At 66.5% G+C, this 56,154-nt stretch carries 58 protein-coding genes and 1 tRNA gene (1 of these 59 cut by a window edge); 53 read left to right on the forward strand and 6 right to left on the reverse strand.

Annotation, left to right across the window (positions count from 1 at the left end; all coding sequences use genetic code 11):
* Positions 1–32: 32 nt before the first annotated feature.
* The 14 genes from ACE026_RS17965 (at position 33) to ACE026_RS18030 (ending at position 16,009) form a co-directional block, all read left to right on the forward strand.
* The gene (locus tag ACE026_RS17965; RefSeq protein ID WP_486040177.1) at positions 33–233 is read left to right on the forward strand and encodes a hypothetical protein; all 201 of its coding nucleotides are present in this window, start codon (positions 33–35) and stop codon (positions 231–233) included.
* A complete protein-coding gene (locus tag ACE026_RS17970; RefSeq protein ID WP_486040178.1) occupies positions 214–513 on the forward strand; it encodes a head-tail connector protein in 300 nt (99 codons plus the stop codon). The genes ACE026_RS17965 and ACE026_RS17970 overlap by 20 nt, the downstream gene beginning before the upstream one ends.
* Complete coding sequence (locus ACE026_RS17975) at positions 513–839, forward strand: phage head closure protein (RefSeq protein ID WP_486040180.1); 327 nt, start codon at positions 513–515, stop codon at positions 837–839. The genes ACE026_RS17970 and ACE026_RS17975 overlap by 1 nt, the downstream gene beginning before the upstream one ends.
* Positions 832–1,338 (forward strand): HK97-gp10 family putative phage morphogenesis protein, encoded by a 507-nt coding sequence (locus tag ACE026_RS17980; protein ID WP_486040181.1) that lies wholly within the window; start codon positions 832–834, stop codon positions 1,336–1,338. The genes ACE026_RS17975 and ACE026_RS17980 overlap by 8 nt, the downstream gene beginning before the upstream one ends.
* On the forward strand, positions 1,338–1,697 hold the full coding sequence (gene gp17 / locus ACE026_RS17985; RefSeq protein WP_486040183.1) for a tail completion protein gp17: 360 nt from the start codon (positions 1,338–1,340) through the stop codon (positions 1,695–1,697). Before ACE026_RS17980 ends, gp17 begins: the two co-directional genes overlap by 1 nt.
* 85 nt (positions 1,698–1,782) lie before the next feature.
* Complete coding sequence (locus ACE026_RS17990) at positions 1,783–2,253, forward strand: phage tail tube protein (protein WP_486040184.1); 471 nt, start codon at positions 1,783–1,785, stop codon at positions 2,251–2,253.
* A 127-nt stretch (positions 2,254–2,380) separates the two neighbouring features.
* A complete protein-coding gene (locus ACE026_RS17995) occupies positions 2,381–2,758 on the forward strand; it encodes a hypothetical protein (RefSeq protein WP_486040422.1) in 378 nt (125 codons plus the stop codon).
* 29 nt (positions 2,759–2,787) lie between these two features.
* Entirely contained in the window at positions 2,788–3,051 is a 264-nt protein-coding gene (locus tag ACE026_RS18000) for a hypothetical protein (protein WP_486040186.1), read from the forward strand.
* 3 nt (positions 3,052–3,054) lie between these two features.
* Entirely contained in the window at positions 3,055–5,022 is a 1,968-nt protein-coding gene (locus tag ACE026_RS18005) for an SPRY domain-containing protein (protein WP_486040188.1), read from the forward strand.
* Between the two features lie 22 nt (positions 5,023–5,044).
* Positions 5,045–5,788 carry a hypothetical protein gene (locus tag ACE026_RS18010; protein ID WP_486040190.1) on the forward strand — a complete coding sequence of 248 codons (744 nt, stop codon included), beginning with the start codon at positions 5,045–5,047 and terminating at the stop codon, positions 5,786–5,788.
* Positions 5,769–6,209, forward strand: a complete 441-nt coding sequence (locus tag ACE026_RS18015; RefSeq protein ID WP_486040192.1) for a hypothetical protein — start codon at positions 5,769–5,771, stop codon at positions 6,207–6,209. Before ACE026_RS18010 ends, ACE026_RS18015 begins: the two co-directional genes overlap by 20 nt.
* A gap of 96 nt (positions 6,210–6,305) precedes the next feature.
* Positions 6,306–10,742 (forward strand): phage tail protein, encoded by a 4,437-nt coding sequence (locus ACE026_RS18020; protein ID WP_486040194.1) that lies wholly within the window; start codon positions 6,306–6,308, stop codon positions 10,740–10,742.
* A 9-nt stretch (positions 10,743–10,751) separates the two neighbouring features.
* Positions 10,752–15,734: a carbohydrate binding domain-containing protein gene (locus tag ACE026_RS18025; protein WP_486040195.1), complete on the forward strand. Its 4,983-nt coding sequence runs from the start codon at positions 10,752–10,754 to the stop codon at positions 15,732–15,734.
* A 77-nt stretch (positions 15,735–15,811) separates the two neighbouring features.
* Entirely contained in the window at positions 15,812–16,009 is a 198-nt protein-coding gene (locus ACE026_RS18030; protein ID WP_319624102.1) for a hypothetical protein, read from the forward strand.
* Positions 16,010–16,013: 4 nt separating this feature from the next.
* Here ACE026_RS18030 and ACE026_RS18035 read toward each other — a convergent pair whose 3' ends face one another.
* Entirely contained in the window at positions 16,014–16,679 is a 666-nt protein-coding gene (locus ACE026_RS18035; RefSeq protein WP_486040196.1) for an SOS response-associated peptidase, read from the reverse strand.
* Positions 16,680–16,775: 96 nt separating this feature from the next.
* On the opposite strand from ACE026_RS18035, the gene ACE026_RS18040 reads away from it, so the two are divergent.
* The 6 genes from ACE026_RS18040 to ACE026_RS18065 all read left to right on the forward strand — a co-directional run bounded on the left by ACE026_RS18040 (position 16,776) and on the right by ACE026_RS18065 (position 19,605).
* The gene (locus ACE026_RS18040; protein ID WP_486040197.1) at positions 16,776–17,129 is read left to right on the forward strand and encodes a hypothetical protein; all 354 of its coding nucleotides are present in this window, start codon (positions 16,776–16,778) and stop codon (positions 17,127–17,129) included.
* A 72-nt stretch (positions 17,130–17,201) separates the two neighbouring features.
* Positions 17,202–17,816: a hypothetical protein gene (locus ACE026_RS18045; RefSeq protein ID WP_486040198.1), complete on the forward strand. Its 615-nt coding sequence runs from the start codon at positions 17,202–17,204 to the stop codon at positions 17,814–17,816.
* 106 nt (positions 17,817–17,922) lie between these two features.
* Entirely contained in the window at positions 17,923–18,261 is a 339-nt protein-coding gene (locus ACE026_RS18050; protein ID WP_486040199.1) for a hypothetical protein, read from the forward strand.
* Positions 18,262–18,327: 66 nt separating this feature from the next.
* On the forward strand, positions 18,328–18,540 hold the full coding sequence (locus ACE026_RS18055; protein WP_486040200.1) for a hypothetical protein: 213 nt from the start codon (positions 18,328–18,330) through the stop codon (positions 18,538–18,540).
* Positions 18,541–18,717: 177 nt separating this feature from the next.
* A complete protein-coding gene (locus ACE026_RS18060) occupies positions 18,718–19,308 on the forward strand; it encodes a hypothetical protein (protein WP_486040201.1) in 591 nt (196 codons plus the stop codon).
* Between the two features lie 219 nt (positions 19,309–19,527).
* Positions 19,528–19,605: transfer RNA gene (locus ACE026_RS18065), tRNA-Arg, on the forward strand.
* 209 nt (positions 19,606–19,814) lie between these two features.
* Here the strand turns inward: ACE026_RS18065 and ACE026_RS18070 are convergent.
* Positions 19,815–19,979, reverse strand: a complete 165-nt coding sequence (locus tag ACE026_RS18070) for a hypothetical protein (protein ID WP_486040203.1) — start codon at positions 19,977–19,979, stop codon at positions 19,815–19,817.
* A 17-nt stretch (positions 19,980–19,996) separates the two neighbouring features.
* Positions 19,997–20,368, reverse strand: a complete 372-nt coding sequence (locus tag ACE026_RS18075) for a hypothetical protein (protein WP_486040205.1) — start codon at positions 20,366–20,368, stop codon at positions 19,997–19,999.
* A 156-nt stretch (positions 20,369–20,524) separates the two neighbouring features.
* Between ACE026_RS18075 and ACE026_RS18080 the strand changes: the two genes are divergently transcribed.
* The 10 genes from ACE026_RS18080 (at position 20,525) to ACE026_RS18125 (ending at position 27,071) form a co-directional block, all read left to right on the forward strand.
* Complete coding sequence (locus ACE026_RS18080; protein WP_486040206.1) at positions 20,525–21,013, forward strand: DUF421 domain-containing protein; 489 nt, start codon at positions 20,525–20,527, stop codon at positions 21,011–21,013.
* A 92-nt stretch (positions 21,014–21,105) separates the two neighbouring features.
* Entirely contained in the window at positions 21,106–21,345 is a 240-nt protein-coding gene (locus ACE026_RS18085; protein ID WP_486040207.1) for a hypothetical protein, read from the forward strand.
* Between the two features lie 192 nt (positions 21,346–21,537).
* Positions 21,538–22,701, forward strand: a complete 1,164-nt coding sequence (locus ACE026_RS18090; RefSeq protein ID WP_486040208.1) for a zinc-dependent alcohol dehydrogenase — start codon at positions 21,538–21,540, stop codon at positions 22,699–22,701.
* A gap of 1 nt (position 22,702) precedes the next feature.
* Positions 22,703–23,695, forward strand: a complete 993-nt coding sequence (locus ACE026_RS18095; RefSeq protein ID WP_486040209.1) for an acyl-CoA dehydrogenase — start codon at positions 22,703–22,705, stop codon at positions 23,693–23,695.
* A complete protein-coding gene (locus ACE026_RS18100; protein ID WP_486040210.1) occupies positions 23,683–24,441 on the forward strand; it encodes a PIG-L deacetylase family protein in 759 nt (252 codons plus the stop codon). The genes ACE026_RS18095 and ACE026_RS18100 overlap by 13 nt, the downstream gene beginning before the upstream one ends.
* Complete coding sequence (locus ACE026_RS18105) at positions 24,438–25,025, forward strand: class I SAM-dependent DNA methyltransferase (RefSeq protein WP_486040211.1); 588 nt, start codon at positions 24,438–24,440, stop codon at positions 25,023–25,025. Before ACE026_RS18100 ends, ACE026_RS18105 begins: the two co-directional genes overlap by 4 nt.
* On the forward strand, positions 25,022–25,735 hold the full coding sequence (locus ACE026_RS18110) for a glycosyltransferase family 2 protein (protein ID WP_486040213.1): 714 nt from the start codon (positions 25,022–25,024) through the stop codon (positions 25,733–25,735). The genes ACE026_RS18105 and ACE026_RS18110 overlap by 4 nt, the downstream gene beginning before the upstream one ends.
* Positions 25,735–26,004, forward strand: a complete 270-nt coding sequence (locus tag ACE026_RS18115) for a hypothetical protein (RefSeq protein WP_486040214.1) — start codon at positions 25,735–25,737, stop codon at positions 26,002–26,004. The genes ACE026_RS18110 and ACE026_RS18115 overlap by 1 nt, the downstream gene beginning before the upstream one ends.
* A 169-nt stretch (positions 26,005–26,173) precedes the next feature.
* Positions 26,174–26,623: a PA2169 family four-helix-bundle protein gene (locus ACE026_RS18120; protein ID WP_019183020.1), complete on the forward strand. Its 450-nt coding sequence runs from the start codon at positions 26,174–26,176 to the stop codon at positions 26,621–26,623.
* 160 nt (positions 26,624–26,783) lie between these two features.
* Complete coding sequence (locus tag ACE026_RS18125) at positions 26,784–27,071, forward strand: hypothetical protein (protein ID WP_046272599.1); 288 nt, start codon at positions 26,784–26,786, stop codon at positions 27,069–27,071.
* Positions 27,072–27,125: 54 nt separating this feature from the next.
* Here ACE026_RS18125 and ACE026_RS18130 read toward each other — a convergent pair whose 3' ends face one another.
* Positions 27,126–27,614, reverse strand: coding sequence for a GNAT family N-acetyltransferase (locus ACE026_RS18130; RefSeq protein WP_486040216.1), 489 nt, complete (start codon positions 27,612–27,614; stop codon positions 27,126–27,128).
* A 103-nt stretch (positions 27,615–27,717) separates the two neighbouring features.
* On the opposite strand from ACE026_RS18130, the gene ACE026_RS18135 reads away from it, so the two are divergent.
* From ACE026_RS18135 to thrC, 6 genes are all read left to right on the forward strand, one after another.
* On the forward strand, positions 27,718–28,407 hold the full coding sequence (locus ACE026_RS18135; protein ID WP_486040217.1) for a helix-turn-helix domain-containing protein: 690 nt from the start codon (positions 27,718–27,720) through the stop codon (positions 28,405–28,407).
* 67 nt (positions 28,408–28,474) lie between these two features.
* On the forward strand, positions 28,475–29,422 hold the full coding sequence (locus ACE026_RS18140) for a DMT family transporter (RefSeq protein WP_486040219.1): 948 nt from the start codon (positions 28,475–28,477) through the stop codon (positions 29,420–29,422).
* Positions 29,423–29,551: 129 nt separating this feature from the next.
* Positions 29,552–29,680 carry a hypothetical protein gene (locus tag ACE026_RS18145; protein ID WP_313211819.1) on the forward strand — a complete coding sequence of 43 codons (129 nt, stop codon included), beginning with the start codon at positions 29,552–29,554 and terminating at the stop codon, positions 29,678–29,680.
* Positions 29,681–29,769: 89 nt separating this feature from the next.
* Positions 29,770–32,292: a bifunctional aspartate kinase/homoserine dehydrogenase I gene (gene thrA / locus ACE026_RS18150; RefSeq protein ID WP_486040220.1), complete on the forward strand. Its 2,523-nt coding sequence runs from the start codon at positions 29,770–29,772 to the stop codon at positions 32,290–32,292.
* 11 nt (positions 32,293–32,303) lie between these two features.
* Positions 32,304–33,221: a homoserine kinase gene (locus ACE026_RS18155; RefSeq protein ID WP_486040222.1), complete on the forward strand. Its 918-nt coding sequence runs from the start codon at positions 32,304–32,306 to the stop codon at positions 33,219–33,221.
* 31 nt (positions 33,222–33,252) lie between these two features.
* A complete protein-coding gene (gene thrC, locus ACE026_RS18160) occupies positions 33,253–34,545 on the forward strand; it encodes a threonine synthase (protein WP_486040223.1) in 1,293 nt (430 codons plus the stop codon).
* 6 nt (positions 34,546–34,551) lie between these two features.
* On the opposite strand, the gene ACE026_RS18165 is transcribed toward thrC, so the two are convergent.
* On the reverse strand, positions 34,552–35,313 hold the full coding sequence (locus ACE026_RS18165; protein ID WP_486040224.1) for a Crp/Fnr family transcriptional regulator: 762 nt from the start codon (positions 35,311–35,313) through the stop codon (positions 34,552–34,554).
* Between the two features lie 141 nt (positions 35,314–35,454).
* On the opposite strand from ACE026_RS18165, the gene hisS reads away from it, so the two are divergent.
* From hisS to ACE026_RS18240, 15 genes are all read left to right on the forward strand, one after another.
* A complete protein-coding gene (hisS, locus tag ACE026_RS18170) occupies positions 35,455–36,852 on the forward strand; it encodes a histidine--tRNA ligase (RefSeq protein WP_486040225.1) in 1,398 nt (465 codons plus the stop codon).
* Between the two features lie 23 nt (positions 36,853–36,875).
* A complete protein-coding gene (locus ACE026_RS18175; protein ID WP_486040227.1) occupies positions 36,876–37,142 on the forward strand; it encodes a hypothetical protein in 267 nt (88 codons plus the stop codon).
* Positions 37,143–37,306: 164 nt separating this feature from the next.
* Complete coding sequence (locus ACE026_RS18180; protein ID WP_486040229.1) at positions 37,307–37,627, forward strand: YerC/YecD family TrpR-related protein; 321 nt, start codon at positions 37,307–37,309, stop codon at positions 37,625–37,627.
* Between the two features lie 11 nt (positions 37,628–37,638).
* Positions 37,639–38,550: an ATP phosphoribosyltransferase gene (hisG, locus tag ACE026_RS18185; RefSeq protein WP_486040230.1), complete on the forward strand. Its 912-nt coding sequence runs from the start codon at positions 37,639–37,641 to the stop codon at positions 38,548–38,550.
* Entirely contained in the window at positions 38,547–39,842 is a 1,296-nt protein-coding gene (hisD, locus tag ACE026_RS18190; protein ID WP_486040231.1) for a histidinol dehydrogenase, read from the forward strand. The genes hisG and hisD overlap by 4 nt, the downstream gene beginning before the upstream one ends.
* Positions 39,839–40,927 (forward strand): histidinol-phosphate transaminase, encoded by a 1,089-nt coding sequence (hisC, locus tag ACE026_RS18195; RefSeq protein ID WP_486040232.1) that lies wholly within the window; start codon positions 39,839–39,841, stop codon positions 40,925–40,927. The genes hisD and hisC overlap by 4 nt, the downstream gene beginning before the upstream one ends.
* Positions 40,924–41,997, forward strand: a complete 1,074-nt coding sequence (gene hisB / locus ACE026_RS18200; RefSeq protein WP_293982900.1) for a bifunctional histidinol-phosphatase/imidazoleglycerol-phosphate dehydratase HisB — start codon at positions 40,924–40,926, stop codon at positions 41,995–41,997. Before hisC ends, hisB begins: the two co-directional genes overlap by 4 nt.
* A complete protein-coding gene (hisH, locus tag ACE026_RS18205; RefSeq protein WP_486040233.1) occupies positions 41,994–42,596 on the forward strand; it encodes an imidazole glycerol phosphate synthase subunit HisH in 603 nt (200 codons plus the stop codon). The genes hisB and hisH overlap by 4 nt, the downstream gene beginning before the upstream one ends.
* Positions 42,593–43,327: a 1-(5-phosphoribosyl)-5-[(5-phosphoribosylamino)methylideneamino]imidazole-4-carboxamide isomerase gene (gene hisA, locus ACE026_RS18210; RefSeq protein ID WP_486040234.1), complete on the forward strand. Its 735-nt coding sequence runs from the start codon at positions 42,593–42,595 to the stop codon at positions 43,325–43,327. Before hisH ends, hisA begins: the two co-directional genes overlap by 4 nt.
* On the forward strand, positions 43,321–44,097 hold the full coding sequence (gene hisF, locus ACE026_RS18215; protein ID WP_152150670.1) for an imidazole glycerol phosphate synthase subunit HisF: 777 nt from the start codon (positions 43,321–43,323) through the stop codon (positions 44,095–44,097). Before hisA ends, hisF begins: the two co-directional genes overlap by 7 nt.
* On the forward strand, positions 44,087–44,725 hold the full coding sequence (gene hisIE, locus ACE026_RS18220; protein ID WP_486040237.1) for a bifunctional phosphoribosyl-AMP cyclohydrolase/phosphoribosyl-ATP diphosphatase HisIE: 639 nt from the start codon (positions 44,087–44,089) through the stop codon (positions 44,723–44,725). The genes hisF and hisIE overlap by 11 nt, the downstream gene beginning before the upstream one ends.
* 93 nt (positions 44,726–44,818) lie before the next feature.
* Positions 44,819–46,417: a calcineurin-like phosphoesterase C-terminal domain-containing protein gene (locus ACE026_RS18225; RefSeq protein ID WP_486040238.1), complete on the forward strand. Its 1,599-nt coding sequence runs from the start codon at positions 44,819–44,821 to the stop codon at positions 46,415–46,417.
* Between the two features lie 145 nt (positions 46,418–46,562).
* Positions 46,563–47,564 (forward strand): glucokinase, encoded by a 1,002-nt coding sequence (locus tag ACE026_RS18230; RefSeq protein WP_486040413.1) that lies wholly within the window; start codon positions 46,563–46,565, stop codon positions 47,562–47,564.
* 33 nt (positions 47,565–47,597) lie between these two features.
* Entirely contained in the window at positions 47,598–48,596 is a 999-nt protein-coding gene (locus ACE026_RS18235) for a glycosylasparaginase (RefSeq protein ID WP_486040239.1), read from the forward strand.
* Positions 48,593–49,342 carry a copper homeostasis protein CutC gene (locus tag ACE026_RS18240; protein WP_486040240.1) on the forward strand — a complete coding sequence of 250 codons (750 nt, stop codon included), beginning with the start codon at positions 48,593–48,595 and terminating at the stop codon, positions 49,340–49,342. Before ACE026_RS18235 ends, ACE026_RS18240 begins: the two co-directional genes overlap by 4 nt.
* Before the next feature lie 137 nt (positions 49,343–49,479).
* Here the strand turns inward: ACE026_RS18240 and ACE026_RS18245 are convergent, their stop codons facing one another.
* Entirely contained in the window at positions 49,480–52,536 is a 3,057-nt protein-coding gene (locus tag ACE026_RS18245; RefSeq protein ID WP_486040415.1) for a TonB-dependent receptor, read from the reverse strand.
* A gap of 574 nt (positions 52,537–53,110) precedes the next feature.
* On the opposite strand from ACE026_RS18245, the gene ACE026_RS18250 reads away from it, so the two are divergent.
* Both ACE026_RS18250 and ACE026_RS18255 read left to right on the forward strand, forming a co-directional pair.
* Positions 53,111–55,597: a GH92 family glycosyl hydrolase gene (locus ACE026_RS18250; RefSeq protein WP_486040241.1), complete on the forward strand. Its 2,487-nt coding sequence runs from the start codon at positions 53,111–53,113 to the stop codon at positions 55,595–55,597.
* A gap of 118 nt (positions 55,598–55,715) precedes the next feature.
* On the forward strand, positions 55,716–56,154 hold the 5' end (the start) of the coding sequence (locus tag ACE026_RS18255; RefSeq protein ID WP_019182992.1) for a LacI family DNA-binding transcriptional regulator. Its footprint extends 605 nt past the window's final position; only the first 439 of its 1,044 coding nucleotides appear in the window; it begins with the start codon at positions 55,716–55,718; the stop codon falls past the right edge of the window.

A 56,154-nucleotide genomic window follows, 5' to 3' on the forward strand; every position in this document is an offset into this window, starting at 1 on the left:
CCCCCCCCCCCCCCCCCCCTCTGGAGGTTCGAATGAAAGCAACGCTCAAGCGCCGCCTGAGCTGGTCGCCAGACGGCATCCAGGTGGAGACGTTCGACCAGGGCGACCACGATCTCCCTGATCGGGCGTTCGAGGTCGCCAGCCGCATGGGCCTTCTGCAGCTGCCTGAGAACAAGGCGCGTGCAGCAGCTCCCGAGAACAAGGGGAAAACCCGTGGGCGTGGTAACTCGTGAAGACGCGAAGGCCGCAATCCCGGTCATACATGATGGCGACGACGACCTGATCGATCGGCTGATTGTGGAGGCCGAGGCGGAGGCGATGGACTACCTCAAACGGCCAATTCCTTGGCTGGACGCCGATGGCGCGGCAGTTGCGGTCCCTGGGGCTGTGGCAGCTGCTGTGATGCTGAAGGTGGTCACCCGGTACAAGGATCCCGAAGCGGCGAACTCGGCAAATTCGGACAAGGCTTTTGAAAGACTACTTTGGCCGCATCGACGGTTGAGGCTCTACTGATGGCCGGAAAATATCGCCATCGCATCGGCCTTCAAGAGTTCAAGGCTGTCCGTGACGATCTAGGGGGAGACACAAAGAGCTGGATTGATTGGCGCGCTAATGTCCCAGCGGAGGTCGTGCCGCTATCGGGACGCGAGTTTACCGCAGCAAGTGCCGAGCATGGCCAGGTAACTGCCCGCATGGAGATCCCGTATCTACCCGGTGTCCTGAACACCATGCGGGTGATCTTCGACGGGCAGGTGTACGCGATCCGGGCGGTGTTGCCGGACCCTACCGCGCGCCGCCACATCAACCTCATGGTGGATGCCGGGGTGTCGGATGGCTGAGGAACTACAGCTTCATGGCCTCAAGGGGCTGTTGGCGACCCTGCGCGGCCTGCCAGACGAGGTCCGTGGGAAACCACTGCGCACCGGCATGCGCAAGGGCGGCAACATCATCCGTGATGAGGCTCGGAACCGGGTGGTGAAGCATTCCGGCTTCCTTGCCAGTGAGATCGTGGTCCGCAGGGCCAACGCGAGGAACCGGCGCCGAGCAGGCGTGGGCAAGGACGGGGAGTACTTCACCGTCGGTGTCCGGGTCGGGCGAAAGGCCAAGTACTCGAACACGAAGCGTAACCAGCGCCTGCGCCGCGTTGGCAAGGTCTACGAAACCACGGGCTGGGCGCACTACTGGCGGCACGTCGAGTTCGGGACCAAGAAGATGGCGGCCAAGCCATTCCTGACGCCTTCGGCGGAGGCCCGTGGTCCGCAAGCCGCCCAGGCGATCATCAATGAAACGTGGATCGCGATCACTCGCGCGCTGAAACGACAAGGCTGGGTGCTGTGATGGTTCCTTTGATCCAATCGATATTGCAGGCCAGCGGCCCTGTGCGCGCGCTGTTGGGCGACCCGATTCGCGTGTGGCCAGGGGTGGCGCCCGAGGGTGCCGCACTGCCCTACGCGACGTGGGGCGTCGTGGGCGGGTCACCCCTGGCGCAGCTTTCCGATCCTCCGCCGGCGGATGGCTGGCGCGTCCGCCTCACCGTGTGGGGCGACGGCGCGAGCCAGGCGAACGCCGCTGCCGTGTCGATCCGCGACGAGGTGGAGCGGCACGGCAGTATCGAGTCCTACAACCCCACGCCCGATGACGACGACACCGGCGCCTTCGGCATTTCCTTCGACGTCCGGCTGCTGGCCATCCGTTAGCCGGCCAACTTCGCAATCCCAACCGCCGGCGCAAGCCGGTTTTTTTTGTGCCCGGCGACCGGGCTTCTACAAGAGGTAAACCGCAATGGGCGTTTTGAAGTCCAAGCACACCCAGCTGTTCATCGCCACCGCCCTCGCCGAGGTCACCAAGGTGACCCGTCTGCGTTCGGTTGGCTTCCCCGATGGCCAGGCATCGGAAATCGACGTTTCCGATTTCGACGATAACTGGGATCAGTTCGTTGCCGGCCGCAAGGCCACCGGCAGCACCACCATCGAGATCAACTACGACGCCGTGGACCACGAGAAGATCGAGGCCCTGCACACGAGCGGCGCTGTCGTGGACTTCTTGGTCACCGCGCCGAAGTCTGAAACCGAGGGCGTGGAAAAGCCCGTAGCTGTCAATGGCGTGATCACGCCGCCGGAAGACGTGGTCTCCAAGCAGTTCAAGGGCTTCGTGCAGAACTTCGCGGTCCAGGTTGCCGACAACGACATCTGGAAGGCGACCATCACCATCCGCGGCTCCGGTGCTGTGATCACCCACCGCCCGGCGCCCTGACCGGCGCAACGGCGCTCTCTCTTTCGGCCCGCTTCGGCGGGCCTTCTCTTTGGTCGGGCGCGCGGGAACCCCCGCGTGTTAGCCGTGCGCGGCCTGCGCGCCCTGCCACCATTTCAGGAAACGGCCCATGAGCAAGACCAACGACACCCCGGCGTCCGATACGCGCGCCACCGAACAATCCGTGCTGCAGGCCTTCACCAGCCTGGGCATGTTCGCCTCCAAGGACGTGCATGCGGACACCATCACCCTGCCCAGCGGCGACAAGGCGCAGTTCCACGTGCGCGAGTTGCCGGATGCGGAGTTCCGCAAGCTTTTCCAGGACGGCGATCGCGCCAAGCTGATCGCGGCGACCATCTGCGACGACAACGGCAAACCGGTGATGACGGATGCCCAGGCGGCACAGCTGAAGCCGCTGGTGGCCGCCGAGCTGCAGCAGGTGGCCATGAAGCATTCGGGCTTCGGCGACAAGGCCGCTGACGCCCAGGCCGAGGCGGGAAACGCCTAAGGCAGCGGGGCGAGGACTGGTTCTGGCATGTGCTGGCCGGCCACCTGCATCGCACGGTGGCCGAGCTGCGCGGGACCATGTCGCGCAAGGAGTTCCTGCGGTGGTGGGAGTTCCACAAGCGAAACCCCATCGATCCGGTGGGGCTGCACATCAAGCCGGCCGCATTCGCTGCCTTCACCTTCGCCGCGCACAGCCAGGGAGGCACGAAGCGCGGCATGCAGGACTTCATGGACGTGCTGGTGCCCCGGTCGGACGACGACGAGGCGCAGGACTGGTTCGATTCACTGGGATGACCAATGGCTGACAACTTCGGGCGCTTCGCGGCGGTTCCTATAGGCCCACTGCTGGCGGCGCGAGACGGCGGCCTGACGCTGGCTACCACTGCCGCGGCCAGCATCAACCGCACGGCCAGGTCGGACGTGGCGCAGAGCACAGGTACGGTGGGGGTCGAGTTCGCCGTTTGGGGCGACGACCCGATGGAAGCCGTGATCGGTGTCGTTACCGCCGCAGCGCCGCTTAACGCGTACCCGGGGGCCACGCCTGCCGGGATTGGCTGGGAGCTGGGGACCGGGCGGGTCATGTTGAACGGCGGGGCTGTCGCTAGCGGTCTGCCCATCGCCAAGCACGGTGATATCGCTGGGCTGCGGTTGGTGTTCGGCACGCCGACCCGTCTGCAGCTCTACCTGGGCGCCACGCAGGTGCATCAGCGGGATATCAATCTGGCCGGCCCGTTACACTTTGCCGCCGCGCTCGCGGCGAGCAAGGCCGGCGGATTGTGCATGGTGGTGAACGCCGGGCAGTGGAACGCGCGGGGGCCGGCTGCGCTCGCCGGCTGGAAGGTGGGCACGGCCTCCGGGCCCGTCACCCGCCTGTCCGACGCGGACTGGCTGACTGCACCGGGCGACCTGCCTGCCAACGCACGTTACGAGGGGATCATCGCCGAAGGGGTGAACCTGATCAGCGAGATCAACTTCTGGCCTTGGGGCGGCGACCCGGTCACCCAGACTAGTGCTGCTGAGTGCGTGGTGCTCGACGCCGACGGGCTGCTCGACAGCCTGGCGCTGTCCGGCGCCTCGGGGATGCCGGTCCAGATCCGGGCAGGCAGCTCCGCCGGCATGTTGGCGGACACCTCTGCCGTGTTCCGCTTCACCGTGGACCGCATCGAGATCAACGACGACGGCAGCAAAACGGTTCACTTCCGCGATGCTCACGACGACCTGGACGAGACGATCAACCGCGGCGTGTTCATGCCGAACATCGCCGCTTTGGCTTGGAAACCGCAGCCGGTTGTGATCGGGGCGGTGGCCAGCGTGCCGGCGATGGGTGCCAATTCGGATGCGACGGCGATGTTCGTGGCCGACGGCCTGGTCTACGCCGATGCGGTGATGGACCGTGGTGACCTCATGGAGCCGGGCACGTTCTCTCTGTCGCCCGACGGACAGCAGCTGATCATGAAGTCACCGCCGGTCACGCCGGTGGTGGCGGACCTGTCCAGCGTTGGACCGGGCCAGCGCCCGGCCACCCTGCAGCAGGCGATAGCCGACATCATGGGCCGCCTGGGCAAGACCTCATGGTCAGGCGGCGACTGCGCCGCGGTTGATGCCGCGACGGGCTATGCGGGCGTGGGCTACTACGCCGGCAATGCCATCACCGGCAGGGATGCCATGAACGCCATCCTCCCCAGCTATGGGGCGGCCTGCTATCAGGACGCCACCGGGGTGCTGCGCTTCACCCGGGTGGTGGCCCCCGAAACGTTCGCCGGGGCTCCGGCGTTTGAGCTCACGGCCAACGACCTGGCCGAGGACCTGCTGGCAGTGCCAGACGACGCGCCGAACCTGACGCGCCGCATGGCCTACCGCCCGAACGCTCAGGCGTTGGCTGCCTCGGACCTGGTCACGGATGTGGTGGACGTGCCGCAGGCGCGCCGCGACGAGCTGACCGGCCTGTTCCGCGCGCAGGTATACGGCGGCGGGGCGTTACACCAGCACTATCGCCGCGCGGACGCGGCAGATCCGGTGATCTCGCTCTTCTGGGGCGCAGCCGACGCGCAGTCGGAGATCGACCGGGTGGTGGGCATGTACCGGCAGCAGCGGTTCTTCTACCAGGTGACGGTGCGCGGCGATCAGAGCTTGGCGCCGCAACCCGGCCAGATCGGCCGCCTGACGTACCCGCGGTACGGTCTGGAAGAGGGCAAGGCGGTGCTGGTACGGCGCGTTGAGCGCAACCCGGCCACGGGCGACGTGGTCCTGACGATGTGGGGTTGATCGCATGCTGATCGGATATGGAATGCCAGCCCCTCAATCGGTGGCGCTGGTGGGTGGGACCTGGCTGACGGCAGACGGCGGCGCGGCGCTGTTTGACGGCAAGCCCGCGCGCCGGGCGCGCATCGCCCGCACCGGTGCGCTGTCCGTCAACATCACCCTGGCCGAAGCTGTCGTGCCAGGCATCGTGGCCGTGCTGGGCCTCAACGTGCCCGCCGGTGTCACCGTGCGGGCGGCGGGCGCCACCGGCCAGACCGTACGCCTGCCGACCGGGACCGTATGTGCTTGGCTGTTTCCGGCCGGCGCAGCGCCGGTGAGCAGCGTGGCGGTCGAGATCGACACGACTGTGGCCAACGTTGAGGTCGGGGAGATCGCGGTCTTCCGGACGGTGGACGTTGGAATCACGGATGGATGGGCGGTGGCGCCGATTGACGCCAGCACCCACACGCGGACCAAGGGCGGGCAGGTGAACACGGTGGCCGGTGCGGTATACCGCCGGCTGACCGCCACGCTGTCGGGCCGCACGACTGAGGTGGTGCGCAAAGGCGGCCTGGCCGGTACGGACTGGGAGACGGTCGCAATGGCGATGGCTGGGCGCCAGCGTGCATGCGTGGTGCCGCAGTACCGCGACATTCAGACCAAGGCGTTCGATCCGGTTCTGGCCGCGCGCGCTGCCATGTATGGGCACGCCACTCAGCTGCCCTCTGCCGAGAACATCAGCCGGCAGTACTTCAGTGGATACCTGGAGTTTGAAGAAATTCCCGCCTAATTTGGCCGCGTTCGACGGTGATGCCAAACTCTCATTTCAACAAAGGAGGTTGCAAATGAGGAAGTTGGTAGTGCTGGCTCTGCTTTCAGCGCTGGTCAGTTGCGGGGGATCGGGGCCAAAGGTGTGGCGTGTAGTGGCGAAGCAGGGGGACTTCCACTTTGTGGAGATCGATGAGCGCTTCGCAGGAAATGCTGATGTCATCGGTCGTGCGGTAGCGGATGTGTGTAAGGAGAAGCGCTTCTGCTTTGTGGGTGTTTGGTCGTCCAAAGATCGGACCCCATCTGCACTGCCAATGAGTGACGATGCGGTGGCTACGCAGCTGGCGTCGTACCGACAGAACACTTCGACCGGACTGCAGAAGCTGATGCTGAAGTGCGGCAGATTTGCCGGTCAGGACGAGAGCACGTGCTTCTCCGACTGACGCGACTTCCGAGAATCTGATTGCTGCCCAGGCCTGTGCCGGGGGGATTAATCAAACAAGGCCCGCCATGTGCGGGCCTTTTTTTATGGACGGACCATGGCTCTCTACACCCTTACCGTTGACCTGCTCGCCGAAACCGGCAGTTTCGAGCGTGACCTGGGAAAAGCTGCGCGCGCGTCGGATCGATCTGCTCGAGCCATGCGGCAGATGCAGCGCGAGATGTCAGATAGCTTCGCCCAGGCTGCACGCGACGCCAAGTTGTCTGTCACCAGCATCGAAGTAAGCATGGCCACGCTGGCAAAGGGGTTCGGCGCGATCGGCGGCGGCGCGCTTCTCGGTAAGTTCATCACCGAAACCGTGAACGCTCAGAACGAGCTGGCCCAGTTGAATGCGGCCCTGAAATCCACCGGGCAGGCTGCCGGCTTCAACAGCAAGCAGCTGATCGACATGGCTGACAAGATGGCGAAGGCGACGGTCCATTCGTCGGGCGAGATTGTAAATGCACAGACGCGCTTGCTGTCTTACACCGGCATCGTGGGGGAGAACTTCCCGCGCGCGCTGCAGTTGGCGATTGATCAGTCCGTGCGATTGGGTGAGAACATCACTCAGTCTGCAGAGACCATTGGCAAGGCACTGGAGTACCCGGCAGAGGGTGTCTCAGCGCTGACGAAGCAAGGCTTCAAGTTCACTGCCCAGCAGAAGGACATGCTGGCGTCACTGGAGGCAGCTGGCCGACTCGGCGAGGCTCAGGCCATCGTAATGGGGGTGATGGAAGAGTCCTACGCGGGCGCCGGCAAGGCTGCGCGTGAGACGCTGGGCGGTGCCCTCAATGGCTTGAAAGAGTCATTTAACGATCTGCTCGGCAGCCAGGCGCAGAGCGGAGGCATCGCCGCGGCCACGGCGGCGGTCAACTCGTTTGCCCAGAACCTAAACGTCGTGGCAGCGGCCGCCGTTCCGCTCGGCGTCGGCTTGGGCGTGTTCTACGCCGGCGGAAAGCTGACGAAGGGAATTGCAGCTCTAAACACGCTCTGGGCCACCAATGCAGTCGTGGCCAATCGGGCTTCGGTCGGCATGATGGGAATGGTCCCGGCGACCGTGCGCCTTACTGCAACACAAACCGCCGCACGCGTCGCCGCACAAGGCTTGGCATCTGCCTACGCGGCTCTGGGAGGTCCAGTTGGGATCGCCGCCGCCCTTGCCACGGCAGCAGCGGGATGGTGGGTGATTCGCGACAGTACCAAGGATGCGGACAGCGCGCTGATTGACTTCAACGGCACGCTCGACGAAACGATTGCAAAGTATCGGGAGCTGAACAAGCAGGAGCAGGCCGGTGAGCTGTTGAAGCTCGATGCCCGCATCAGCGAGTCGTATAAGGACGTTGCGGCGTCAATTGGTCAGATGACCTCGGCTGCAGCTGCCTTTGCTGACGTCTCTAAGGCGGACGCATTCATCAAAGAGACGGACCGGCTGAAGGTCTCGCTGCGTGCCGGAAAGATCACTGCGGACGAGTTCTCCGAAGGACTTGAGGCCGCCTGGAAGGTAATGGCTGATGGGTCGCCAGCGGCCGCCGCAATCTCCAAGGCGCTTACTCAGCAGACTGCAGCTGCTGCAACCAGCAGCCGGGAGCTTGAGAGGCAGCGCGGGTTGATGGAAGCTCTCACAGGTGTTAGCGGTGAGGCCGAGAAGCAAACAGACGCAACCACCGCGGCGTTGAATCGCCAGGCAGTGGCGTCCAAGGCCGCTTCTGATGGGATCGACCAGCACCTGAAGTCCCTGCAGTCCAGCATCGATGGCCAGCTCGTCAACCTGGTGCGCCTAAAGCAAGGCGCCGAGGCGGCCTTCATGGTCGACGTTGGCCAGAAGATCAACGCCGCTGGCGGCGCGGACAAGCTGAGCGCGGAACAGCGCGCTGAGTACAACAAGCAGATCGCGCTGGGCTTGAACTTGATCCGCCAGACGGAGGTGGCGCAGAAGGCTGCTCAGGCCGCGAAGGCCGGCGACAAGGCGGCGATCAAAGAGCACAAAACGGCGACCGACGCGCTTGAACGCTACCGCCAGCAGGCGGAGCTGGCCGCCGCTGCGATGAACGGCCCGCTCGACGAGGCGATGGCCAAGCACGTTCAGAACATGGCCGAGTACAACGCCGCGCTGGCGAAGGGCAATATCGCCCAGGCCGATGCAAACGTGCTTATGGCCCAGAGCGCGATGGAATACGCCAAGTTGGCTGCCGAGGTAGATCGGGCCATTGCGAGTCCGGAGGCCTTGCTTGCGACCATGGACGGTGAACTGGCGATGCTGGGCAAGATCGGCCGTGCGCGCGAGCTCTACCGCCGGCAGCTGCTCAATGAGCGCGACATGCGCCAGGAGCTGCAGAAGGCGGTCGAGGCCGCCGGCGGCAAAGAAGCGCTGGCGTTGGCCAAGGGCGCGGCGAGCTATGAAGAATACGAGCGGTCGATGCTGGCCGCGGCTGATGCTTCCGCGGCGCTGTCGCTGCAGGTGGAAGAGGCCGCGGCCAATGTCGAGGCGTGGGCCAACGTGGTGATCTACGGCGTCGGCGATGCCGCGGATGCCATGGCGGACTTCGTTGCCGGCGGGCTGCGCGACTTCAACGGCCTGTGGGATGAACTGAAGGACGTGGCAAAGCAGGGACTGCGCGACCTCGCGCGCCAGCTGCTGCAGCAGAAGCTGGTGATCCCGATCCAGAGCCGGATCATGGAAGGATTCAGCAACTGGGGCAGCCAGGGCGGCGGCTTCAGCATGCAGAGCATCATGGGCATGTTCGGCGGGAACGGATCCGCCGCCGGTGGCCAGAACGTTGGGACGATCGCCGGGCTGTTGTCCAAGGGGCAGGGCCTTTTCAGTGCCGGATCTGCCGCGTCGAGTGGCGCCAGCGCGGGCAGCCTCATGGGGTTCGGCAACAACGTAGCAGCACTCACCGGCGGCGGTGCCGCGGGTGGGTCCGCAGCAGCTGGCGCTGGTGCTGCCGGCTCTTCCGCCGCGGCGGCGGTGCCGATCATCGGCTGGATCATCGCCGGCATGATGAAAAACGCGGAGCTGTTCGATCAGGGATGGGACATCGCCAACGGCGAAAGCTGGGCGGGCAAGATCGCCACGGCCGGCGCTGTGGGCCTTGCGGATAAGAGCTTCCGGGGGCTGGGTCTCAACGACAAGACGGCATCGATCCTCTCCGGATCCAGCATCCACGCAAAGCTGTTCGGCCGAAGCGCGCCCAAGATCACGGGGCAGGGCATCACGGGCAGCTATGGTTTCGATGGCTTTGCCGGCCAGAGCTATGCCGACGTGAAGGCCAAGGGCGGCCTGTTCCGCAGCGACAAGAAGTGGACCCAGTACACCGGCCTCGATCCGAACATTGATCGCACCTTCGACATGGCCGCGCGGCAGGTGCGCGGGGCGACGACGGACCTCGCCAAGCAGCTGGGTGTCGATTTGACGCAGCAGCTCGCCGGCGTCCGGGTGAGCCTGGGCAAGCTGACGCTATCGGCCGACTCGGCCGAGGCCAAGGCCCAGCTGGAGGCCTATCTGGGCGACATGACCGATCGCCTGTTCACCGAGGCGGTGCAGGCGGCCGGCTTCGGCAACCAGCTCGACGGCTACTACGAGTCGGCCGACGTGTTCTCCGCGCTGAGCGCATCGATCGCGCTGGCCGTCGGCAATGCCGACGAGCTGGGCCGGGCGCTCAACAGCATGGAGATCGAGAAGGTCAACAAGGCGGTGGACTACTTCCAGGACCTGGCCGGCGTTGCCGGCACGGATTTGGCCACCCAGATAGAGAAGGTCACCGGGCTGCTGGGGAACTACGCCACGCTGATGGCCGACGTGTCCACGCAGCTGCTCACCGGCAACCTGACGCAGTACCAGTCCCAGGCGCTCACGATCGAGCGCACGTACCGCCAGCAGGTGAAGGCGGCCAACGACTACGCCAAGGCGCTGGGCTTGTCCGGCGCCCGGGCGGAAGACCTGGCCAAGATCGAGGCGCTGCGGGCGACCAACATGGGCAAGCTGCAGGCCCAGATCGACGCCGACAAGAAAGCCATGAAGTACGGGTTGTCGATCAGCGACCTGTCGCCGCTGACCGATCAGGAGAAGCTGCAGGAGACGATGCGGGAGCTGGAGCGCGCGGTGTCCGGCGGCGACAGCAACGCGGCGCAGGCGGCCGCACAGGCGGCCCTGGGCTTCGGGCGCAACCTGTTCGCCAGCGGCAAGGACTACAACAACCTGTACGGCCAGGTCACCGGGCTGATCGACAGCATGAAGGTGGGCGACCTCGACCTCGAGGACGGCACCAGCATGGGCAAGCTGGCTGACGTGATTGAGGCGCTGCCGGACAACTTCAGCCGGGCGGTGTTCGACCTGGTGGTCGATGGGAAGGGCCAGGCCGAGACGACGGCGGCCGTACAGCAAAGCAATACCCTGCTGGCCGAACAGAACCAGGTGCTCCGCGACCTTCTGCGCGTCACCACGTCCGGCGTACGCACGAGCAATAGCGCATCACTGCGCGAAGCGCTGAACTAAGGATCCCCAATGCAAGAACGGAAAATTACCCTGATCGATATCGGGGCGGGCGCGCTGCCGTCTGTCACCCCGGTGACGGCGCAGAACTCGTCATGGTTCCCGACGGTGTACGTGTCCCCAGAGACGCCGCCGGTGGACGGCGTGACGCCCGAGCCGGTAGCCGACGGCGTGCTGATCGAGTGGGACGCCGTCGATCAGGCAGGGGTGGTCTACATCATCGAGCGGGGCCCCAGCCAGAACGGGCCGTGGACGGAGATCCACCGCACCACCGAAACCCGCTACCTCTACAGCGATGGCAGCGGGCAGAAGTGGTTCTTCCGAATCACCGCGTCCGTGCGGGGGAAGCCGGGGCAGGGCACGGTGGTGGAGGCCACGCCGGCGCCGACCACCGCCGAGCTGATCGCCGCCCAGCAGAAGCTGGACAAGGAAATCGTGGACCGGGCGCTGGCCGATGCCAATGAGGCTGCGAGCCGCGTTCGCGATATCGCGCTGGTGAATGCCGGCCTGGTGCAGGAGGCGCAGACCCGCGTCACCCAGATCGGCCAGGCCATGGACGCGGTCGCCGCCGAGAGCCAAGCCCGCGCCACGCAGCTGCTCAACGAGAAGACGGAGCGCGAGGCTGCCATCACCGCGGTCAGCGAGACGCAGCAGAACGGATTCGACTCGCTCTCCCGCGCGCTGTCCGAGGTCGCTGCTGGCAGCGGCACGCAGTTCGACAGCAAGCGGATCTGGGACTTCAACCTGACCGTTGAGAACTGGACGGGCAACGGAGCGCCCGTGCTGGTGGACGGTTGGCTGCGCCCGGCGAATGCCGCGGCAAATCCCTACGTGCAATCACCTGCTGGGCTGGCGATCGACGGCAGCGCCTACCGCTACGTAAAGATGCGAATCAAGAAGGTGGGCAAGCCCACTTGGGCAGGCGCGCTTCAGTGGATCACCACGGCGGACGCAACGTGGAACGCCGCCAAGCGCGTGGCCATGGCCGAGCCGGCATGGGACAGCAACGGCGTCGCCACGATGGACGCGGCTGACGTGCCGTGGTGGCCGGCCACTGTGGCGGCGATCCGCCTGCAGCTCGGTGCCGCGCAGGCGCTGTCCGATTACTACCTGATCGACTGGGTGGCGATCGGTCGGCCGTCGCCCGGCGCCAGTGTGGCGCTGGTGCAGGAAGAGACGCAGGCCCGTGTCACCGCGCTGGCGGCGGAGGCCACGCAGCGGAATACGCTGGCCGTGCAGATGCGCGGCAACTACACCGGAACCGACCTCAGCCAAGCGCAGGGGTTCATGGGCGATGAGCGCACCGCCCGCGCGGCGGCCGACAGTGCGCAGGTGCAGCGCATCACGACCATGGAAGCCCGCATGCCTGCCGGCAGCGGCGGCCTCGCCACGAGCGCATCGGTGACGACCCTGCAGGATGCGATGGTAGCGGCGGACCAGGCCAATGCCCAGGCGACGACGAAGGTGTCTTCGGATCTGCGCGCGGCGATGGGCCGGGGCGTGAACCTGGTGATCAACGGCGACATCGGAAACGACCTCGCCGGCTGGCAGATCACCGGTGGCCAGCCCGGCACATGGTCGGTCAGTGCGACCGAGGGGCGCGGTGGCGGTAAATGCCTGAAAGGCACCAGCGTCCCGTTTGGGGTGGTCACTTCGGCACAGGCCAACCTCAATGAGGGGATCGAGGTCAAAGTTGGACGGCGCTACCGGCTGCGAGCTTGGGTAAAGGTCAGTGCGGACTATGTCGGCGACACCGACAATTCAAAGATTCGCGTAGGTGCCGTCCGGACGGACGGCACGGAGGTCTTGCTGTGGTCGCGGGTCTACAACTCGGGTTGGACCAACTGGACGGTGGTGGAGAACGTCTTCACGATCGCAGAGGGCACGACCAGGTTCCGGCTTTCTGCCGGCCTCCGCAACACGGCCGGCTACGTCCTAGTGGACGACTTCGAATTCGTCGATATAACCGACGAAGAGCTGATCGCCTCCAATGCCTCGGGCCTAACTGCCATCACCACCCGGGTTGGCGTCGTAGAAGGAACGCTTGTTAGTCAGGGAACCGCGCTCACTCAGGTGCAGGCTGACGTGGCCGGCAAGGCCAGCAATGCAGCGCTGACTTCGCTGGACAGCAAGGTCACCCAGCTCGCGAACACCGTTACCAGTCAAGGCACCGCGTTGACCAGTGTCACCGCGAGCCTACAGAACATCGGTGGCGACAATCTGGTGGGTAACAGCAGCTTTGAGCGGGAGGCCACAAGTGCCGGGGGGGTTCCCGGTTGGGGGAACAACAGCGCTGGCTTGGGATCGGCCGTCACCCGTCGCCTGTTGGCTACCTCGATGCTACCTGGGTCAAGCCGTGCGTGGCGTTGGGAGCTCCAGAACGTCCCGGTCACAGGCTATCTGGAAGCCATCAGCAACACCGTCGTTAAGAGCACTCGCATCGTTCCCGGTGAGAAAGTGACGGTATCCGCCTATCTGCGCGGCACCCCAGGGACGCGCTGGTTCCTGCAGATAGCGTGGCATGACGCCAACGGCGCGGTCATCTCCTATATCGGTAGCCCGGGCACCACGACCCTTACTGATGAGAACTGGTCGCGGAAGGTGTTTACCCCGGCCAACCCGGCACCGGCCAACGCTGCCGCTGCGCGCGTATACCTACGCGCATATGGGTTGAACGTGGTTGATCAATGGGTGGAATGGGACAATGTACAACTGCAGGTCGGGGCTGTGGCGACGGGCTATACGCCGTCACTCGATGAGATCGCCAGCGCCACCGAGGCGAACTCGATCGCTACGAGTACCCTCTCGGGTAAGGTGACCGCGCTGGAGGGCACCACCACCGCTCAGGGCCAGGCGATCACGACGGCGAGTGCAAAGCTGACGGCTCTGATGAGCGGTGGCGTTTCGGTGTTTCCGCAGGGCACGTTTGAGACGTTCGACACGGATGCGCAGTTGTCCAATAGCAACGGCGTGTCATTTACCGTTCGATCAGGGAACTCGAGCGGAATTCGGCGCACTGGCGGCAAAGCGATGGAGGCGAAGGTCGTCACCACGTCCAGTAGCGGGAACGCCGACGTGAACATCAGCGGAGACGTCCCGGTCTCGCCCGCTCGGAGCTACTACGTTGAAGGCTTTGCCCGTCTGGCCGACGCGAGCACTACGCCGACTTCCGGTTCCGCGCATCTCGGCGTGCGTGCAGCTGACGAGGCAGATGGGAACTTGCATTGGCCGGTGGTTGGTCAGAACCTGAGTGGATTGACCAACGCGGCATGGACCAAGATATCTGGTTACATCACCACCAGTGGCTCGGCAGCCCGGATTCGACTGTTTGCGTCCTTGCGGGGGGCTCGCCAAGCCGGGGTAATTGTGATGTTCGACGACCTTACCATCTCGGACGTCACCGATGCGCTAGGCGCAAAGGCAACCGCTGAAGCGGCGGCGAACGGCCTCAGCGCTTTGACCACGACCGTCACCCAGCAGGGCGGCCAGATCACTGCCCTCGGGCAGCAGGTCAACCAGGTTGGCGCCAGCGTGGCAGGTAAGGCAGACGCCAGCGTGGTGCAGACGCTCACGGCTACGGTGAATAGCAATCTCACCGGATCTGGAAATCAGATTCCCAACTCCACGTTCGCAACGGACACTCTGGGCTGGACCCTTGAGTACGCGCTTGGGTGGTCGGGAACAGGTGGATTTGGCTGGGGTCGTGACCAGTCCGGGCGCTACCTCGATCAGCACGGCATCCACGTGGTCGGCATCCGATCTGATGCTGTGAGCGGTGCCACGATCAACGACAACGCCTGCTACATCTACACCGACAAATACTTGCCGGTGGTGCCCGGTTCCACGGTGATCCTCAGCGGCTACATCAGCACGTTCGGTTACGGGCGTGGTGGCGTGGTGATGAAGTTCTCCAATGGCGCTGGAGATTTCATTGCCGAGCCGATCTCCAATCTCGTGTCTACCCCAGATAGCAACTGGGGCCATATCAGCCAGTGGACTCGGGTGTTCCTGAAGTACACGGTGCCCGCCGGCGCAACCAAGGCCAAGGTCGGCATGTTTGCTCGCTGCGACGTGTCAGCAGGTCGCTTTGCAGGCGTGTGGATGGCGATGCCCATGTTGGAGGTGGCGAAGGCCGAATCCACAGGGCCGTCCCCTTACTCGGCGGGTGGCAACGAGTCATTTGCCGGATACAGCATGTACGTGACGGCCGACGGGCTGACTGGCGGCCTGGTCACGAAGAACGACGGCAAGGTCGTCGACATGAAAATCCTTGCCAACGTCCTCCAGATCCTCAGCCCCAACAAGCCCGAGGGCATCGAGATGCGCGATGGCTACATCCGCGTATGGAAGGGGAACTCGCAGCGGATCATCGGCACCGGCTTTGGCAGCGGCGACCTGATGGACTACTTCGGGCCGAACGTCGGCGCAGGGGCCGCCAACAAGCAGAACGCGACGGTCTGGATGGACGTCAACGGAAATGCCTACTTTGGCGGCACGCTCTCGGCGGGCATCTGGAAGAACGCCAACCGCACCGATAGCACGGCGCCATACCCGTATGTCGAAGTCGGGCCGTTCCCTGCACATGGCAAGCAGCGTCTCGTGGTGGCCTCATTCAACACGTCGTCGCCGACGTACACCACCTGGTACGACGGTCGGTCGTGGAACAACGAACCGCCGCCGCCCAGCATCTCTACGACAACGGTCCTGCGGCTGCGGCGCAATGTTGGCAGCGGACTTCAACTGGTTTCGCAGCAGGCGTTCCAGGCGTACTCGGTGCTTGAGGCCAACATCTATCACGATCGCGACGCTGGGATTCCCCAGCTGCCGAACGGTGGGTGGCAGCAGATGTACTTCTTCGCTTGCGACGGCTCCTTCACCGCAACCGAGCCGGGTTCGACCTTCCAGAACTTCGTGTACGAGGCAGCAATTACCGCCCAAGGCATCGGTCAGATCGGCCGGCAGTCAATGTCGGTGGTCAGCACCGAAGAACCATAGGCGGCCCTGCCGCCCCATGCACCAATCGCTGACGCGGCGGCCAGCGTTCCCAGCCGCCGCAATACCAGGAGAGAACTATGAAATTTCGTGCAAAGCTGCAGATGGAAATGAAGACGGCAGACCAGCGCGGCGTCGTCACGCTGAGCTTCGTTCCGCTCGATGCGGGTGTGCCGCAGATGACGTTGTCGGTGTCGCCGGCGGCTGCGGCCGGCATGGAGGTCGGTCGGATCTACAGCTTCACCGCGGAGGTCGAGCCCGAGGACGAGGCCGCCTGAAGCCTCAGGCGACCTGGTCCAACAGGGCCGGTTGGTTGTTGCGCGGCGTGTTCACAGCGCGGCTGACGCGATAGGCCTCCATCGCCGGCGGTTCGCTGGCCAGCAGCATCGCCATCGCGTCGTCGGGCTCGGCCGCCAGCCACTCATCGGTCTGGCCGGCCGTCAGCCACACCGGCATGCGGTCGTGGATATCGGCCGACACGCCACTGCTGTCACCGGTGATCACGGTGAAGGTGCCCAGGTTTTCCGGGTCGAGCAGGGGACTGGTGTCTTCCCAGAGGCCGGCCGCCAGCAGCGGCCCGGTCCCGTGGATGAACCATGGATCCTTCTTGCCGTCCTCGGCGTTCACCGACCACTCGTAGTACCCGGCCATGGGGATCAGGCATCGGCGCTTCTTGAACGCCGACCGGAAGGCCGGCTTGGTGGCCACTGTCTCGATGCGGGCATTGATCGTCGAGCCCTGCAGCTTCTTGGCCTTGGCCCAGAAGGGGAGCAGGCCCCAGGACAGCCGGGTGACCTGCAGGCCGGTGCCGCGATCGAGGATCACCGAGGCGCGCTGTGTCGGCGCCAGGTTGTAGCTTTCGGGGATCGACATGAGGTCGCCGACCAGCTGGGGGAAGCCCAGGGTGTCAGCGTTCCGGATGGGGGTCTGGACGAATCGGCCGCACATTGTGTGATCCCGTGCCCCAGTCAGGGACGCTTCTTTCGCATCACTTTGACCGGTCCCGCGTGATTATCCGATGCCCGGCCAGTGAAGGAGATCGCCATGACCCCCGGCGCCGAGAGAATTCTCGACCATTGGGCGGCCGCCCCGGATTTTCGCCAGATTACTGTCCGAGAGGCCGCCCGGCAGCTGCAGGAGTTGGTGCCCAGCTATCCCCATCCCTCCGATCACCCCGTGGCGATCTGCGTCAATGGCTACCGGTGGTTCGGCTCCGAAATGGAAGCGGTTGCCGACGCCATCTATCGCACGACGCGAAGGCCTCATCGGCTGGATGAGACGCTGGCCGGCCCGCAGTGGGACGTGGAACGCGATGATGAAGGCCGCTGGTCGGTGCCGGGCATGTGCTTGGCCCGTGCCCATGTCGAACGAGCCTCCGACCGCCTCCACACGGCCTGATCTCGCCAGCCCAGTTGGACAGTTCTGCCGGCCGCAGGCGATAGTTGCGAGACCTAGTCCTTACGGCCACCCATGAGCATCCTCAATGTCCTGATGACGCCGGAGCGAGCGTTCGTGGCCGTCGATACCCTTGCTCAAGACGCGGTAAGCGGGGAGGTCTCAGAGGGTGCCAAGCTGCTGCTGATCCCCCAGCACAACATCGTCGTTGCTGGGCGGGGATCCGGGCAGTTCTTCCTCCGCATCTATCAACTGTGTCTTGAGGCCAGCTTCCGGAAAGCTTTCAGCATTGAACAGATCATGCGGGAGGTCGGGCCTGTCATGGATCAGCTGTGGCCCAACTACGTCCAGGCAGCCCGGGAAGCCAAGTTGGATCTCGATCAGCTGCAGGCTGAAATCGTGATAGTTGGTTGGTCCAAGGCCCAAGGCCGGATCGTCGGCAGCGCCTACGCGAAGTCAGTTGTTGAGCAGCCAACCCGTGTAGCCGAGCTGGTTGGCGGAATTGCTGCGCCAGGTCAGCCACTGCGCGATCTTCCCGATAGCTTCCATCCCGATGCGATCCTCGCCGCTGGGCGCCGGCAGGCCGAGTATGTGAATGCTGAAGAGGGAAGGCACGTCGCCGGCGGGCGGATCATCGCAGCCTTTCTGCAGCGGGGTGAGGCGATCGTGCGGGATCTTGGCGCCGTGTGACTGGCTTGGCCAGCGCCTTTGCATGGCCCTGACGTGCCGTCGCGGAATCTGAGACCCCGGTCCGTATCCTGCGCCCATGCTCCCGCCCTGCAACTCCACCGGCTTTATGACCGCCGCTCGCCCCACGGGCTGGGTGCAGCATGGCGAGCACTGGGGGCTGTGGTGGGGGAACCGTCAAATCGCCTGCGTGCAGCCGAGTGCCAAGGGCGTCCGGGTCGTCTTGGCCTGCAGGAAGCTGTGGCAGGACAAGGAGGTGGGGGCGGCCACCATCGCCCAGGGCAAACGTTACGCGGAGCGGTGGTGCGCGGCACGAGTACTGGAAGGTGTGCCGCTGAAAGATGCCGTGGCGCAGCTACTGGCGAAGGACGAGCCGACCCGCAAGCTCTCCCGCACCGAGATGCAACAACAGAGACGGCTGAACGCGATCCCCAACCCGAAGCTGTAGCGATGGCAGTCAGCCGGCGTTGCCTCCGTATCGGCGCGTGCGACCGCCGGCGGCGACAGTGGCTCCATGGATCAGAAGAGCATCGGCAAGGCGCGCTGGGCGCGCGCGAGGGCGGCTTCGCTATGGCAGCAGGCCGACGACCTGGACAGCAATCACAGCGGCGACTGGCGGGCGAGGGCGACTCGCCGGCGCGGCGCTGATCGGCTCCGCGCCGAGGCCTCGCGGTTCGACGGCATCGCCAACCGGCTCCAGCCCTTGGACGACGACCAGGCCGCCTGATGGACTGACCCCAAACTGACCCCAGGCCACTGGTAAGTCGTTGATTTCCGTAGGCCACCAATGATCGCGGGTGATCGGCTTAGTCGTTGTTTTTGTTGATCTTCCGCGACCTTGACATGGTAGTAGCCAGGAAGAGCTGCCCCGTTCAGAATGAAGATTCCACAGGGAGGGATGAACATGGACCCGTCGTTTATGAAGCGCCTTCGCACGATGGACACTGTCGCTTTCTGGATCAGTGTTGCAGCTGGACTGGCTGCTGCAATCGCTGGTGCGCTGGGTTTGGTGGTCATGTCTGTTATCTCGGGCTGTGTGGCCGCCGGGACTCCAGTCCTCACGCGAGCGATCAACCGTCGAGAGCAGCAGCAGCTCACTGATCGGTTGGCGTCGCAAGCGAACATCCTGGCCCAGCTAGCGGATAGGACTCTGACGCATTCTCAGGCGGCCAAGCTGATTGCTGTGCTCCAAGAAGGCGATCCTTTCGACGTATGGATTTGCTTTAACAGGCATGAGGTTGAACCGAGTCGCTTTCGGGAGGAACTGGTGAACGCATTCCAAGCTGCCGGTTTCAATCCGAAGTACTTCGGTGGGATGACTAACTCGACCGTAGGCGTCGAGGTCGCGGGCGATGAGACGGAAGAGAAGCGGAGACTAATGCGGGCGCTGACCGCCGCAGGCATTCCCCACCTCGGTGTCCACTTCGCGGACGATGTTGAAGGGAGGTGGAGCCCATCGATTTGGGTTGGCATCAAGCCGTCCCCAACGATGTAGAGCCGGCCCGCGCTTCCCCTTTTCTGCTCCGCAATCGCTTCCAAACGTTAAAATGGTCCGGGAAAATTGGGCCCCTCAGCGCCATGATTGCGGAGCGAAAATGGCGGCTAAGTGATTGTTTATAAATGGATGATTCATAGCTTCCCAAGCTGCTGATCGGCAGGGCTGAAGGGAGGGTCCTCGACCCCGTTCTGGCACAGCTTTGGCACAAGGTGAAGTGAACCCCTTGACCCATATAGGCGGGTCGCCCCCCTCCTAAGGGGAAGGTCGCCCGTTCGAATCGGGCCGGGGTCACCATCTTCAATGCCGCCCTCTGTCGATATTTGACGCGCGCGGTTGAGATTATGCGGATTTTCGCGAGCCGCCCATTGGCACGGTCAGGGTTTCCCATATCATCAGTCTGAAGACGTGCCTGAGTTTCTATTTGGACGGACAAATATTGTCGGAATGTATTCTCCGTCACCTCAGGCGAAATGAGGCAGCGCCTAGCAGGTCTACTAGGCGCCTTACGCCTTCCCCGGCCGCTCATAATCCTCAGGCTTGGCCCCATGCTCCGCCTCCGGCATGTCCTTGTCCTTCCATCGGGCGTCATCGTTTCTCAGCTTGTCCGGCGTGTGGCTCTTCTGCTGGTCGTCTTCTTTCGTAGCCGGTGCTCGCGGCGCAGTAGTCATCACATTTCCTCGTTTGATCAGCGATCCAGGGTCTGCTTGCCAGACGTCCCACCCTGGCCAAAGTTCGGCTGGGTAATTCCGTCGTCCTCGCGGACGCCATCCGGTTCCCCTTCACCCGCCTTGACATCCTTAGCGTGGCCCCGCTGGTTGTAGCCCTGGTTCTCCGTCTTCAGCCGCGCTGCATCCGAATCTTTCGCGTCCTCGCCGTCCTTCGGCGGCTTGGCCGCAACGAAAGGCGAAATCGGATCACTGGCCGGAAACGTCTCTTCCAGCGCTTCGTCATGGTTCTCCGACGTGCGTTTCTTGTCGACGGCGCCTTCCGCCGGCGGGCAGTTGTGCGCGGCGTGGGCGTCTTCGGTGGAGGCGGGCGGGGTTTTGTCGTGCTGCATGGCGTGTCTCCTGCGCAAACGGGTAGGGCGGTGATGCCTTGACGCTAGCCCTGCCGCTGTTACGAAGCGGCAGGGGTCCCGTGAAGGGCGGGTGCTCCCATCGGCTTCACCCGGGAGTTCCTATCGTCCAGACCTCGCCACACGGAGGCTGCCGCGATGCATGAGATGTTCGAGCTGGGAATGGAGTGGTGGGAGTTTGTGGTCCGCGCGATTGCGGTGTATGTGGTGGTCCTGCTGCTGACCCGCATGAGCGGCAAGCGCTCGATGGGGCAGTCCACGCCGTTCGACATTCTGGTGATCGTGCTGCTGGGCACGGCCGTGCAGAACTCGCTGATCGGTGAGGACACGTCACTGCCCGGCGGGCTCATCCTGGCCGCGACGCTGATCGGCCTGAACTGGTTCGTCGGCTTTCTCGGGGCGCGCAGCAAGCGCCTCAACGAGATCGTCGAGGGCGTGCCGGTGGTGCTGGCGCGGCACGGCACGATCTACTGGGAGCAGGTGAAACGCTGCAACGTCAGCCCGGCCGATCTGGAAGTGGCGATGCGCGCCAACGGCTGTGAGGGCTTCGGGCAGGTCGAGTTGGCGGTGCTGGAAACCTCCGGCGAGATCACGGTGAACAAGCGCCGCGCCGAAGGCGATGACTGAGCGGGCGCGTTCGCCGGTCACTCTCGCCCTCGCTGGATGTTGACGGTGCGCCGCGTAGCGTCGGGTGCGGTCCCACAACAGGAACACGCGCGATGTACATGCCACTGGACAGTGAAACGATGGCCCCATTCGATGATGTGATCGCTCAGGTGCCGGACCCGGCCCCGGACCCCATGCCGCCCGCGCCGCCGGTGGAAGAACCGGGCCGTGGCGATCCGCCCGCGCAGGAGCCGCCGCAGGAAATCCCACCCGAGGGCGACCCCGCACCCGCATCGCCCCCGCAGGAACTGCCGCCGGATCCGGAGATGCCCTCGGCGCCCTCGGTGGAGTAAGCCACCAACGCGTGCGGCGCTGGCCGCACCCGCAGAATGAATGATTCAGTCCCCATGCCCTGCGGAGCGCCATGCGCTTCAGCCTCCGCGGTGCGGCGCATTCGCCCGGATAGACACGCCGCACACGGTGCGGTCACGACGCTGCCACGCCGTACCACGTACCACAGAGGTACTTGGATAACGGAGTTTGCTATGCGCGCACTGACTTACCACGGCAGCAAGGATGTACGGGTCGATACCGTCCCCGATCCCGCCCTGGCCGCCCCGGACGACATCATCCTGCGCGTCACCGCCACGGCGATCTGCGGCTCGGACCTGCATCTGTACCGCGGCAAGATCCCGGATCTGCATACCGGCGACGTGCTCGGCCATGAGTTCATGGGCGTGGTGGAGGAGGTGGGCGCGGGCGTGATGGATCTGCGCCCGGGCGACCGCGTGGTGATTCCGTTCGTGATTGCGTGTGGTGAGTGCTTCCATTGCCGGCTTGCCGAGTTCGCGGCCTGCGAGACCACCAACACCGGCAAGGGCGCGGCGGTGAACCAGAAGGGCATCCGTCCGCCGGCGGCCTTGTTCGGCTACAGCCATCTGTATGGCGGCGTATCCGGTGGGCAGGCGGAGTTCGTGCGCGTGCCGAAGGCCAATGTCGGGCCGTTGCGCATTCCGGATGCGCTCTCTGATGAGCAGGTGCTGTTCCTCTCCGACATCCTGCCGACCGGTTACCAGGCCGCACTCAATGCAGGCGTCAAACCGGGCTCCACGGTGGCGATCTTCGGTGCCGGCCCGGTCGGGCTGATGAGTGCGGCGTGTTGCCGCCTGCTGGGGGCGGAGACGATCTTCATGGTCGACCACCTGCCGTATCGCCTCGCCTTCGCGCAACAGACCTACGGCGTGACCCCGATCGATTTCACCCGGGTGGAGGATCCGGCGGAATACATCATCACCCAGACCAACGGCCGCGGCGTGGATGCCACGATCGAAGCGGTCGGCTTCGAGGCCGAGGGCAGTGCGCTGGAATCGGCGCTGACCACGCTCAAGGTGGAGGGCAGCAGCGGCGTGGCGATCCGCCAGTGCATCGCGGCCACGCGTCGTGGGGGCACGGTGAGCATCCCCGGTGTGTATGCCGGCTTCATTCACGGCTTCCTGCTCGGCGATGCGTTCGACAAGGGCCTCACTTTCAAGATGGGCCAGACCCACGTGCAGAAGTTGATGCCGGAGCTGCTCGACCATATTGGCGAGGGCCGGCTGGACCCGGGCGTGATCGTGACCCACCGGCTGTCGCTGGAGGACGCGGTGCGTGGCTACGAGATCTTCGACCGCAAAGAGGAGGATTGCCGCAAGGTGATCCTGACGCCCTGACATGAATGCCGTGGCTTCTCTTGTACCGCCGGCGGCACCGCAGCCGGTGACCGATGGCGACGACCTGCAGGCGCAGGCCCGCACGTGGATCGAGCATCAACCCTTATTGCCGCGCCCCGGCAGCGGAGACACGCTGCTGCGCTGGCAGGCGCTGGCGCATATCGCGGCGCGCGATCTTTGCTTGGCCAAGGTGCTGGAAGCGCATTACGACGCGCAGGCGATCCTGGAAGAACTGGGCGCCGCGATGCCGGACCGCGATCAGCTGGGTGCGGTATGGGCGGCTGAAGGACCTGCGGCGACCCTGCGCTTCGATCGGGCCAGCGGCACGCTCTCCGGTGACAAGCCGTGGTGCTCCGGCGCCGGCTGGGTGGACCACGCGCTGGTGACGGTGCGCGATGACGGGCGCTCGCGCTTGTTCCTGGTACCAGTGCGCCGTGCCAGCGTGAGTTTCCTGCCGCAGACGTGGCAGGCCACGGGCATGGGGCGCGTGCCGAGCGGGACCGCCCGTTTCGACCAGGTGCCGGCCGTCGAGGTCGGCGCGGCCGATGCCTATCTGCAGCGCCCAGGTTTCTGGCATGGCGGCGCGGGCATCGCGGCCTGTTGGTTTGGCGGGGCCAGTGCCTTGGCCGAGCCGCTGCTGCGCAGCGCGCGTGCCGATGAGCCGGGCACGGCGGCTGGCCTGCTCGGTGAGATTGATCTGGCGCTGTCGCCATGCGCCTCCCTGCTGCGCGAGCTGGCCGCGCTGATCGATGCGCAGCCCGACCAACCCCATCAGCGCGAGATCGTGCGGGCGCGCAGTGCGGTGGAGCGCGCCGCCACCCTGACGCTGGATCGGGTGGGCAGGGCGCTAGGGCCCGGGCCGATGTGCATGGACCCGGCACACGCGCTGCGCTGGGCAGACCTGACGGTCTTCATCCGCCAGAGCCACGCTGACCGCGACTGGCAGCATCTTGGCAACCTGATGCACCGCGAGGGACGTACGTGGACGCTGTGACTCGTCAGATCGAAGGCGGCGGTATTACCGAAGCACAGTGGGCAGCGTCGCCGTGGTTGCAGTCGCTGCCGCTTGCGTCCGCCGCGACGCTGTTTGGCGATGCGCAGCGGCTGGTGGTGGTGTCACCGCACCCGGACGATGAAGTGCTGGCCTGCGGCGGCCTGATGGCGCTTGCACACCAGGCAGGCCTGGCCATCACGGTGATCTCGGTAACGGACGGCGAGGCCTGCTACCCCGATCAATCCGCGTGGTCGCCAGAGCGGCTGCGCGTGGCCCGTGCGGCTGAGCTGGACGATGCGCTGCGTTGCCTGGGCCTGGCGAGCGCAACGCGGATCGCCTGGCACATCGGCGATGGCGCGGTGACGGCCAGCGAGGCATGGATTGGCGAACAGTTGGCGGCCGCGCTGCGCCCGGACGACCTGGTGCTGGCGCCGTGGCGCTTCGATGGGCACCCGGACCATGAAGCGGTCGCGCGTGCCTGCGTGCAGGCCTGCACCGCGCGCGGCGCCGCGTTTAAGGAATACCCGGTGTGGGGCTGGCATTGGCTGGACCCGCAGGCGGCACCGTCCGCCTGGGCGCCGGCGACACGCTATGCGTTGGAAGGCGACCTGCTGGACCGCAAGCGCGATGCCATCCAGCAATTCGTGACCCAGACCGGCGCGGTGGCGGGGCTCGAGTGCGAGCCCATCCTGCCTGCGGCTGTGCTGCAGCGGTTTGAACGGACCTACGAGGTACTGATCGGATGAGTGATGTCGCCTACTTCAACGCGCTGTACGAGAACGAGGATCCGTTCCAGTACCGGACCCGCTGGTACGAACAGCGCAAGCGCGCGCTCACCCTGGCCAGCCTGCCGCGCGAGCGCTTTGCCCGTGGCTGGGAACTGGGGTGCTCCAACGGGGTGCTGACCGCGGCCCTGGCCGAGCGTTGCGATCAACTGCTCGCTACCGACCTGAGCGAGGGTGCGGTCGCTGCGGCACGAGTGATGACCCGGCGCCACGCGCACGTTTCCATCGAGCAGGCGCGTCATCCACAAGAGTGGCCATCAGGCACGTTCGACCTGATCGTGCTGGGTGAAATGGGTTACTACCTCTCACAAGACGACATGCGTCAACTGGCGGCGCAGGTGATTCAATCGCTCACGCCGCAGGGCGTGGTGATCGCCTGCCATTGGCGCGTGCCGTTCGAGCAGGCGCGCTGCAGCGCCGCGTTCGTGCACGCGCAGTTTGATGACAGCCTGCCACGCCTGTTCTCGTACCGCGACGAGGACATGCTGCTGGAAGGCTGGTCGGCCGAGACCACCTCGGTGGCCGAACGCGAGGGTCTGCGATGATTGCCGTGACCGTTCCCGCGCACAACGAAGAACAATTGATCGCTGCCTGCCTGCAGTCGCTGCAGGTGGCGGCTTTGCATCCCGCGCTGCGTGGCGAGCCAGTGGTGATCGTAGTGGCGCTCGATCGCTGCCGTGATGCCACGGAATGGATCTGCCAGCGCATGGGCGTGGAGGTGGTCAGCGTGGACGCCGGGTGTGTGGGTGTCGCGCGGGCGGCGGCGAGTGAGCGCGCGTTGGCGCTGGGGGCCCGCTGGATCGGGTGTACCGACGCGGACAGTGTGGTGCCGCCGGACTGGCTTGCGCGCCAGCTGCAGTGTGGTGCGAATGCCTTCTGTGGCGTGGTGGCCGTCGGTGACTGGTTGGACTACCCGCCGGCCGTGCGCGAGCAGTTCCTGCAGGGCGAGCATGCGCTGGATGGGCACCCGCACGTACATGGCGCGAACATGGGTTTCAGCGCGGTGGCATATCGGCAATCCGGCGGCTTCGCGCCGCTGGCCACCGGTGAGGACGTCGCACTGATCCAGGCCATGCACGGCGCCGGCATGCAGGTGGCGCGGCTGGCCAGCCCACGGGTGATGACCAGCGCACGCCGGCACGCGCGTGCACCGCATGGTTTCAGTGGCTTCCTGCGCCGGCTGGAACAGCGCGTGAGCTTGGCGGCAGATGAAGTGGCGAGCGACGTGGCGCCGCTGTCACTGCTGGCGCGTTGATGGAAACCATCGATCTGCTCGGCTGGGCGGCGACCGCCGTGCTGATCGCCACGCTGTGGCGGCAGATATGGAAGCAGTGGACGGCCGAGGATGCGCAGGCGGTATCGACGTGGTTGTTCGTTGGCCAGATCACTGCCTCGGTGTTGTTCATTGCGTACAGCGCGGCGACTGGATCGATCGTTTTCGTGGTGACCAATTCGCTGATCCTGCTCACCGCGATTGCCGGGCAAGTTCTGGCCTGGATCAAGCGCAGACGAGCAGGAAAGTAACACGCATTTCGCGCCTCCACGACGCGCCGTGCACATCTGCCGCGCAGTACGTTGAGCTCGCTGAACACTCACATTTCAGTGTCACGCCGACTTCATGGCCGATGCGGAAAGGTCGACTCACCCCGACAACAACACACGGGCCAAACCGGACCAACAGGAGTACATCGCAGTGAATACCGAATCGAAGACCGCGCATAACTTGAACGACCTGATCGAAATCGCCCGCGATGGCCAGGAGTTCTACACCGAGGCCGCAGGCAAGGTCGAAGATGCCGAGTTGGCGGCGCTCTTCACCCGTATCGCCGGTGTCAAGAATGAGATCGTCCGCTCGCTGAGCGCCACCGTTGTAGCTGCAGGCGGCAAGCCGGCAGACCATGGCACCTTCGTCGGTTCCATGCAGCAGTTCTACGGCAAGGTGCGCGCCACCCTGGGCGACAAGCAGTACGGTTACGTGGCCGAGCTGGAAGAATCCGAAGATCGCCTGCTGAAGGCGTTCAAGGACACCCTGACCGACGCCGACACCTCGCCGGCCGCGCGCCAGGAAGTCCAGCGTCTGCTGCCGCAGGTGCAGGAATGCCATGCCGTGATGCGCGACCGCAAGCACGCCATGAAACACTGAGTTTCAGGCGCTTGCTGACGCGGTAACCAGAACAGCCCCGGCACTGCCGGGGCTGTTTGTTTGTGTCCGGCAGGCGGGGTGGCGGACAAGGTCCAGACGGCGCCGAACGGTAGTGGGGGAATTGGTGCATACTCGGGACAAAGAGCCGCTTGGATTTGTCATGGAACACATGCGTTGGCTGACGCTTCGTCTCAGCAACAATCAATCCATCGGCCCGAAGGTGCTGATGGACCTGTGGGCCAACGCGTGCGAGACCAATCAGTCCTCGGTGACCCGCGAAACGCTGCCCGGGAAATCGACCTCCTACGCCCTGCACGCACCGACCTCGCTGGCCTATCCCAAGCGTGCGGAGCTGCGCATGCGCAAACTGCTGGAAGAGGCCGGCTACACATTCACGCTCGGCTCGCTGGCCGACCGCCCGGCACCGCAGCCGGTGCGCTTTCGCTGACGCCGTTCACCGGCGCCGCATTCATTCTTGAACCAAGGTGCCGCAACCGCGCGTTCAGTCGACGCGATCGGCGGCCACGCTGCGGACCATGATCCGGACCGGCATGCCCGCGGCATGCTGCAGTGATTCCAGCGGTGCCCAGCCCAGCTGGCGATACAGGCCCCCATCATCGGCTTCGGTCTGCAGGTAGAGATCGCGTACGCCAAGCGCGCGACCGCGCACCAGCAATTCTTCGATGACTTTCTCGGCCAGGCCGCGCCCGCGGTGCGCCGGATGGACATAAACGCCGCCCAGCCAGTGCAATCGTTCGGGCCGCTCGGTCCGCTCATGGAACTTGAGCTGCGCTGCGGCGACGGGTACCGCGTCAACCAGCGCGATCAGCAGCAGGGGCAACTCGTCGTCCTGCAGGAACACTTCCAGCCGCTGCTGCTGATCGAGCAGGGTCAGGTCCGGCACGTGGCGTCCCCATTCCTGGAAATACCACTCGGCCAGGATGGGCAGCAGGTCGGGGCGGTCACTGAGGGGAACGATGGTGCAGGCCACGGTGAACGCTCCATGTTGGACGGGTCGGCTGCCATGGTACGCGGATGCGCGGGCGTTTCGCCGCTGCTTGCAGCGGCCTTCACCCAGCGCGCAGACTATCGCCATGCACGCCAGCGCCTGCCACCTGCGGTGTTACGGAACGTCCACCGATGTGGACCGGCATGACTTTGCGCAATGGGTGCTGCCGCTGCGCGGCGATCTGGATGTCGAGGTCGATGCGTTTGGCGGCCGCCTGGATGTGCTGCTGGGGGCCTTCGTGGCGCCCGGCGAGGGGCATGCACAGACCGGCGATGGCGATCATCTGATGTTGATCGTCGATTGCCCGGCGGGGGTGATCGATGACCACACCCTGGAGCACCTGCGTCGCCAGCGTTGGCTGGCACTGCCGAAGGGAGTGCGCCAGCGCCTGGCCGGTGCGCCCGCACACGGCAGTGAGGGTCTGCTCGCGACCCTGCTGCAGCAGTACGCGCCCGCTGGCAGCGCGGCACGCCTGCATGCCCTGTGTACCCGGCTCTCGGCCAACCCCGGCGCGGACTGGAACGTGGCCCGCATGGCCGCGCTGGTCGGCATCAGCGGCAGCCGCCTGCACGCGGCCTTCGTACAGGAATTCGGGGTGCCTCCCCAGGCGTGGCTGAGTGCCTGCCGGTTACGCTGGGCCAAGCACCGGCTGCTCACCAGCAGCGACAGCATCGCCACGATCGCACTGGATGCCGGCTATTCCGAGCACAGTGCGCTGACCCGTGCCCTGCGCCGGGAAACCGGGCTGACCCCGCAGGCCTTCCGGCGGCAGTAGCCTCGGTCAAGACGTCGCGGTGCGCGGCTTCTACACTGCGCGGCCAATGCATACCGCGTGAGCCGCAATGAAACGATCGATGGGAGTGGGCATCGCCAACGGCATTGCCGCCGGCGCGCTGTGGGGCGTGGTGTTCCTGGCCCCGGCGATGCTGCACAGCTTCAACGCGGTACAGCTCTCGGCCGGCCGTTATCTGGTCTACGGCCTGATTGCCGTCGTTCTGCTCGCGCCGCGCTGGCGGCAGCTCAAGGACCGGCTGGCCTGGCCCGAGTGGCGGGGTCTGTTGTGGCTGAGCCTGGCCGGCAACCTGGTCTACTTCCTGCTGCTGGCCAATGCGGTGCAGTGGGCCGGCGGTGCGGCCGCCTCGCTGATCGTGGGATTGATTCCGGTGGTGGTGACCCTGGCCGGCGTGCGCGAGGAAGGCGCGGTGCCACTGCGACGCCTGGCCCCGGCGCTGCTGCTGTGCCTGCTCGGCGTGGCGCTGGTGGGCTATGAAGCCTTGATGGCCGAACACGCGCAGGGCTCGGCCGGGCGCCGGTTGCTCGGGCTGCTGTGCGCGGTCGGGGCGTTGTTGTCCTGGGCGGTGTACTCCATCGGCAACAGCCGATGGCTGGCGCGCCGGCCGGATTTATCCGGCCACGACTGGTCGCTGCTGACCGGCATCACCACCGGTGGGCTCGCCCTGGTGCTGGTGCCCAGTGCGTTCCTGACCAGTACGACGGTGCATCCGCCGGGCGAGTGGCTGAACTTCTGGCTGATCAGCGCGGGCGTGGCGGTGGTCGCCTCGGTGCTCGGCAATGCCTGCTGGAACCGCGCCAGCCGCAACCTGCCACTGACCCTCACCGGGCAGATGATCGTCTTCGAAACCCTGTTCGCCCTGCTTTACGGCTTTGCCTGGCAGCAGCGCTGGCCGACGCTGATGGAAACGGTCGCCATCGTCTGCCTGGTCTCGGGCGTGCTGATGTGCGCGCACGCCCATCGGCCACCCGCGGCGGTGGCGGAGCATGTGGGGTAGGAACGGCCTTGCCGTGGCTGGATGGTCACAATCGCAACTTGTTGGCCGACGATGGCCGCGGTTTACGTGCCGCCATCTTTTGCAGCGCAGCACTTGACAAGCAGGGCGGCGGCGTAGTTTTCTTGATCCATGGTCATCACCGCCGCCCACGCCTACCTGCTCGTTCCCGCCTCCGCGGGCGGCCAGGCCGTGTCGACCGGTACCACCATCATTACCACCGCCACCACTCGCCCGGTGCGGCCCGTCGTCTTCGCGTAATTTCCGAAAACCACGGCCCCGCACCCAGATCAGGTGGCGGGGGAAACTCTCAAACCTGATGTGACGCGGGGCCTCCCATCGAGGTCAGCATGTCTTCTGTCGCCGCTTCCGCTCCCCCTTCCGCCCAGCCCGCCGTCTCCGTCGCCGCGCGGGCCGGCGTGACCACCGTGGTCCACAAGTTCGGCGGCACCTCGGTGGCCGATGCCGAGCGCTATCGCCATGTGGCGCAGCTGCTGCTGGCGCGTGAGGAGACGATGCAGGTCACCGTGGTCTCGGCGATGAAGGGTGTTACCGATGCGCTGATCGGCGTGGCCACGTTGGCGGCGGAAGACGGCTCGGCCTGGCGCGAACAGTGGCACGCCTTGCGGGCACGCCACCGCGGTGCTGCCGTGGCCTTGCTCGGCGAGCACGCCGGGGCGACGGTGGAGTGGCTGGACCAGCGCTTCGATCAGCTGGCCGAGGTGCTGGGCGCGCTGGCAGTGATCGGCGGCCTACCCACGGAAGTACTGGACCGCGTGCAGGGCATGGGCGAGGTGTATTCGGCCCAACTGCTCGGGAAGTATCTGCAGACGCTGGGCGAAGACTGCGCGGTGCTGGATGCGCGCGATGTGCTGGTGATCGAGCGCGGCGAACTGGGCGTGGACGTGGACTGGGTGCGCAGCGCCGAGCGGCTGGCCCAGTGGCGCCTGCAACACCCGCAATCGCGCATCGTGGCCACCGGCTTCGTCGCCCGCGACCGCCAGGACCGCATCACCACGCTGGGCCGTAACGGCAGCGACTACTCCGGCGCGATCTTCGCGGCGTTGTTCAACGCCGATGAGCTGCACATCTGGACCGATGTGGATGGCGTGCTCTCGGCCGACCCGCGGGTGGTGCCCGAGGCGGTGCAGCTGGAAGCGCTGAGCTACGACGAAGCCTGCGAGTTGGCCTATTTCGGCGCCAAAGTGGTGCACCCGCAGACGATGTCGCCGGCGATCGAGCGCGGCCTGCCGATCATCATCCGCAACACCTTCCATCCGGACCATCCGGGCACGCGCATCACCGCCGAGCGCACCGTTTCGGGGCCCATCAAGGGCCTGACCCTGAGCCCGGACCTGGCCGTGATCAACCTGGAAGGCACCGGCCTGATCGGTGTGCCCGGCACGGCCGAGCGGGTGTTCGCAGCGCTGCGCAATGCGCATGTGTCGGTGGTGATGATCTCGCAGGGCTCGTCCGAGCATTCGATCTGCTGCGTGGTGAAGCAGGCCGAGGCGGTGCGCGCGCGCGAATCGCTGCTGCAGGCGTTCGCGCATGAGTTGAGCCTGGGCCAGGTGCAGCGCGTGCAGTTGACCGACAACGTGAGCGTGCTGGCGGCGGTGGGCGATGGCATGGCCGGCCAGCCCGGCGTGGCCGCGCGTCTGTTCGAGTCGCTGGGCCGCGCGCAGGTGAACATCCTGGCGATCGCGCAGGGTTCCTCGGAGCGCAATATCTCGGTGGCGGTGGACAGCCGCCATGCGACCAAGGCGCTGCGCGCGGCGCATGCCGGCTTCTGGCTGTCGCCGCAGACGTTCTCGGTCGGCGTGATCGGCCCCGGCAATGTGGGCGCGGCGCTGCTGGATCAGCTGCAGGCGGCCCAGGTACAGCTGCTCGGCCGCGCCAATGTGGATCTGCGCCTGCGCGCGGTCGCCTCGCGCAGCCGCATGGTGCTGGACGAGCGCGGCCTGAAAGGTGACTGGCGCGCGGCGCTGTCCGGCCCGGCGCAGCCGAGTGATCTGGAGGCATTCACCGAACATCTGCTCTCCGCCCATCTGCCGCACGCGCTGATCATCGATTGCAGTGGCAGCGCCGACGTGGCCGACCGCTATGCCGGCTGGCTGGCCGCGGGCATCCATGTGGTCACCCCGAACAAACAGGCCGGTGCCGGTCCGCTGGAGCGCTATCACGCGATCCGCGAGGCAGCCGCTGGCAGTGGTGCGCGCTTCCGTTACGAAGCGACGGTCGGTGCGGGCCTGCCGGTTATCACCACGCTGCGCGACCTGGTCGATACCGGCGATGAGGTGCTGGCGATCGATGGCGTCTTCTCTGGCACGCTGGCGTGGCTGTTCAACAAGTACGACGGTCAGGTGCCGTTCTCCGAGCTGGTCAGCCAGGCGCGTGGCATGGGCTATACCGAGCCGGACCCGCGCGATGATCTCTCTGGCGTGGATGTTGCGCGCAAGCTGGTGATCCTGGCGCGTGAGGCGGGCCGTGAGCTCAGCCTGGAACAGGTGCGCGTGGAAAGCCTGGTGCCCGAAGCACTGCGCCAGGCCAGCGTGGACGACTTCATGGCGGGCCTGCCGCAGATCGATGCGGTGTTCGCCGAGCGCCTGGCGGCCGCCAGCGCGGACGGTGCCGTGCTGCGCTATGTGGCGCGCCTCACGCCGGACGGCGCTGAAGTGGGCCTGGTCGCGCTGCCGGCCGGGCACGCCTTCGCGAACCTGCGCTTGACCGACAACGTGGTGCAGTTCACCACGCGCCGCTACTGCGATAACCCGCTGGTGGTGCAGGGGCCTGGCGCCGGGCCGGAGGTGACCGCCGCCGGCGTGTTCGCCGATGTGCTGCGCGTGGCGGTGGGCGAAGGAGCACGCTTGTGAGTGAGGGCCGCATGACGGAAGCACGCGCATTCGCACCGGCCTCGGTCGGCAACGTGGGGGTAGGGTTCGATATTCTCGGCCATGCGATCGAAGGCGTTGGCGATACGGTCACGGTGCGGCGGATCGACGAGCCCGAGGTACGCATCCACGCGATCCGTGGCACCACGGTGGACCTGCCGCTGGGGGCCGAAGACAACACCGCCGGCGCCGCGTTGATCGCGCTGCGTGCCGCGCTGGATCTGCCGTTCGGCTTCGAGGTGGAGATCGACAAGGGCATCGCGCTGGGCTCGGGCATGGGCGGTTCGGCCGCGTCGTGCGTGGCCGCTTTGGTCGCGGCCAATGCGCTGTTGCCGCAGCCGTTGTCGCGCGAGGCGCTGTATCCATTCGCGTTGACCGGTGAGGCGGTGGCCAGCGGTGGCCGCCATGGCGACAACCTCGGGCCGATGCTGCTGGGCGGGCTGGTACTGAGCACGGCGGACCGGTTGGTGCCGGTGCCGGTGCCCGCGGCCTGGCACAGCCTGCTGGTGCATCCGGATGCTGTGCTGGAGACGCGCCGTGCGCGCGCCGCGCTGCAGGGGCATTACGCGTTGGGCGAGTTCGTCGCGCAAAGCGCGAATCTGGCGCTGGTGCTCAGTGGCTGCTACACCGGCGATGCCGCGTTGATCCGTGCCGGCCTGCGTGATGTGCTGGTCGAGCCGCGCCGTGCCGGTCTGATCGCCGGGTTTGCCGCCGCGCGCGACGCGGCGCTGGCGGGCGGGGCGATGGGCGCCAGCATCTCCGGTGCGGGGCCCAGCGTGTTTGCCTGGTTCGAGCAGCGGGATGCCGCGTTTGCCTCGCAGGCGGCGGTCCAGCAGGCGTTCGCGGACGCGGGCTTCGACAGCCAGGCCTGGGTGTCGCCCTTGAATGCCCCTGCCGCGCGCTTGCTGTGACGCGTTCACTCTTTCTACTTTGGGATGTCCGATGAAGTTCGTTTCCACGCGTCACGCTGCGCCCGCCGCCTCGCTCAGCCAGGCGCTCGCCGCCGGCCTTGCCCCGGACGGTGGTCTGTACGTTCCCGAACACCGCCCACAACTGCAGAGCTGGTCAGCGCAGGGTTCCTTCGCACAGACCGCCGCGGCGGTGCTGGCCCCGTATTTCCATGACGATGCCCTGGAGAGAGCGCTGCCCGAATTGTGCGAGCAGGCCTTCAACTTCGATGCACCACTGCGCCCCCTGGCGACCGCCGATGACCATGTGCTGGAACTGTTCCACGGGCCGACGGCGGCGTTCAAGGACTTCGGTGCGCGCTTCCTCGCGGCGTGTCTGGCGCGCCTGCAGCAGGGCCGCGAGCGACCACTGACGATCGTGGTGGCGACCTCGGGCGATACCGGGGCGGCCGTCGCCGCAGCCTTTCATCGGCAGCCGGGAATCCGGGTGGTGGTGCTGTACCCGGATGGCCGCGTCTCGCCGCGTCAGGCGCATCAGCTGGGGTGCTTCGGCGACAACATCCACACGCTGCGGGTCGCCGGATCGTTCGATGATTGCCAGGCGATGGTGAAACAGGCGCTGGGCGATCGCGAGCTGCAGGACGCGGTGCCGTTGAGCTCGGCCAACAGCATCAGCCTGGGCCGCTGGCTGCCGCAGATGAGCTATTACGCCCACGCTGCCCTGGTGCATCAGGCGCAGACCGGCCACGTGCTCAACCTGGTGATTCCGACTGGCAACCTGGGCAATGCGATGGCGGCCATCCTGGCGCGGGCGATGGGCCTGCCGCTGGGGCAGATCGCGCTGGCGACCAATGCCAATGATGTGTTGCCGCGCTATTTCCATGGCGAGGCCTACCAGGCACAGACCAGCGTGGCGACGATCGCCAATGCCATGGACGTGGGGGCACCGAGTAATTTCGAGCGGCTGCGCTGGCTCTACAACGACGATGACGCGGCACTGCGGGGCGCGTTCACTGCCGAAGCGGTGGATGACGCGGCCATCCGCGAACTGATCAAGCGGCGCCATGATCTGCATGGCGAGGTGTTCTGCCCGCATACGGCGACGGCGGTGGCGCGCCTGGAGCACCTGCGGGCCGCGGGCGCACAGGGGCACTGGGCAGTCGCGGCGACCGCGCACCCGGCCAAGTTCGAGTCGGTGGTGGAGCCGTTGATCGGGCAGGCGCTGGAGGTGCCGCCGGCCTTGGCCGCGCTGCTGGAGCGGCCCGCGCAGGCCGAAGCCTGTGCACCGGCGTATGGGGCGCTGCGTGAGGTGCTGTTGCGCCGGTAATCGGGGTCAGTACGACTCGTCGGCCGAGAGCTTCTGCAGGCCGGCTTCGTCCAGGATCTCGACGGTGTTCAGATGGGGCAGGGCGATCAGGCCCTGCTGGCGCAGCTTGGTGAAGGTGCGGCTGACGGTTTCCATGGTCAGGCCGAGATGATCGGCGATGTCACCACGGCCCATCGGCAGGGTCACGCGCAGCACCGGCTCACCGAGCAGCGCTTCGCGCGCGGCCAGCCGCAGCAGGAAATCGGCGACCTTCTCGGCCGGCTGCAGCCGGCCCAGCGCCATCGCGGCATCCTGCGCGGCATCCAGCTCCTGGCAGGCGCGCTGCAGCAGCTTGCGCTCCAGATGCGGGAAGCGCGAGCGCAGGTCCTTCATCTGCGGCAGGGCCACACGGCAGACCCGGCTGTCGGCGATGGCCTCGATGTCATAGCGGTGGTGATCGCTGCCGCTCAGGCCCAGGAAATCGCCGGGCAGCACGAAGCCGCTGATCTGGCGGCGGCCATCGGCCAGCGTGCGGACCAGGCGCAGCGCACCGGCGGTAATCGTATAGACATGTTGGCGCGGCTCACCGGCGCGGGCCAGGGTGGACCCCAGCGGCAGTGCCTGGGACACGGTGACGCGTTCCAGCGCCTGCACTTCATCCGGCGACAGCGCCGAGCAGACCGCCAGGTGCCGTACCGAGCAATGCAGGCAGTCGCGCAGGGGCGAGCAACCGGGGGCGGTGGGGTCTTCAACAGCGGAAAGCGCGGTACCGGAGTGGGGCCGGGTCATGTCAGGTCAGCAAGCGGGACCTGCCTATGATACGTCATGCCGCCATTGGCCCGGTCCCGATGCCCGGATGCGGCTCGTTGCGCTGGCAGCGGCTAGAATATGCCGCTCGCTCATCCCCCCGTTTCCGCAGGAGTCCCGCAAGTGATCAAGCCCCGTACGCCGCCCGGCATCATGGAATTGCTGCCGCGTGAGCAGATCGCGTTCCAGCGCATGCTGGACGTCATCCGCCGCAACTACGAGCGGTTCGGGTTCCTGCCGGTGGAAACCCCGGTGTTCGAGTTGTCCGATGTGCTGCTGACCAAATCCGGTGGCGAGACCGAGCGCCAGGTGTATTTCGTGCAGTCCACCGGCGCGCTGGCCAATGCCGCCGAAGCCGAAGAGAAGGCGCTGCCCGAGCTGGCCCTGCGCTTCGATCTGACCGTGCCACTGGCGCGCTACGTCGCCGAGCACGAACACGACCTGACCTTCCCGTTCCGCCGTTACCAGATGCAGCGCGTGTACCGCGGTGAGCGTGCCCAGCGCGGCCGTTTCCGCGAGTTCTACCAGTGCGATATCGATGTGATCGGCAAGGACGCGCTGAGCACCCGCTATGACGCCGAAGTGCTGGCGGTCATCCACGCGGTGTTCGCCGAACTGCGCATCGGTGATTTCTCGGTGCAGCTCAACAACCGCAAGCTGATGCGTGGGTTCTTCGAAAGCCTGGGCGTGGCCGATGGCGAGCGCCAGCTGGCCGTGCTGCGCGAAGTGGACAAGCTGGACAAGCGCGGCGCCGATTACGTACGCGAGACGCTGGTGGGCGAGGGTTTTGCGATTCCGGCCGAGCAGGTCGAGCGCATCCTGGCCTTCGTGGCCGTGCGTTCGAGCAGCCATGCCGATGCACTGGCGCAGCTGGACGCGCTGCTGGCCGACGGCACCGCCAGCGAGACGCTGAAGCTGGGCGTGGCCGAGCTGCGCGAAGTGCTGCAGCTGGTCAAGGCACTGGGCGTGCCGGAAACCGCGTACTGCCTGAATTTCTCGATCGCACGCGGCCTGGATTACTACACCGGCACCGTCTACGAGACCACGCTGACCGACCACCCGCAGATCGGCTCGATCTGCTCGGGCGGCCGTTACGAAGACCTGGCCAGCCACTACAGCAAGTCCAAGCTGCCGGGCGTGGGCATCTCCATCGGCCTGACCCGCCTGTTCTGGCAGCTGCGCGAAGCGGGTCTGATCGCCGGTATCGAGGACAGCAGCGTGCATGCGCTGGTGGCCTTGATGGATGACAACGGCCTGCCCGAGTCGCTGGATATCGCCCGTCGCCTGCGCGTGGGCGGCATCAACGCCGAAGTGCAGATGGAGCCGAAGAAGATCGGCAAGCAGTTCCAGTACGCGGCCAAGGCCGGCATCCGTTTCGTCGTGCTGGCCGGTGAAGATGAGCTGGCGCGTGGCGTGGTGGCGGTCAAGGATCTGCTGCGCGAGCAGCAGTTCGAGGTCGCCCGCGATGAGCTGGCCAGCGCGCTGCAGGTCGAGCTGGAGCAGGCCAAGGCGATGGCATGAAGCGGGTCGGGGCAGGAGCGCTGATGGTGCTCCTGCTCGCCGCCTGCCAGAGTGATCCGGCGCTGCGCAGCCAGCGGATCGGCCCGGGGCACTACCAGCTCTCGGTCGATCGCTGCCATGTGATTGATCGGGAACAGCTTGAGCACGACCTGCGCGAGCTGGCCGGGAACCGGTGTCCCGGCGGTGCCGGACCCCTGGAGGCCGTGGAGTCACTCCCCAGTCGCCAGGGCAGCCTGCTCGGCGAATGCCTGCGCAGCGGTGGCCTGCGTGCCGAGGTCCGCTGCCGGTAGTGCCGACCGTTGGTCGGCACGAACTACCCGTAAGTCATACAACGCCCGCCAACGCGGGCGTTGTTCGTTTCCAGACCCTGAACCGGCCCATTCCGCCTGCGACGGCGGTTTGACCGCCCGCCGTCATTTGCGCTAATGTAATAGCACGCTATTACATTGATACGATGAAACTACGTCCCGCCCCCCACGAAAAAGACGCCCAGGCCGATCTGGCCTCGCTGGCGCGCGCCTTTGCTGCCCTGTCCGATCCGGACGCGGTGACCGCGTTCCTGCGCGATCTGTGCACCCCCGCCGAGCTGGAAGCGCTGTCCGACCGCTGGAAGGTCGTGCCGCTGCTGCAGCAGAGCGTGCCGTATCGCGAGATCCATGAGCTGACCGGGGTCAGCGTGACCACCACCGGGCGCGTGGCGCGCTCGCTGGACCACGGCCACGGCGGTTACGCCGCCGCCATCGCCGCCACGCCGACCTCCCCCGAATCCGAGTAGAGACCTCCCCCATGAGTGCAACCCAGACCGCCCCGGCACGTGACCGGCTGCGTATCGCCATCCAGAAGAACGGGCGGCTGGCCGAGCCCGCCCGCAGCCTGCTGACCGCCTGCGGGCTGAGCTGGCGGCAGAGCCGGGACAAGCTGTTCTGCTATGGCGAATCGCTGCCGGTGGATCTGCTGCTGGTCCGCGACGACGATATCCCCGGCCTGATCGCCGATGGCGTGTGCGACTTCGGCATCGTCGGCCGCAACGAGCTCGACGAGCAGGGCGCCGCCCGCCGCCGGATCGGCCTGCCGGATGCCTACCAGGCGCTGCGCGGGCTCAACTTCGGCCAGTGCCGCTTGATGCTGGCGGTGCCGGAGGAGTGGGAATGGACGGGCGTGGAGCAGTTGGCCGGCAAGCGCATCGCCACCAGCTACCCCGCGATCCTGGCCGACTGGCTGGCCGCGCGCGGCGTGGATGCCCAGGTGGTCGAACTGTCCGGCTCGGTCGAAATCGCCCCGCGCCTGGGCACCGCCGATCTGATCTGCGATCTGGTTTCCAGCGGCGCCACCTTGGCCGCCAACCAGCTCAAGCCGGTCGAAACCCTGCTGGAGAGCGAAGCGGTGCTGGCCGGCCCGGTCCGCACGCCCGATGACGCCCGCGCCGGCCTGATGGCGATGCTGCTGCGTCGTCTCGATGGTGTGGTGAAGGTGCAGGACAGCAAGCTGCTGATGTTCCGCGCCGCGCTGGACCGCGTCTCCGAGTTGACCCGCCTGCTGCCCGACGCCGATCCGCTGGTGCAGTTGCCCGATGACGGCGGCCACCTGCGTTTGCAGACCATGTGCCACGGTGCGTTGACCTGGCAGCGGTTGGAGGACCTGGAGCGCGCGGGCGCGCAGGGGTTGATGGTATTGAGTGTGGAGCGGTCGCTGGCATGAATCGTTTGACGTGGTCCCAATTGGATGCCGGCGCCCAGGCGCAGGCGCTGCAGCGCCCGGTCCAGGCCGTGGCGGCGCGTACCCGTGAGTCCGTTGCCGCGTTGATCGCGGCGGTGCGCCAGGGCGGTGATGCCGCACTGCGCGAGATCACCCTGCGCTTCGACGGGGTGGCACCGGAGACCTTCGAGGTCAGCGAGGCGGAGTTTGCCGCCGCCGAGCAGGCCGTCTCGGCCGAACTGCGCCAAGCGATGATCGATGCCGCCGCACGTATCCGTACCTTCCACCAGGCCGGCATGAGCCAGGGCTATGCGGTCGAGACCGCGCCCGGCGTGCGTTGCGAGCGCGTGGTGCGCCCGATCGGTCGGGTGGGTCTGTATGTGCCGGCTGGCAGCGCGCCGTTGCCGTCCACCGCGTTGATGCTGGGCGTGCCCGCACAGCTGGCCAGCTGTCGTGAAGTCGTGTTGTGCACGCCGCCGCGCAAGGACGGCAGTGCCGATCCTGCGGTGCTGGTGGCCGCGCGCCTTACGGGCGTGCACCGCGTGTTCAAGCTGGGCGGCGCGCAGGCCATCGCTGCGATGGCGTATGGCACTGACAGCGTGCCGGCCTGCGACAAGCTGTATGGCCCGGGCAATAGTTACGTGACCGAAGCCAAGCAGCAGGTTGCCCAGGACGGTGCCGCGGCCATTGACATGCCGGCCGGGCCGTCCGAAGTGCTGGTGATTGCCGATGCGGGTGCCACGCCGGCGTTCGTCGCCGCCGATCTGCTCTCGCAGGCCGAGCACGGCCCGGATTCGCAGGTACTGCTGCTGACCGACGACGCGGCGATGGTGGACCGGGTCGAGGCGGCGGTTGAAGCGCAGCTGGCGCAGTTGTCGCGTGCGGAAATCGCGGCGCAGGCGCTGGCGTCCTCGCGCTTGATCCTGGTCGATTCGCTGGATGACGCCTTCGCGATCAGCAACCGGTATGCCCCGGAGCACTTGATCCTGGCGCTGCGCGAGCCGCGCGCCTGGTTGGACAAGGTGGAGGCGGCCGGTTCGGTGTTCCTCGGCGACTACACCCCCGAAGCGCTGGGCGATTACTGCAGTGGCACCAACCACGTGCTGCCGACCGCCGGTGCCGCACGCGCCTACAGCGGCGTCAGCGTGGCCAGCTTCCAGAACCTGATCAGCGTGCAGTCGGCCACGGCCGCCGGCATCGCGGCGATTGGCGAGTGTGCCCGTGTGCTGGCACGCGCCGAAGGCCTGGATGCCCACGAGAACGCGGTGACCCTGCGCATGGAGGCCGCCGCATGAGCACTGCCTCCCTCCTCTCTTTGGTGCGTGCAGACCTGCGGGCGTTTGCCGGCTATTCCTCGGCGCGCAGCAGTGCGCTGGTCGGGGATGTCTGGCTCAACGCGAATGAATCGGCGTGGGCCAACCCCGCCGACGCCGCGGGTGGCGCGCGCCGCTATCCCGACCCGCAGCCGGCAGCACTGCGCGATCGGCTTGCCGAGCTGTACGGCTGCTCCGCCGAACAGCTGCTGATCGGCCGTGGCAGCGACGAGGCCATCGATCTGCTGGTGCGCGCGCTGTGCGAGCCGGGCCGCGATGCGGTGGTGACCACGCCACCGGTGTTCGGCATGTATGCCGTCTGCGCCCGCCTGCAGAACGCGCTGCTGATCGAGGTGCCGCTGGTCGATCAGGGCGATGCGCTGGTCGCCGATATCGATGCCGTGATTGCCGCGGCGCTGGGTGGTAACGCCACGCTGGTGTTCCTGTGCTCGCCGTCCAATCCCGCGGGCAGCGTGATCCCGTTGGGCGAGATCGAGCGGGTGGCCAACGCGCTGCAGGGCAGGGCGCTGGTAGTGGTGGATGAGGCCTACGGTGAGTACGCCGAGCAGCCGTCCGCGACCACGCTGTTGAGCCGTTACGAGAACATCGCCGTGCTGCGCACGCTGTCCAAGGCGCATGCGCTGGCGGCCGCCCGCATTGGCAGCCTGATCGCCGATGCCGCGCTGATCCAGGTGCTGCGCCGCTGCCAGGCGCCGTACCCGGTGCCGGCACCCTGTGCCGAGCTGGCGCTGGCCGGCCTCGGCGCCGAGAGCCTGGCCATCACCACCCAGCGCATCGCGCAGATCAAGGTTGAACGTACCCGCCTGCAGTCCGGCCTGGCCGCGCTTCCCGGCGTAGTGCGTGTCTATCCCTCGCAGGGCAACTACCTGCTGGCCCGCTTTGCCGACGCACAAGGCGCGTTCGATGCACTGCTCGCCGCCGGTGTGGTGGTGCGTGACCAGCGTGCCGCGCCGCAGTTGGGCGATGCGCTTCGCATTACTATCGGCAGCCCGGAACAGAACGAACGTGTACTCGCCGCCCTGATGGCCCGGAGGGCTGCCGCATGACCCCGATTCTGTTCGTCGACCGCGACGGCACCCTGATCGAAGAGCCCGCCGATTTCCAGATCGACGCCTACGAGAAGCTGCGCTTCGTGCGCGATGTGATCCCGGCGATGCTCAAGCTGCGCGATGCGGGCTATCAGTTCGTGATCGTCAGCAACCAGGATGGCCTGGGCAGCGAAGGCTATCCGCAGGCCAGCTTCGATGGCCCCAACGACCTGATGCTGCAGATCTTCGCCAGCCAGGGCATCACCTTCCGTGACGTACTGATCGACGGCACCTGGCCGCAGGACAACGCACCGACCCGCAAGCCGGGTATCGGCCTGATGCTGCCGTATCTGCAGGACCGCAGCATCGACTGGTCGCGCTCGGCGATGGTGGGTGACCGCCTGACCGATATCCAGTTCGCGGAGAACATGAAGATCCGTGGCTTCCAGCTGCGCACCGAGCAGTTCGGCGGCGACTGGGACTGGACCTCGATCGCCCATGAGCTGGCCGATGCGCCGCGCCGGGCCACCGTGCAGCGCAATACCAAGGAAACGAAGATCCGGGTTGACGTCGATCTGGATCGCACCGCCGAGCCGCAGACCCACACCGGGCTGCCGTTCTTCGATCACATGCTGGAGCAGATCGGCAAGCACGGCGGCTTCGCGCTGAGCGTGCAGGCCGAGGGCGACCTGCACATCGATGAGCACCACACCATTGAAGACACCGGGCTGGCGCTGGGCCAGGCCCTGCGTGAGGCACTCGGCGACAAGCGTGGGATCGGCCGTTATGGCTTCACCCTGCCGATGGACGAGACGTTGGCCAGTGCCGCGCTGGATTTCAGTGGCCGCCCGTATTTCGTGTTCGAAGGCGAGTTCAAGCGCGAGCGTGTGGGCGACATGCCGACCGAGCTGGTGCCGCACTTCTTCCGCTCGCTGTGCGATGCGGCCGGGTTGAATCTGCACCTGAGCGTGCGCGGCGACAACGACCACCACAAGGTCGAGGCCTGCTTCAAGGCGCTGGCGCGCGCGCTGCGCCAGGCCTTGCCGCGGCAGGGCACCGCACTGCCAAGCACCAAGGGGGCGCTGTGACCGAGGTTGCGCTGATCGATGCAGGCGGCGCCAACCTCGGCTCGGTCCGCTATGCGCTGGAACGGCTGGGCGTGCAGGTGCGGCTGGTGCGCGATGCGCAGGGTCTGGAGGGCGTGTCGCGGGTGATCCTGCCCGGCGTCGGTGCGGCCCCGCACGGCATGGCGCGTCTGCATGCGCAGGGTCTGGTGCAGCCACTGCGCGAGTTGCAGGTGCCGCTGCTCGGCATCTGCCTGGGCATGCAGCTGCTGTTCGACGGCTCCGAGGAAGGAAACGTCGAATGCCTGGGCCTGTTGCCCGGGGTCGTGCGCCACCTGCGTCCTGCCACCGGCATCCGTGTGCCGCACATGGGCTGGAACCGGCTGCTGCCCCTGCGCGCGTCGCCGTTGCTGGCGGGCGTGCCGGACCGGGCCAGTGCGTACTTCGTGCACAGTTATGCCGCGCCCCTGGGCGAAGACACGGTCGCGGCCTGCGATCACGGCGGGCTGTTCGCGGCCGTCGTGCAGCGCGGCCGGCACAGTGGCGCCCAGTTCCACCCGGAGCGCTCGGCCGATACCGGCGCGCGCATCCTGCGCAATTTCATCGAGAACGAACCGACATGAGTTTCATCGTCTATCCCGCCCTGGATATCCGCGAAGGCCGCGTGGTGCGGCTGCTGCAGGGCGACTACGCGCAGCAGACCACCTACGGCGATGACCCGCTGCCGCGCGCGCAGGCATTTGCTGCGGCGGGCGCAAGCTGGATGCACCTGGTGGATCTGGATGCGGCCCGCGCCGGTGGTTACACGCTGGCACCGCTGCTGGCCTCGATCGCATCGCAGACCGGCCTGAAGGTGCAGACCGGCGGCGGTGTGCGCTCGCGCGATGACGTCGCGCGCATCCTCGATGCCGGTGCCACCCGCGTGGTGGTGGGCTCGGTATCGGTCCGCGAGCCCGACACCGTGATCGGCTGGCTGCGCGAGTTCGGTCCGGAACGGCTGACTATCGCCCTCGACGCGCGCCAGGCCGAGGATGGCCGCTGGCTGTTGCCCGTGCATGGCTGGACCGAGACCGCCGAGGACACGCTGGATGTGTTGGCCCAGCGCTACGCCGAGGCCGGCATGCAGCACCTGCTGTGCACGGATATCGCGCGCGACGGCATGCTGTCCGGGCCCAACATCGCTCTCTACCAGCATCTGGCCGCACGGCTTCCCGGCGTGGCGGTGCAGGCCTCTGGCGGCGTGCGTGATGCCGACGATGTCGCGCAGGCCAAGGCGGTCGGCTGCGGCGGGGCGATCCTCGGCAAGGCATTGCTGGAAGGGCGCATGACCCTGGAAGGAGCGCTGGGATGCTGAGCCGCCGCCTGATTCCGTGCCTGGATGTGCGCGATGGCCGCGTGGTCAAGGGCGTGCGCTTCCGCGATCACGTGGACATGGGCGATATCGCCGAACTGGCGATGCGCTACCGCGACCAAGGCGCGGATGAACTCGTGTTCTACGACATCGGCGCCAGCCCGGAAGGGCGCGCGGTGGACGTGGCCTGGATCGAGCGCATCGCGCGCCTGATCGACATTCCGTTCTGCGTGGCCGGCGGGATCAGTGATGTGGAGACCGCGCGCCGCGTGCTGCATGCCGGTGCCGACAAAATCTCGATCAACTCGCCGGCCTTGGGTCGGCCCGAGCTGATTGAAGAACTTGCCGATGCCTTCGGCGTCCAGTGCGTGGTGGTCGGTATCGATTCGGTGCGCGAGGCGGACGGCGAATGGCGGGTGCGCCGCTTCAGCGGCGATCCGGACAAGACCCAGGCAGTGGCGGTACGCACGCTGGACTGGGTGGTGGAGGCGCAGCGCCGGGGTGCCGGTGAGATCGTGCTCAACTGCATGGACAGCGATGGCGTGCGCCGCGGCTACGACGTGGCCCAGCTGCGCCAGGCGCGTGCGCTGTGCCAGGTGCCGCTGATCGCCTCCGGTGGTGCGGGCGAGATGCAGCACTTTGCCGATGTGTTCGACCAGGCCGACGTTGACGGTGCGCTGGCCGCCAGCGTGTTCCACAGTGGCGCCATTGCCATTCCCGCGCTCAAGCAGTTCCTGCGCGAGCAGCAGATCGAGGTTCGAGATGTCTATTGAGGTGAGTTCCATTGACGTGCAGCCGTCGCGCGAGGCGCTGGCGCAGCTGGACTGGGGCAAGGGCGATGGCCTGTTGCCGGTGGTGGTGCAGGACACCGACACGTTGCGCGTGCTGATGCTGGGCTATGCCAATGCGGCGTCGCTTGAGCAGACCCTGGCCACGGGCCACATGACCTTCTTCAGCCGCAGCAAGCAGCGGCTGTGGACCAAGGGCGAATCCTCCGGCAACGTGCTGGCGGTGACCGCCGTGCGGATCGACTGCGACAACGACACCTTGCTGGTAAGTGCGCGCCCGGCCGGACCGACCTGCCACACCGGCAGCGAGAGTTGCTTCCCGCAGGCACCCGGCAACTTCCTGGGCCGGCTGGATACCGTAGTGCGCGAGCGCGAGCAGCAGCGCCCGGCCGGCAGCTACACCACGACGCTGTTCGAGGGCGACATCCGGCGCATCGCACAGAAAGTGGGCGAGGAAGGGGTGGAGACCGCGCTGGCTGGCGTGGTGCAGGGCGATGAGGCGCTGCTGGGCGAGTCGGCCGATCTGCTGTTCCATCTGACCGTGCTGCTGCGTGCGCGTGGGCTCTCGCTGGATGCTGCGGTCGCGGTGCTGGCGGCGCGCCACGCCGGGTAGGGCAGGGCTGCACATCGTTTAACGTCGGTGAAACGCGGTGCAGGCGATGATGTGCGGCTCTACAATTCCCCACCCCCGACCGGACCGCCCCCGATGACCCGTACTGCCGCCTGGCTGGCTTGCCTGCTGTTGATGACTTCGCCTGCCTGGGCTGCTGAAACGACCGTCACCGGCAAGGTGTATCAGGAGCGCGATGGCAAGCCAGGGCGCGGCCCGACCGATCCCGGCCTGGCCGGTGTGCAGGTCTCCAACGGCGAAACGATCGTGCGCACCGCCGCCGATGGCAGCTACAGCCTGCCGGTGCGCGAGGGCCAGACCGTGTTCGTGATCAAGCCGGACGAGTACCGCTTCCCGGCGGCGGCCAATGGACTGCCTTCCTACTGGCGCCACTACGCGCCGCAGGGGTCGCCGAAGCTGAAGTACGACGGCATCCGCGCCACCGGCGGCACCACCCGCAACTGGGATTTCGCGCTGGAACCGGCCAAGGGCACCGATGCGGCACGCAACGGTTTCGAGATGCTGGTGTTCACCGATTCGCAGACCGCCAGCCGCCAGGACATCGGCTACTACCAGCGCGCCATCGTCGAGCCGATCATCGGCAAGCACCCGGCGCGGCTGGGAACCACCCTGGGCGACATCGTCAATGACGACCTGAGCCTGTACCCGGACATCAACAAGGTCACCGCGCAGCTGCAGGTGCCGTGGTTCCACGTGCCGGGCAACCATGACCTGGACATGGACGCCGGCAACGATGCGCACTCGCTGGACAGCTGGCGCGCCGTGTACGGCCCGGATACCTATGCGGTGGAAGAGGGTGGCGCGAGTTTCGTGTTCCTCGATGATGTGGTCTACGACCCCAAGGCCAAGCCGAGCTACGTCGGCGGCCTGCGCGCGGACCAGTTCACCTTCCTCGGCAATTACCTCAAGGGCTTGCCGCGTGATCGCCTGATCGTGCTCGGCATGCACATCCCGCTGTTCGATGCGGCGCCGGGCCGTGAGACGTTCCGCCATGCGGACCGCACGCGCCTGTTCGCGCTGCTCAAGGAGTTCCCGAACGTGCTGGTGCTCAGCGGCCACAGCCACACCCAGCAGCATTACTACCACGGTGCCGCCGAAGGTTGGCAGGGCAGCAAGCCGCTGCACGAGTACAACGTGGGCGCGGCCTGCGGGGCGTTCTGGTCGGGCGTGAAGGACAGCAACGGCATCCCCGATGCGACCATGAGCGATGGCACCCCGAACGGCTATGCGGTGCTGTCGGTCAAGCCCGGCGGCGACTACGGCCTGCGCTATTACGTGGCGCGTGCGCCGGATGATTACCAGATCGCCCTGCATGCGCCGAAGGTGCTGCGCCAGGGCGCGTATCCGGCCTGGGGCGTATACGCCAACGTGTTCATGGGTCAGGCCGATTCGCTGGTCGAGTACCGCGTGGACGATGGCGCCTGGCAGCCGATGAAGCGTGTCGAGCAGCCCGATCCGCGGCTGCTGCAGGAGAACGTCGCCGACGATACCGCCGAGCGCCTGCGCGGTTTCGACCGCTCGCCGGAAGCCACGCCGTCGCCGCACCTGTGGCGCGGCGCGCTGCCCACCAATCTTGCCGTGGGGGAGCACAAGGTAGAGGTGCGTGCGGTGCAGGGGGATGGCCCGACCGCCACGGCCAGCACCAGCTACCGCCTGCAGACCGCCACGCCCTGATCACGGCGCCGTGGGTTCAGTACGGCGCTGTATGGCGCAGGCGGCTTTGCATTCCCCCGGCGATGCCTGAGAATCGCCGGGATTCAATCGATTCAACCAAGGCAAGCGAGTGAGCGCAGCGGTACCGGTTCCGGCTCAACCTGATGTGGCGCGGACCGCGGCCCACCGGGATCCCCCCCCTGACACGCTGATCGTGGCCGATGTGGGCGGCACGTTCGCCCGCGTCGCGTTGGCCACCGTGCGGGCGGGCGCTGCGCCGCAGCTGAGCGGCCTGCAGCGCTATGCCTGCGCCGAGCACCCGAGTCTGGCCGCGATCCTGGCCGCTTTCATCGCCACGCTGCCGGCAGCGCCGGACAGTGCCGTGGTCGCGATCGCTGGCCTGCTGGACGGTGACCACCTGGTCAACACCAATCTGCCGTGGCCGGTCTCGGTCGCCCGGACCCGTCACGATTCCGGCCTGGCGTCGCTGGCGCTGATCAACGATTTCGAAGCGGTGGCCTATGCGATTCCGCACGTGGCACCGGCGTCCATGGTGGCCCTCAATGGCGATCCCGAGGCGGGACCGCGCTGGCCGGCGCTGGTGCTGGGTCCGGGCACCGGCCTTGGCGCAGCGCTGCGCTTCGAGGGCGGCGAGCGGCCGGTGCTGGCCAGCGAGGCCGGCCATGCCGCGTTGAACGCGTGCAACGGGCTGGAACTGGAGGTCCTCTCGCGCCTGCTGCAGCGCTGGGAGCACGTGGACAACGAGCGCGTGCTGTCCGGTGGCGGGCTGATGAACCTGTATCCCTGCCTGTGCGACATCCGTGGGGTCACACCGCACTGGACCAGCACCGAGGCGCTGATCGCGGCCGCCCACGAGGGCGTGGATGCGGTGGCGGTCGAGACGCTGGAGGTGTTCTGCGCCTGGCTCGGCAGTCTGGCCGGCGACCTGGCCACGACCTTCGGTGCGCGCTCGGTCTACCTGGCCGGTGGCATCTCCACGCGGGTGGACCGCTTCCTGCGCGATGGCCGTTTCCGCGCGCGGTTCCTGGCCAAGGGCGTGATGCACGATGTGCTGCGCCAGGTGCCGATCTGGCGGGTGGACCACGGCGAGCTCGGCGTTCTTGGCGCGGCGGTGTGGCATGCGGAGCATCGCTGTATCGTCGTGTAATTCCTTCATTGTCCGTTCGCTGGAGACCTACCCATGACTGACCGCAGGCGATTTCTCCAGGCCAGCGCCTTGGCCGCTGGCGCCCTCGCGCTGCCGACGTTGCAGGCACGTGCAGCCTCCGGCGCGCGCGTCGTGTCCACCTGGGATTTCGGTGTGGGCGCCAACCAGGTGGCCTGGAAAACGCTGGCGAGCGGCGGCTCCGCGCTCGATGCGGTCGAGGCCGGCGCGCGCTGGGCCGAGAGTGATCTGTGCAATCCCACGGTCGGGCGCTGCGGCAATCCGGACCGCGACGGCGTGCTGAGCCTGGATGCCAGCATCATGGACGGCGATGGCCGCTGTGGTTCGGTGGCAGCGCTGAGTGATATCGCGCACCCGGTCTCGGTGGCACGGCGGGTGATGGAACAGACGCCGCACGTGATGCTGGTGGGCGAGGGCGCGCAGCAGTTCGCGGTGCAACAGGGCTTTGAACGCAAGAAGCTGCTTACCCCGGAAGCCGAGAAAGCCTGGCGCGAGTGGCTCAAGACCGCGCAGTACACGCCCGAGATCAATGCCGAGCGCCGCAGCCGCCCCGGCGACAGCAGCAACCACGACACGCTGGGCATGCTCGCCATCGATGCCCAGGGGCATCTGGCCGGTGCCTGCACCACCAGTGGCATGGCCTGGAAGATGCACGGCCGCGTCGGCGACAGCCCGATCATCGGCGCGGGCCTGTACGTGGACAACGAGGTCGGCGCCGCCACTGCCTCGGGTGTCGGTGAGGAAATGATCCGCAATGCCGCCTCGTTCCTGGTGGTCGAGCTGATGCGCCAGGGCCGCTCGCCGGCCGAGGCCTGCCGCGAGGCGATCGCCCGGGTAGTGCGCAAGCGCCCTGAGGCAAGCAAGACCCTGCAGGTGTGCTTCCTCGCGTTGAACAAGCACGGTGAGGTCGGCGCCTATGCGCTGCACCGCGGCTTTGTCTACGCGGTCTGCGACAAGGGCCGGCAGGACGATCTGCGTGATTCCGCCTCGGTGTACACGAGCGAACAGACGTGAGCGCGCCGCGCCGGGTGCTGGAGATCGCGTCCAATTCGGTGGCCTCTGCGTTGGCCGCCCAGCAGGGGGGCGCGGATCGGATCGAACTGTTCGACAACCTGGCCGAGGGCGGCACCACCCCGTCGCAGGGCAGCATCGCGGTCGCCCGTGATCGCCTGCAGATTCCGCTGTTCGTGCTGATCCGGCCGCGGCCTGGCGATTTCCTCTACACCGCGCTGGAGGCCGAGATCATGCTGCGCGATATCGCGTGCTGCCGTGCGCTCGGCTGCGAGGGCGTGGTGATCGGCGCGCTGGATGCCGACGGTGGCATCGACATGGCGTTGTGCCGGGAACTGGTGTCCGCAGCAGGCCCACTCGGCATCACCTTCCACCGCGCCTTCGATGCGGCGCGTGATCTGCCAGCGGCACTGGAGCAGGTCGTGACGCTGGGCTGCCAGCGCATCCTGAGCTCGGGCGGGCAGGCCAGTGCACTGGCCGGTGCCGATGTTCTGGCCGCACTGGTGGCCCAGGCATGCGATCGGATTTCGCTGATGGCCGGCGCGGGAATCACCGCGGCCAATGCCGTGGAGGTCGCCGAACGCAGTGGGTGCGTCGAACTTCACGCCTCTGCGAAGACGACGCAGCCCTCGGCGATGCGTCACCACAATCCCGCGTTGACCGGGCTGTCACCGGACTGGACCGCCACCGACGTGGCGCAGGTCAACGCACTGCGCGCAGCCCTGGATAACGGGGACGGGGGTAGTTAATCCGTGACGCACAACCACGATTAACTACCCCCGTCCCCGTTAAAGAACAGCTGCAGTTAAAAAAACGGCAGCCGCCTGTGAAAGCGCAGCTGCCGTGGAGGACCGTTACCCCGCCCGAAGGCGGGGGCGGGTGGGGCTTAGAACTTCCAGTTCACGCCGAAGTACAGCTGGCGGCCGGCATAGATGTTGGACAGCAGGCGGGCCTGGCTGTCATCGCCGATGTAGCTCTGAAGCTCGGACTTGGTGGCATTCAGTACCGAGGCGGTGACCGTCCAGTCCGGGGTGATGTTGTAGGCCACGTTGAGGTCGAGCTGGTCGTACGGCTTGGTGTAGGTGGTCATGCCGTTGTTCAGGCCGCCCACCACTTCGCCACGGCGGTTGTACGAGGCGCGGGCCAGGATCGTGTCGTTCTCGTAGAAGATCGTGACGTTGGCCTGGTTCTTGGCGCTGCCCACCAGCGGCGAGGCACCGATTTCTTCGCCATCCAGCACGATCGAGGCGAGGTTGGTGTCGTTGTAGGTGTAGTTGGCCTGGACGCCGAAGCCCATGTCGAAGGTGTACTGACCGTACACTTCCACACCCTGCGAGACGCCGTCACGGCCGTTGGCCTCGGTGCGGTACTTCTGCACGGTGACCGACTGCCCGCCGACCGTCATCTGCTGGTCGCGCACCACCGGCACGGTGAAGTTGTCCACGTTCTTGCGGAACAGCGCCACGCCCGCGGCAGAGCCGGGCTTGAAGTACCACTCCAGGCCGAGGTCGAACTGGACAGCCTTGAACGGTTCCAGGTTCTTGTTGCTGCCCGAACCGTACCAGCCCGGGGTGTCAGTACCACCGGCCACACGGCGGTCGTTGCTGTACTCCTCGCTGATGTAGTTCAGGCCGCCCGGGTAGGCGATGCTGGTATAGCCAGGACGCGCGATGACCTTCGAGGCTGCGCCGCGCAGCACCAGGCTGTCGGTGATGTCCCAGGCGATGTTGAAGCTCGGCAGGAAGTCGGTATAGGTCTTGTCCAGCGAGCTGAGGGTGTAGACCTTGTCGCGCACCTGGTTGTCCGGCAGGCGCACAAAGCCACCCTGGCAGCGCAGGGTCGGATCCGCGGCCGGGTCATCGCAGCTCATCGGCGACCCGTTGGCGTTGTCGACGAAGTAATCGTTGAAGCGCTCGACCGAATCGCTCGACTGGGCGAACTGCTCGGTACGCACCACGCGCACGCCGACGTTGCCGCGCAGGCGCTCGGTACGGAAGTTGGCCTGGAAGTACCCGGAATAGATCTTCTCGTTGACGTCGTAGACGAAGTCTTCTTCGGTACGGTTGTGCGAGCCGCCGTAGGTCTGGTTGAGGTAGTTGATGTAGGCCGGGTAGTTGATGCCCGGGAACACGTTGGCGTTGAAGCCGCCGGCGATGTTGCTGATCGGGTTGGACAGGAAGAAGCCCGGCTGGGCATCACCGGCGGTGGAATCGCAGCCGGCCTGGTAACGGTTGTTGTCGTAGTCCGACGGGTCCAGGCCCTGGCACACCCAGTAGGTGTTGCCGGTGTTGCGGTGGACCTTGCCGTCACGGTACTTGGTGCCGAACTGGATCGAATCCAGCCAGCCGGTTTCGAACAGTTTGGTGAAATCGGCCTGGAAGTAGTTCTGTTCGACCTCGGTCTGCATCCACGACGAGTCAGTCGAGCCGGTGTCGACTTCTGCAATGCCGGCCATCAACTGGTCCTGCAGGTCCGGCGAGAACTGCACCGACGGCGTGCCGGTCAGGTCCCATGCGGTGTACTGGTTGCCCGACAGATAGTCCGGGCCGACCTTGCGGCGCGGCTTGGCCGACATCCGGAAGTTCATCGACGGGCCACCTTCGGACCACGTACGGCCACCGGTGAAGGACGCCTTCCACAGCGGGCTGATGTCCCATTCGACGGACAGGTCCGCGGTCTGCGAAAGCGCCTTTTCCTTGCTGTAGCCACCGGTCAGCTGCGGAGTGGGCAGGGTGCAGTCGTCCGGACCCCAGCCACCCGGCGCAAGGCCGGCCGCCGCGGCCTGTTCTTCGCTGCAGATGTAGGCCTTGCCTGGCAGCTTCTCGAACTGTGCGCCGGTCACGATGCTGCCGCTGGGATCGAAATCGAGCCCGTTGAGCAGCCGGCCGCCGGCCCAGTTACCGTCACCATTGAAGCGGGCCATGCTCCACTCCGGCACCTTGAGCATGTTCTGGGTGTAATCGCCCTGCAGCTCGAAGCGGAAGTAGTTGGCGGTCAGGGTCAGGTTGTCGAGCGGCTTGAACTGGAAGGTCAGCTGGCCGCCCTTGCGCTCGCGCTTTTCTTCCTTCACCGCGAAGTTGACCGAGGTCGGCATGAAGAAGTCGCTGTAGTTGCCGCCGGTCTGGTTGTTGAAACCGGACTGCCCCCACCAGTAGTGGATACCATCCTGCGGCAGCGCATTGCCGTTGGCATCACGCGCTTCGCCTGCGCCATACCACTGGTAGTCCTCGGTGCTGGCTTCCATGGTGCGGCTGGTGCGCTTCTGCTGCGTCACGCCCATGAGCACGCCGAAGCGTTCGTCCTTGCTGTGCCAGGAATACAGCACCGAGGCCTGCGGATCGATGTCGTGGCTGGTGTCCGAGGAGGTGCCTTCCAGGTTGACGTAACCGGAGTTGGCTTCCATATCGAGCGGACGGCGGGTATGCAGGATCACCGTGCCGCCGATGCCGCCTTCGTCGATGCGCGCTTCCGGGGATTTGAACAGTTCCGCGCTGGACAGCATGTTCGAAGGCAGCAGCGTGTAGTTGAACGAACGCGACGCCTCGTTGTTGGTTTCCGAGGTGGCGACGTAGTTGCCGTTCAACTGGGTGAGGGTCAGATCCGGCGCGAGGCCGCGCACGCTGACGCTCTTGCCTTCGCCGCCGCTGCGCGTGATCACCACGCCGGGCACGCGCTGCAGCGCGTCGGCCACGTTCTTGTCGGGGAATTTGCCCACGTCTTCGGCAGTGATCACTTCGACCACGGCGTTGGCATCGCGTTTCTGCTGCAGGCTCTTTTCGATGGCGTAGCGGTAGCCGGTGACGGTCACGCTGTCGAGCGTGGTCGCATCAGGGGTGCCGGCCGGGGCCGCTTGTTGCGCGAAGGCGCTGGCCGGCACGATGGCCGTGGCCAGCGCGCTGGCAATGGCCGCAGACAACGTAACGCGGCGGTGCATGCATGACATCTTCATTCCACTCTCTCCCTCTCCTGGATTGAAACGGTGGCGATACGAATTCTTTGAATCGATCTAATGTTTGAAGCCAACTTTCTCGAGCGTCGAGTTGCCTGGCGCGTCCCTCATGCATCGCGTGGGGCAGTCCCCCGGCTCCCCACTTCCGGCAATCGTGACCGTTTTAAGTTGGATCGATCTAAACGATTGGCGGGGGATTTTTAGCACGACCGCGCGGGGGACGCATGCTGCTCCGCAATATGGATCCCGGCGGCGCTTTCGCTGGTGCCGGGCCGAGGCCGCGGCGGCGCTGGGTTGGCCGCCCCAGCCCTGTACGCGGGCCGATGGGTGCCGATCCGGTTGCCCACGCGTGGGCGATGCAGCCGAGTGCGCAATCGCACACGCTGCTGCTGACCCCCAGGCTGCCATCGATGTTGCAGCGCAGAATGCATCCCTCGAAATTCCCGTGCTTTACTTAAATCGATCTAAATTCACCGAGGTGTGGATTGGGTCGCCCAGTCCAGGGAACCAGCGGCGCCCGCCGCCACTGGTTCGCGCTGCCGCCACGTCCGCCAAGGAGTCCGTGTCCGTGACCCGTTTTTCTCAACGTCCTTCCGTTGTTCCCGCCGCCGGTGCCGTCCCGGCCCGCCGCCGCCCGCTGGCCGGTCTGGCCTGCCTGCTGGCGCTGAGCTGTGCGCCGCTGTTGCTGCAGGCCGCGCCTGCGGCGCTGGAGCGCGAGGTCAACACCTTCATCGGCAGCAAGGACGATGGCAATACGTTCCCGGGTGCCTCGGCGCCGTTCGGCCTGATCCAGGTCAGCCCGATCGGTGAGCACTACGCTGGCTGGCGCTACGACGATCCCAAGATCCGTGGCTTCGGCCATTCCTTCCTGTCCGGCGCCGGCTGCTGGGAGCAGGGCGGCCAGGTCTCGGTCCTGCCGGTGACCGGCAGCATCGGCCCGGGGGGTGACTTCAATACCGACGACGCCAAGAGCTTCGACCACAAGCGCTACGCCTCCACCTATACCCACGACGGCGAAGTCGGGCAGGCGGGCTACTACAAGGTGCGCCTGACCAACTACGGCGGCATCGATGCCGAGGCCACCGCACGCACCCGTGCCGCGGCCGAGCGCTACACCTTCGCCGCCGATGCGGGTACCGGCCACGTGCTGGTCAACCTTGGCCAGGCCAACGAGCGCCATTCGGTGATCGGCAGCGTGGTCGATGTCGTCGGCGACCGTGCAGTGGAAGGCAAGCTGGTCACCAAGAGCTTCTGCGGTGGTCACCAGTACACCACCTGGTTCCGCATCGAGTTCGACCGCCCCTTCAAGGCGTTCGGCACCTGGGGCGAGGGCGGCGGCCTGCCGGGCGCACGCCATGGCATGGAAGGCGAGCTCAAGCCCAGCGGCGCCTGGCTGAGCTTCGATCTGGCCAAAGGCCGCGCCGTGACCGCGGTCAGCGCGATCTCGCACGTGGATGCCGAAGGCGCGCGCGCCAACCTGCGCAGCGATGGCATGCAGGGTGAGCGCCTGCTCGGCTTCGATCAGATGCGCCAGATGGCCCAGCAGCAGTGGCGCAAGGAACTGGCGGCCGTGCGTGTCCAGGGCGGCAGCAATGACGACCGCACCGTGCTGTACACCGCGCTGTACCACGCGCTGCTGCAGCCGCTGACCGGCAGCGATGCCGACGGCCGTTACCGTGGCTACGACGACAACATCCATCGCGCCGATGGCTGGACCTACTACGAGTACTTCTCGCTGTGGGATACCTACCGCGCGCAGAACCAGTGGCTGGCGCTGACCAAGCCGGATGTCGCGCGTGACATCGGCCGCACGCTGCTGGCCATCGAGGCGCAGGGCGGCTGGCTGCCGCGCTGGGGCTATGCCAACTTCGAAACCAACGTGATGACCGGTGATCCGGTAACCCCGTTCCTGGTCGACCTGTGGCGCTTCGGCGCGCTGGCCGGCCGCGAAGGCGAGGCCTACACCGCGCTGCGCAAGAACGCGTTCGAGGTGCCGCCGATGAACTCGCGCCACGCGGGCCGTTCGGGCAACCCGAGCTACCTGGCCAATGGCTACGTGCAGTACGACCGCGCCTTCCCCTCCAAGGGCATGGACGTGGATCCACACCACGGTGGCTCGGCAACGCTGGAATACGCGCTGGCCGACTGCGCGCTGGCGCAGATGGCCGATGGCCTCGGCCATGCCGCCGATGCCGGCGTGCTGCGTGAGCGTGGCCGCAACTGGCACAAAGTGTGGGACCCGTCGGTGCGCGATGAAGAGGGTGATTTCAACGGCTTCCCGCGGCCGCGCATGGAAGATGGCGCGTGGTACCTGCCGGCCGATGGCAAGTACAGCCCGCGCTCGCACCATGGCTTCCATGAAGGCACCGCGTGGCAGTACCAGTGGCTGGTGCAGCAGGACGTGCCGGGCCTGGTCCAGGCCATGCACGGCCGCGACCAGACTGCGCGGCGCCTGGATACCTTCTTCGCTTACGACGCCCTCGTGACATCGCCGCTGACCGCCGCGCGCAAGGAGTGGGTGGTCGGGCCGTACAGCTATTACAACCAGTTCCGCTACAACCCCAACAACGAGCCGGACCTGCACGCACCGTGGATGTACACGCTGATCGGGCAGCCGTGGAAGACCGCCACCGTGGTGCGCGCCGCGCAGCAGCTGTTCACCAACGCGCCGAACGGCGTCACCGGCAACGATGACCTGGGCACGATGTCGGCGTGGTACCTGTTCAGTGCGCTGGGCCTTTACCCGGCGGTGCCGGGCAGCGGCGAGTTCCTGCTGCATACGCCGCGCTTCGCCCGTGCCGAGATCGATCTGGGCCAGGGTAAAACGTTGACTTTGAAGGCGCCGGGCGCGGATGGCCGCCAGCTGCAGTATGTCCAGAACGTGCAGGTCGATGGCCGCGCGCATGCGCCGGTGTGGCTGGACTGGGCGCAGCTGCAGCGCGGTGGCACCATCGCCTTCGCGCTGGGCAGCACCGCGCAGGAGAACGGCTGGGGTACCCAGGCCGAGGCACTGCCGGCGTCCTTCTGCGCCACGCCCGGCGCGGCACTGGAATGAGCCACGCACCGGCCCGCGCCGTGGCCTGCCCACCCGGGCTGACCGTCGGCACGGGCGCGGACCGCTGGTCAATGCGATCGTTTAGGCTTGCACCTTGCTTGAGGAACCCGACGACCCGATGAAAGACAAGGCCACCCCCGCCGGCAAAGGCACGCGCGCGGTCACCGTGACCGACATCGCCGAAGCGATCGGCGTGTCGCGCGCGACCGTCTCGCTGGTGCTGCGTGGCAGCCCGCTGGTGAACGTCGACACCCGTGCCAAGGTGGAGGCCGAACTGCGGCGCCAACGCTACGTGTACAACCGCGGCGCGGCCAACCTGCGTCGGCGCACATCGTCGAGTGTGGCCCTGGTCATCAACGATCTGTCCAACCCGTTCTTCGCCGAATTTGCCTCCGGGGTGGACGAAGCGCTGGGCGGAAAGGGCTTCGTGACCCTGCTCGGCAGCACGGGTGAATCGCCGGAGCGGCAGCAGGCGGTGCTGACCACGCTGATGGAGCACATGCCGGCTGGATTGATCCTGTCGCCGGCCGAAGGCAGCGATGCCGGGCAACTGCGCC

This window comes from Stenotrophomonas sp. AGC87, from assembly GCF_057333975.1.

Excerpts from the sequence above, each read along its gene's own strand:
- ACE026_RS17965 (WP_486040177.1), top strand. The coding sequence starts at position 33 with ATGAAAGCAACGCTCAAGCGCCGCCTGAGCTGGTCGCCAGACGGCATC.
- ACE026_RS17975 (WP_486040180.1), top strand. The coding sequence starts at position 513 with ATGGCCGGAAAATATCGCCATCGCATCGGCCTTCAAGAGTTCAAGGCT.
- ACE026_RS17980 (WP_486040181.1), top strand. The coding sequence starts at position 832 with ATGGCTGAGGAACTACAGCTTCATGGCCTCAAGGGGCTGTTGGCGACC.
- gp17 (WP_486040183.1), top strand. The coding sequence starts at position 1,338 with ATGGTTCCTTTGATCCAATCGATATTGCAGGCCAGCGGCCCTGTGCGC.
- ACE026_RS17990 (WP_486040184.1), top strand. The coding sequence starts at position 1,783 with ATGGGCGTTTTGAAGTCCAAGCACACCCAGCTGTTCATCGCCACCGCC.
- ACE026_RS17995 (WP_486040422.1), top strand. The coding sequence starts at position 2,381 with ATGAGCAAGACCAACGACACCCCGGCGTCCGATACGCGCGCCACCGAA.
- ACE026_RS18005 (WP_486040188.1), top strand. The coding sequence starts at position 3,055 with ATGGCTGACAACTTCGGGCGCTTCGCGGCGGTTCCTATAGGCCCACTG.
- ACE026_RS18010 (WP_486040190.1), top strand. The coding sequence starts at position 5,045 with ATGCCAGCCCCTCAATCGGTGGCGCTGGTGGGTGGGACCTGGCTGACG.
- ACE026_RS18020 (WP_486040194.1), top strand. The coding sequence starts at position 6,306 with ATGGCTCTCTACACCCTTACCGTTGACCTGCTCGCCGAAACCGGCAGT.
- ACE026_RS18025 (WP_486040195.1), top strand. The coding sequence starts at position 10,752 with ATGCAAGAACGGAAAATTACCCTGATCGATATCGGGGCGGGCGCGCTG.
- ACE026_RS18030 (WP_319624102.1), top strand. The coding sequence starts at position 15,812 with ATGAAATTTCGTGCAAAGCTGCAGATGGAAATGAAGACGGCAGACCAG.
- ACE026_RS18035 (WP_486040196.1), bottom strand. The coding sequence starts at position 16,679 with ATGTGCGGCCGATTCGTCCAGACCCCCATCCGGAACGCTGACACCCTG.
- ACE026_RS18040 (WP_486040197.1), top strand. The coding sequence starts at position 16,776 with ATGACCCCCGGCGCCGAGAGAATTCTCGACCATTGGGCGGCCGCCCCG.
- ACE026_RS18045 (WP_486040198.1), top strand. The coding sequence starts at position 17,202 with ATGAGCATCCTCAATGTCCTGATGACGCCGGAGCGAGCGTTCGTGGCC.
- ACE026_RS18050 (WP_486040199.1), top strand. The coding sequence starts at position 17,923 with ATGACCGCCGCTCGCCCCACGGGCTGGGTGCAGCATGGCGAGCACTGG.
- ACE026_RS18055 (WP_486040200.1), top strand. The coding sequence starts at position 18,328 with ATGGATCAGAAGAGCATCGGCAAGGCGCGCTGGGCGCGCGCGAGGGCG.
- ACE026_RS18060 (WP_486040201.1), top strand. The coding sequence starts at position 18,718 with ATGGACCCGTCGTTTATGAAGCGCCTTCGCACGATGGACACTGTCGCT.
- ACE026_RS18070 (WP_486040203.1), bottom strand. The coding sequence starts at position 19,979 with ATGACTACTGCGCCGCGAGCACCGGCTACGAAAGAAGACGACCAGCAG.
- ACE026_RS18075 (WP_486040205.1), bottom strand. The coding sequence starts at position 20,368 with ATGCAGCACGACAAAACCCCGCCCGCCTCCACCGAAGACGCCCACGCC.
- ACE026_RS18080 (WP_486040206.1), top strand. The coding sequence starts at position 20,525 with ATGCATGAGATGTTCGAGCTGGGAATGGAGTGGTGGGAGTTTGTGGTC.
- ACE026_RS18085 (WP_486040207.1), top strand. The coding sequence starts at position 21,106 with ATGTACATGCCACTGGACAGTGAAACGATGGCCCCATTCGATGATGTG.
- ACE026_RS18090 (WP_486040208.1), top strand. The coding sequence starts at position 21,538 with ATGCGCGCACTGACTTACCACGGCAGCAAGGATGTACGGGTCGATACC.
- ACE026_RS18095 (WP_486040209.1), top strand. The coding sequence starts at position 22,703 with ATGAATGCCGTGGCTTCTCTTGTACCGCCGGCGGCACCGCAGCCGGTG.
- ACE026_RS18105 (WP_486040211.1), top strand. The coding sequence starts at position 24,438 with ATGAGTGATGTCGCCTACTTCAACGCGCTGTACGAGAACGAGGATCCG.
- ACE026_RS18110 (WP_486040213.1), top strand. The coding sequence starts at position 25,022 with ATGATTGCCGTGACCGTTCCCGCGCACAACGAAGAACAATTGATCGCT.
- ACE026_RS18115 (WP_486040214.1), top strand. The coding sequence starts at position 25,735 with ATGGAAACCATCGATCTGCTCGGCTGGGCGGCGACCGCCGTGCTGATC.
- ACE026_RS18125 (WP_046272599.1), top strand. The coding sequence starts at position 26,784 with ATGGAACACATGCGTTGGCTGACGCTTCGTCTCAGCAACAATCAATCC.
- ACE026_RS18135 (WP_486040217.1), top strand. The coding sequence starts at position 27,718 with ATGCACGCCAGCGCCTGCCACCTGCGGTGTTACGGAACGTCCACCGAT.
- ACE026_RS18140 (WP_486040219.1), top strand. The coding sequence starts at position 28,475 with ATGAAACGATCGATGGGAGTGGGCATCGCCAACGGCATTGCCGCCGGC.
- ACE026_RS18145 (WP_313211819.1), top strand. The coding sequence starts at position 29,552 with ATGGTCATCACCGCCGCCCACGCCTACCTGCTCGTTCCCGCCTCCGCG.
- thrA (WP_486040220.1), top strand. The coding sequence starts at position 29,770 with ATGTCTTCTGTCGCCGCTTCCGCTCCCCCTTCCGCCCAGCCCGCCGTC.
- ACE026_RS18155 (WP_486040222.1), top strand. The coding sequence starts at position 32,304 with ATGACGGAAGCACGCGCATTCGCACCGGCCTCGGTCGGCAACGTGGGG.
- thrC (WP_486040223.1), top strand. The coding sequence starts at position 33,253 with ATGAAGTTCGTTTCCACGCGTCACGCTGCGCCCGCCGCCTCGCTCAGC.
- ACE026_RS18165 (WP_486040224.1), bottom strand. The coding sequence starts at position 35,313 with ATGACCCGGCCCCACTCCGGTACCGCGCTTTCCGCTGTTGAAGACCCC.
- ACE026_RS18175 (WP_486040227.1), top strand. The coding sequence starts at position 36,876 with ATGGTGCTCCTGCTCGCCGCCTGCCAGAGTGATCCGGCGCTGCGCAGC.
- ACE026_RS18180 (WP_486040229.1), top strand. The coding sequence starts at position 37,307 with ATGAAACTACGTCCCGCCCCCCACGAAAAAGACGCCCAGGCCGATCTG.
- hisG (WP_486040230.1), top strand. The coding sequence starts at position 37,639 with ATGAGTGCAACCCAGACCGCCCCGGCACGTGACCGGCTGCGTATCGCC.
- hisD (WP_486040231.1), top strand. The coding sequence starts at position 38,547 with ATGAATCGTTTGACGTGGTCCCAATTGGATGCCGGCGCCCAGGCGCAG.
- hisC (WP_486040232.1), top strand. The coding sequence starts at position 39,839 with ATGAGCACTGCCTCCCTCCTCTCTTTGGTGCGTGCAGACCTGCGGGCG.
- hisB (WP_293982900.1), top strand. The coding sequence starts at position 40,924 with ATGACCCCGATTCTGTTCGTCGACCGCGACGGCACCCTGATCGAAGAG.
- hisA (WP_486040234.1), top strand. The coding sequence starts at position 42,593 with ATGAGTTTCATCGTCTATCCCGCCCTGGATATCCGCGAAGGCCGCGTG.
- hisF (WP_152150670.1), top strand. The coding sequence starts at position 43,321 with ATGCTGAGCCGCCGCCTGATTCCGTGCCTGGATGTGCGCGATGGCCGC.
- hisIE (WP_486040237.1), top strand. The coding sequence starts at position 44,087 with ATGTCTATTGAGGTGAGTTCCATTGACGTGCAGCCGTCGCGCGAGGCG.
- ACE026_RS18225 (WP_486040238.1), top strand. The coding sequence starts at position 44,819 with ATGACCCGTACTGCCGCCTGGCTGGCTTGCCTGCTGTTGATGACTTCG.
- ACE026_RS18235 (WP_486040239.1), top strand. The coding sequence starts at position 47,598 with ATGACTGACCGCAGGCGATTTCTCCAGGCCAGCGCCTTGGCCGCTGGC.
- ACE026_RS18245 (WP_486040415.1), bottom strand. The coding sequence starts at position 52,536 with ATGTCATGCATGCACCGCCGCGTTACGTTGTCTGCGGCCATTGCCAGC.